A 41,052-nucleotide genomic window follows, 5' to 3' on the forward strand; every position below is an offset into this window, starting at 1 on the left:
ATACCAGGTGTAAAACGGCGCATTCGATTCGTCGAGCACCTTCGTGAACGGCTTGTGCCACGACAACGTCTCGCGAGCGAGCTTCGCCCAGAATCCTTCGTAGTCGTGCTCCGCGTGCTCCATCAGCGCGCGGTACGCGTCTATTCCGGGAATCGATGCATTGGCAACTGTTTGAGCGCTGGGCTCGTAGATGCGGCCCTCGCGCAGGACCGATTCGATGACACTCACTGTCTCCTCCATAGGGTTGAGCACGCGAGCATCGGAACGACGCGCCGAGTTGCTGTCGGGTGTGCAAGCATCCGCTCGAGCCCGGCTTTCGCGTGCGGCCTCGATTCCCTACGCTACCGCTCTTCTCTTACCCAAAACTTACTCGGCCCCGTTTATGCGGGCATACCCGAACCCGCGACCCGCAAGGATCAGGGCTGACACTGCGGCCGGCCGCCGCCGAACGGCAGTCGCGGGCGAGCCGGCGCGCCATGCAGCCTGCCCTCGCCCTGCAGGGGCATGGCCACGCGGCCCCTCCGCGGCTGCGCTGCTAAGATGGCGATCTCGCGACCGAGGTCCTTTCACGGGAGAATCGCCATGCACTACCTGTTGTTTTACGAACTTGCGCCCGACTATCTCGAACGGCGCCCGCTTTTTCGAAACGAGCACCTGAAACATGCATGGCAGGCCGTCGAACGCGGCGAGCTCCTGCTGGGCGGGGCGCTCGCCGATCCGGTGGATCAATCGATCTTGCTGTTTCAATGCAAGGATGCCGAGACTGTCGATGCCTTTGCGCGCAACGACCCCTATGTACGGGAGCACATCGTCACCGGCTGGAAAATCAGGCCGTGGACGACCGTCGTCGGCGAAGGTGCCGACAACCCCATCCGCTGAGGCTGCCTATCCGGCTTTAGCCGCGCCGCGCGCTTGCGCCCGGGCCGAGTCGGCGCAACAGCGCGGCGTGTTGGGGATAGCGCGCGAGAAGCGCTAGCGTGTCGGCGAGTTCGAACGCGGAAAACTCGAAGCCTGGTGCCACAGTACATCCCACCAGTGCGAAGCTGGCATCGTTGTCCGTCGGCACGCACTCAGCCGCGAACCAGCAGCCTGCGGGCACCACCACCTGATAGGCGGCGCCTTCGTGGCTGAGGGCGTCAGCAAGCCGTCGCGTCGTCAAAACACCTGCCTCGTCGATCATGTGGATATCGAGCGGATCGCCTGCGTAAAAATGCCACACCTCGTCGGCATCGATGCGATGCCACGCGGAATAGGCGCCATCGCAAAGCAGGTAATAGATGGCAGTCGATGCGGCGCGTACGGGCCCCTGCGGCGCGTTTGCGCTGTCCGCCGAAGCCAACCGCACGACGCGGGCGCCGTCGCGGTGGGTTTCCCGGTAATAGCCTCCCTCCGGGTGCGGCGCAAGCCCGAGCCGATCGATCAATGCGCGCGCGGCGGCGTTCGATACGCTCATCGGTAGCCTCTCCTGTCGGAAATGGTGGGAACAGCGACGCAGTTTAGCCGCGAATGCGCCGTTGCTACAGCCAGCCGAACCGCTACACTTGAGCGCGTCGACTTTGAAGGACATCGATCCGTGACGCACCTCGTTTTCTTCTGCGGTCATTCGGGCACCGGCAAAACCACGATTGCCAAACGCCTGATCGGCCCCCTCATGCGCGAGACGGGCGAAGCGTTTTGCCTGCTCGACAAAGACACGCTCTACGGCGGCTACAGCGCGGCGGCCATGCGGGCACTGACCGGCGATCCGAACGATCGTGACAGCCCGCTCTATCTTCAGCATCTGCGAGACCCGGAGTATCGCGGACTGCTCGATACCGCGCGCGAAAACCTCGAACTGGGCATCAGCACGGTGGTGATCGGCCCGCTTTCCCGCGAAGTCCGCGATCGGCGCCTGTTCGATCGCAGCTGGCTCGGCATCGGCGATGACGTCGTCATTCGCATCGTCTGGGTATCGACGTCGGAGGACACGGCGCACGCCCGCATCGTGGGACGGCGCAATCCCAACGATGCTTATAAGCTCACGCATTGGGACGAGTATCGGCAGCGCCGCTTCGTACCCGATGGCGGCGCGCGCGAGGGGCTGATCATGTTCGACAATACGTCGCCCCGGCAGACCGATTTCGACGCCCTGCTCCGGGCTATCGTTGCCGCCCCGGGTCCCGTGGCTTGAACATGCCTCCCCCTCGCCCCGAGTGTTCGCCGCGCGTTCAGACGGACACGGCCGCCTCCGCTTCCAACGTCGCGCCATCGTAGAGACGCCCGAAGCGGTTCGCGAGAAATTCTCGCATCGATACCTGCTCCTGCCGAATGAACCCGCTGCGCGGCAGCCTGTTCTCGCGGAATAGATCGAGGACCGCGCACATAGCGCCCGCAGTGGTGATTTCGATCGCGCTCATCGCCACGCCGCAGACATGCTTTGCGAAAACCTTGCGCGTGAACACCTCCTGCACGAGTTGCCCGTCGCGCATACCGGTGACGGTGACGAAAATGAGCACGACGTCTTGCGCAGTGGACGGTACCGCGCGCCGCATCATCGATTTGAGCGTATCGCGGTCGCTGGCAAGCCGCATGTCCTCGAGCAGAAACTGCATGAGGTCTCGATGCCCGGGATAGCGCACGGACTTGTAATCGAGCGTCTCGACACGGCCCGAGAGCGTCTCGCACAGCGTACCCAGGCCGCCCGAGGTATTGAATGCCTCGTACTCGGTGCCGTCGAGCGAGAAGTGCTCGAGCCCTTCGAGCGGCTGCACCCATTGCTTACGCGAGTCGCGGATCGCTTCGCAAGGTTGACAGTATTCGTTGATGAGCCCGTCGACACTCCAGGTCAGATTGTATTTGAGCGCGTTGGTAGGAAACTGCGGCAGCGCGCCGACACGCATCTTCACGTCGCGAACCTGCGAAAAGCGGTTCGCCAGTTCGTGAGCGGCAATGCCGATGAACCCCGGCGCGAGACCGCATTGCGGCATGAACGCGTGCGCGGCACCATCGGCCAGGCTGCGGATCGCATGGGTCGCCCGCACGTCCTCGGTCAAATCGAAGTAATGAACGCCGGCCGCCTTGGCCGCCGCAGCCACGTTGACGGCTAGGTAATACGGCAATGCGTTGACGAGCGCGTCGAATCCGTTCAAAGCCGCCTTCAGCGCATTCGCATCGGCAGAGTCGACGCGGTACGTGGAGATGCCTTGCGCCGCGAGCTTCTCGAGTACGACTGGATCGCGATCGAACGCGGCCACTTCGTAATCGCCGGTTCCCCCCAGCATGCGGGCGATGGTGTGGCCGATGAGACCTGCTCCGACGATGGCTACTTTCATGCGCTTCTCCTTGGCGTTCTGTTTGGTGGGTGCGCCCCTCCCGCCGCGCGGGACAAGGCGAGCGCAGTCAGCGCTTCAAAACAGTTTAAGGATGCGCAAAACCGGAAAACAGGCGCAAAGTGCCGTGGGCTGCGGCCAGTTTCGTCGAAAAGACGACTCCAACCGACACTTCGACGAAACGCGCCTACGTGAGCGTGCCGCGATCGATTTTTCGAGCGAGGATGATCGAGGTCGTCGTGCGTTCGACGCCTTCCAGCGCGCCGATCTGGTCGAGCAACTCATTGAGCCGCTCGGGGGAATCGGCTCGCAGCCATGCGACGTAGTCGTATTCGCCGCTGACGGCGCAGAGCAATTGCACTTCCGGCATCTTCGCGAGCCGCTTTTGAACGTCCGGACCGTACTTCGGCGCGAGAATGATGCCGACATAGGCATTGATACTGGCGTCCAGAACGTCCTGTCCGAGCCGTACGCCATAGCCGGCGATGACCTGCGTGCGCTCGAGCCGTTCGATGCGGGCCAGGACCGTGGTACGGGCCACGCCGAGACGGCGGGCCAGATTGGCGACGCTCTCGCGCGCGTTGGCCTGTAGCAATGCCACCAGGTTGCGGTCGAGTTCGTCGAGTTGATCGAGGCGTGGCGGTCTCATCGGTGAAAGGCGGGGCGCCCGGCTGAATGACAAGCGCCGCATTATCGCTCATCGCGCTTGCTCACAGGTGAGCTTACCGGGCGGTTTCATTTGTAAGCGCATGTCTCAAGGCGGACGAACGCCGCAGCGCAGTGGTACAAATCGACTTTGCTTGGCGCACCTCACTGCGCGCCGGCTGTTTGTTCGAACGAACGAAGGAGTTCCAATGAAAAAAACGTTTGTCATCCTCGCGTGCGCGCTCGCGGTCAACGGGGCGTTCGCGCAAACCGCCTCACAGGCGCCTGCGTCGGCGGCCTCCTCGCCCGCTACGCCCGCCGAGAAGCACGAAGCTCGTATCGAGCAGCGTATCGCCTATTTGCACAATCAGCTGAAGATCACGTCCGCGCAGGAGACGCAGTGGAAGGCATTCGCCGATGCCATGCGCGAGGACGGCGAGACGATGGGTAAGCTGTACGAGCAGCGCATGAAGGGCATCGAATCCGAGACGGCGCTCGACAACATGCACGAATACGCACAGCTCACGCAAGCGCATGCCGATGGCGCGAAGAAGCTCGCGACGGCATTCGAGCCGCTTTACTCGAGCCTCTCGGCAGAACAGAAGAAGCTGGCCGATACCACCTTCCGGGAGAACATGGGCCGGCACAAGCACCGCGGCGCGCCCATCCCGAAAATGCCGAAGCCTTCGCAGCAATAACGCTTGCGCTGAAAAGGCGTGCGCGATGGCCGGCTTCGGGCTACGCTCACGCCTTTGTCTTGACGCCGCTTCGATGAACGAACTGAAAGATGTCGATTTGAGCCGTGATCCCGCCGCGGATCGATACGTGAAGGACGAGACCGTCAGTGTTGCCTTCGCGCAGAGCCCCGGCACGTTGATGAGCCTGGAAGGCCCCAATCGTTACGAGCCCGGCGACGCGCTCGTCACCGGAACGGGCGGCGCCAGATGGGTCGTCGAGCGCGCGCGCTTCGATGCCAAATATCTTCCCGCCGCCGCGGGCGTCGCCCACGGTGAAGCAGGTGCCTACCGCAATCGGCCGGTCGTCGTGCTCGCGAAGCGAATGACGCAACCGTTTTCGATCGCGCGCACGGCCAATGGCGACACGCTCACCGGTGCCGCTGGAGATTGGCTCATGCAGTACGCGCCCGGTGACTACGGCGTCGTGAAGGCTCAACGTTTCGCGGCCGTCTACCGTCGAGCCGATTGACGAGCCGTTCCGACGGCGTGTCCGTCATGGCCGCGGCTCATGCGAATTCGTCTCCCAATTCGATATCGACCTCGCGTGGCACGGCCTCACCGTTGGCATACTGCTCCTCCAGCGAGCCCAGCGCCGCTTCGACATACGCGCGCAGGACCGCAAAGCTGCGCGAGCGCATCCGCGCCGGCAGCGCTACGTAGCGCGCATAGGCGGGCGCGGAGAGATGGACGGTCAACGTCATGCGCCGCGCGGTCGCCCCGAAGCGCATCGCGACCCATTGAACGGCGAGTCCGGGCGTGCCGTTCTCCGCCGGCCGATCCGAAAACACTGTCTGCTCGGGAAAGAGGTCGCTGATGACGCGCGCGAGCGCTTCCAAGTGCGCGTTCGCACATTCGTAGCGATAAGCTTCCATCGTTGGGCACTCTCTCTTTTATGTCGACGACGCGTATGCGCCTGCGGATGCCCTGAAGCTCGCCGCGCGCGGCGAACCTGTCATACCGGTCACACTGGCCCGGTGGACGACCGCGCGATCAGTTCGCCCGGCAGCATCGCTTCGCGTACCGGATCGGTCGCACCTTCTATGCGCTCGTGTAAAAACTCGACGGCCCGGTAGCCGATCGCATAAGTCGGCTGACGGATCGTCGTGACGCCGACGAGCTCGGCCCACTCCGAATCATCGATCGCAATCAGCGCCGCGTGCTCTTGCCAGTGTACGCCGTAGCGCGCATGCAGATGCAGCGCCAAGGAAAGCGCAACCGGGCCATTGGCCGCGAACAAGGCCACTCGCTTGCGCCCTTCGGCCGAAGCGTTGGCCAGATGCGCATCGATCTCGGCATAGGCTCGATTCACCGCGTGCGTATCGCCGAGGTCGGCCACGATCGTACGTCCCATGACGGCGTGCTTCGCTTGCGCGAATGCGGCCCTGAACGCTGCTTCGCGCAGGCGGCGCGAGCTGATGCGCTCATAGGGCTGGACGACAAAGCAGATATCGTCGAAACCCTGCTCGAACAGATGCTGCATGCCCAAGCGCACCGCGGCATCGTTGTCGAGGCCGACCATATCGGCCGCGACCCCTTCGACGGTACGATCGACGAGCACTGCCGGCGTACCTTCGGCGTGAATCGGCTGCAGCGTCTCTTCGCTGACACCGAGCGCGTTGACGATCACGCCTTCGACGCGGTATGTCGTCATCAGCTGTACGTAGCGCCGCTCCATCTCGAGTTCGTTTGCCGCGTTACATACGAGCGGCATCAGCCCGAGTGCGTGACACGCGGCCTCGACGCCGCGCAACACCTCGACGGTGTAAGGATTCGTGATATCGGCGACGAGCATGCCGATCAGCCGATTGCGCCCGCGTTTCAGCCCGCGCGCCATCTGGTTGGGCCGATAGTCGAGGCGCTTGATCGCGGTTTCGATACGTGAGCGCAACTCGGCGGAGAGGACATTCGTCTCGCCGTTCAGGAATCGCGAGACGCTGGTCTTGCCCGTGCCGGCTTCGCGCGCGACATCGCTGATCGTCGCGCGACGCGGTACCCCAGAAGGCCGAACGTTCATCGCGCGCCCTCTCCTCCGCGAAATGCGTGCTCGAATGCAAGTGCCAACGAAAATCTCCTCGTGGGAAACAGTGGCGATCGCCAACGGGACGAGTCGGTGCTCTGCGTAGGACTGGCGCGGGTGCCGCTGCGGCGCGGCATCCGACGCGCTGCCTCGCGTCGCAAAAAAAGCGCGCCGTGGCGCGCTTCCCGACTCGTACGGTGGCCGCATCATAGCGCAGCAAGGCACGCCGCACCACCCGTCACGCCGCCAATTCACCTACGCAATCTAGGAGGTGCGTTCGCATCTCATCGCACTTGCCGCCCAAGAACCTCGCGGTTGGCAACGTTACCGACGAGTTTGCCGTCGAGCGCATCGAGAAGATTTTGTACCGCGCAGGAAGCCATCGCGTGGCGCGTCTCGTGTGTAGCCGAGCCGATGTGCGGCAGCGCGACGACCTGCGGCATGCGCAACAGCGGCGAGTCGGCGGCGAGCGGTTCGTGCTCGAAGACGTCTAGCCCGGCACCGGCGATCGTGCCGTTCCGTAGTGCCTCGATCAACGCGCGTTCGTCGACGATGGGCCCGCGCGATGCGTTGATCAGGATTGCACCGCGCTTCATGACGGCGAGCTCTCGCGCACCGATGAGCCCCTCCGTTTCAGGTGTGAGCGGTGTTTGCAGACAAACGAAATCGGCCTCGCCCAGCAGCGTATCGAGTTCTGCGCGGCGCGCACCGAAAGCCTGCTCGGCCGCCGGGTTGGGATGCCGATTGGCATAAAGCACGCGCATATTGAAACCGAGCGCGGCGCGGCGTGCGACAGCCGAACCGATGCGCCCGAGCCCGACGATGCCGATCGTCTTGCCCTGAACCTCGACGCCGTATTGCTGCGGCCCGATGCTGCCGCGCCAGTGTCCGGCCTTGACCCACTCCGCGAGTTCGACGACGCGTCGTGCCGTCGCAAGAATCAGCGCGAATACGGTATCGGCCGTCGACTCGGTCAGCACGTCCGGCGTATGCGCAAGGACGATGCCGCGCCGGTTCAGATCGGGCACATCGAAGTGATCGATGCCGACTGAAATCGTGGACAACACGCGCAGCCGCTGCGCGCCCTCGAGCATTGCGGGCGTGATCGGCACGCTTGCACCCACGGCGCCGTCGACGGCAGCCAGCGCGTCCGCGAGCGCAGAGGCGCGCGCCTCGGCGCTCGCAAACGCGGCTGGATCGAAGAGTTCGACCTCGGCGCGCTCGCGCAAACTGGCGAGCACATCCGCGGGCAATGGCTTATAAACGACGACACGGGGTTTCATCGGTTCACTTTCCCGACGCATGGGCATGTGCGCCAAGCGCTGCGCTGGCTTCAGGCTGAGCCTTGACCGCAAGTGTCAGCAGCACCGACGCGACGAGCGCCGCGCTCATGAAGGCATACGACGCAGCCGGCGAGCCCGTCGCGCCATTCAGATAGCCGACGAAATACGAGCCGACGAACGAGCCGAGCGCGCCCATGCTGTTGATGAGGGCCATCGCGCCACCCGCCACGTTCTTCGGCAGCAGCTCGGGAACGATGGCGAAAAACGGCCCATAGGGCGCATACATCGCCGCGCCCGCGATGACGAGCATCGCATACGAGAGCCAGAAATGCGTGCTGCCGAGCGCATAGGATGCCGCGAACGCCGCTGCGCCGATGAGCAGGCTCGGCCACACGAACGCCTTGCGCACGCGCAGCTTGTCCGAGGCCCACGAAACGACGAGCATCGCGATGGTCGCCATCAGATACGGCAGCGCCGACAGCCAGCCCGTTGCCACCATGCCGAGCGCCGAGCCGTTTTTCAGGATCGACGGCAGCCAAAGGACGAATCCGTAGACGCCGATGCTCCAGCAGAAATACTGCGCGCAGAGCTTGACGACGGCGGGCGAGCGAAACGCTTCGGCGTAATTGCGCACGGGTTTGATCGTCGCTTGCTCGGCCGCGAGCGCCGCGTCGATGCCGCGCTTGTCTTCGGCGCTCAGCCACTTCACCTCGCGCGGGGTGTCGCGCGCAAGCGCCCACCAGCAAAACGCCCAGATAACGGCGGGAAAGCCCTCCGCGATGAACATTTCGCGCCACCCGAACGCATGCACGAGGTAGCCCGATACGACCGACATCCAGAGCACCGTGACGGGATTGCCGAGGATGAGGAACGTGTTGGCGCGCGATCGCTCGGCCCGCGTGAACCAGTTGCTGATGAAGATCAGCATGGCCGGCATGACCGCGGCTTCGACGACACCGAGCAGGAAGCGAATGGCGATGAGCGAAGGAACGTTGGCGACGACACCGGTCAGCGCCGCGCACGCGCCCCACAGAATCAGGCTGACGAAAACGAGCTTGCGCACGCTACGCCGCTCGGCATAGATGGCGCCCGGAATCTGGAAGAAAAAATAGCCGAGAAAAAAGAGCGCGCCGATCAGCGAAGACAATCCCGCGCTGACGCCGAGATCCTTGTTGATGCCGGCGGCCGACGCGAAGCCGTAGTTCGCGCGATCGAGATAAGCGAGGCTGTAGGTGATGAAGACGATCGGCATGATCGCCCACCAGCGGCGGGGGGCCAGGTTTGCGGGCATAGGTGTCTCCTCCATGTGAACAGGCTTGGCGCGGGGCGCGCCGAGCCTTCGTTACGTCATGCCGGGGCAGCGATCCGTTCGATCCGGTCGAGCTCGCCGCGCGTCGGAAATCCTTCCGAATCGCCGATCACCTGGACCGCCAGCGCACCGATGCGATTGCCGCGCGCCACCGCTTCGGGCAACGCCCGGCCTTCGAGCAACGCACTGATGACGCCCACGGCGAACCCGTCGCCCGCGCCGACGGTATCGACGACTTGCGCCACCGGTGCGGCCGCGGCGTACCCCGAATATTCGGCAGTGCGGTAATAGGCGCCGCGCGCGCCCAGCTTGACGACGACGCCGCGCGCGCCCGCATCGAGGTAGCAGGCCGCAATGTCTTCGGGTTTCGTGAAGCCCGTCAGAACCGTGCCCTCCTCGAGGCCCGGCAGCACCCAGTCGGCAAGCGTGGCGAGCCGGTTCAGCGATGTCACCATGGCTTCGCGGGAGGGCCACAACGTCGGCCGCAGATTCGGATCGAACGAGATCGACTTGCCCGCCTCCCGCATCTCGCGTGCGAGGTGAAACGCAAGTTCGTGCGACGAGGCGGAAATGGCGGGCGCGACGCCCGTCAAGTGCAAGTGCCGTGCCGCCAACGCGTACTCGGGCGAATAGTCGTCGATCGACAAGTGGCTCGCAGCCGATCCCCTGCGGAAATATTCGACAGCCGGATCGCGGCCGTCATCCTGCTTCGATTTCAATTGGAATCCGGTCGGGTACCGTCCGTCCACGCTCACGCGGCCCGCGTCGATGCCCTCCTTGGCGAGGGTATCGAGCACATAGCGGCCGAAAGAATCGTCGCCGACGCGGCTCATCCAGCCTACCTTGAAGCCGAGCCGGGCCAGGCCGATGGCCACGTTCAGATCCGCCCCGGCGATTCGCTTCGTGAACCGGTTCACCTGCGCGAGCGGCCCCGGCTCATCCGCGACGAAAAGCGCCATCGCTTCGCCGTAGGTGAGGACATCGAGAGAAAAGGACATCGAAGACTCCCAGGTCATGACTGTGTTCAGGTAGCGGCCAACCATGCAACGCGTCGGCGCGCGTCGTCGGCCACGCCTTGCTCGGCGAGCGGAAATTCGATCGCTCGCGGCACGCGCCGCGGCAGGATCGCGAAAATCGAGGGGAAAAACGGATCGTCGGCCGCGGGCGCGCACGCAAAACGGCGCGCTCCACTTCCCGTGACCCCTTTGCAATGGATGTACTCGACATGTTCGGCGAGGGCCTGGGCCGCCGCGAGCGGTGCTTCGCCAGCCCACTGCCAGTTGCCGATGTCGAAGGTCATGCCGAGTACATCGGGTGCCCCCTCTTCAGCGAGCGCATCGAACAATGCCACGAAGCGCGCGAGTGTGTCGTCGATTGCGCGTTGACCGTTCTCGACGAGAAGGCGCGCGCGCCCCTGATCGCAGATGCGCGCAATGGCGGCGGCATTCGCCCGCCCGGTGAATGTGCCCAGCTGCAGTTTGAAGTATCGGGCCCCCAGCGCGTCCGCCTCGGCCTGCGCTGTCGCCAACGCGTGGTGATCGAGCCGCCCTTCGATATACAGGCACGCCGGCGTCGAGTAGACACACCACAGGCCACGTTTGCGCGCCTCGGCGCCCAGCCTGGCGAGCGCTTCGTGGCTGGCATCGGCGTCGCTCGCAAAAAGCTCCCGCCGCACTTCGAAGCCGTGAGCGCCTGCGTCCGCCGCGACGCCCAGCCAGGGGGAATGTCCGCTGCGCCAGACCGGATCCGCACCGAACGCATTCGCAACGATCACGATCTCGGTCATCGGACACCCATTTTGATGCGTTGCGCGATCGTTTGGAACCGGTTCCATCAGCAATCCAAAAAAACGGGCACCGACGGCCCGACTTCGGAATGATGCCCGCACACCCGGGTTTCTCGCCATTATGGAAAGCCCTTAGCTCCAGGTGTCGCCTCGGACAGGCACATATCGATGAACGCCGTGGCGACGCGGGATTGGGCGCCTTCATGTGGCACGAGAATCGAAAACCGACGTGTCAGCGGCCGCGGTGCCAGCGAAAGCGCTCGTAGCGCCCCATCCTCGTGGCGCATCGCCAGCGCCGATACGAAACCGACGCCCATGCCGGCCCGCACCGCTTCTTTCACACCTTCGACGCCCGCTACCCTGAGCGCCACGTGCATCGGCACGCCGGCCGCTGCGAATGCCTGCTCGACGATCTGCCGCACGCCGGAGCCCTCTTCACGCAACACGATGGGAAAAGCGCTCAACGCACCGAAACTGACCGTGCCAACCGCCCCGTCGGACGACCCGGCAAGCGGGTGATCCGCCGGCACGATGGCCACGATCTCGTCCTCGCCCCAGCCGCGAAGCCCGGTTCCCGGCGGCAGGCCCGCCCCCGGCGGGCCCTCGACCATTGCGACGTCGAGCGTCTGCAGCGCGGCGACGATGTCCGCGGTGTTGCCCCCCGACGTCATCACGGTCACATCGGGAAAACGTCGCTGAAACGCGGCGATCAGGTACGGCAACAAATAGCTTGCAAGGGTGGTGCTCGCGCCCACGCGCAGGCTCCCACGCGCGAGACCTCGCAATGCGTCGCGATAGGCGTGGGCCTGCCGGTATGCGTCGCTCACGTGCTGCGCGTACTCGGCAAGCTGCTGACCGGCAGGTGTCAGCTGTATGCCCCTGCCGTGCCGCCGGTAAAGCGGTTCGCCGAACTCGTCCTGCAATTGCCTCAGTTGGCCCGAGACGGCGGGCTGCGACAAATGAAGTGCGCCCGCGGCATGGCTGATATTCAGATGCTCGGCGACGGCGGCGAAGGTTATCAGTTGGTCAGGGGTCATTGGCGACATGTATCGGTACAGCCGATATATTAAGTTGCAAATGACAATTTTTCATATCGATATGGTGGAAATACCATAAACCCTGTTCCTCTTCCCGCCGAAGGCACCTCGATGTCTCACTCCTCCCAATTTTCTTTTCCTGCCGCAACGCCTGGGGGGTCCGACAAACAGGGCCATCTGAATGGTCTCCTTTTCGTTGCACTGTTCGCCGCCGCCGTAACACGGCTTGCCGCTTTGCCGTCGCTCGCCGCGTTGGGCGTGAGTCCGTTGATCGTAGGCATCGTGGCCGGCGCAATCTACGGCAACACACTGCGGGCCGGGATGCCTGCCCCGTGGGCCAGTGGAGTCAACTTCGCTGCGCGCCGCCTGCTGAGAATCGCGGTTGCGTTCTTCGGGCTACGGGTGAGCCTGCAAGAAATTGCTCAGGTGGGCCTGCCTGGCCTCGCCGTGTCTGTCCTGGTGGTGCTCAGCACACTGGCTGTGGGAACCTGGATCGGTATGCGGCTATTCAAGCTCGACCGCGACACCGCGATGCTGACCGCCGCCGGTAGTGCGATTTGCGGGGCGGCCGCGGTGCTCGCGTTCGAATCGACACTGCAGTCGAAGCCCGAGAAAAGCGCCGTCGCCGTGGGGAGCGTGGTGCTGTTCGGCACGCTTTCCATGCTCCTTTATCCGTTGGCGTACCGCGCGGGCTGGCTGCATCTCGATACGACCGGGGTGGGACTGTATTTCGGCGGTACGATCCATGAAGTCGCGCAAGTAGTCGGCGCAGCGAGCAATGTCAGCCCGGCGGCGACGCATGTGGCGACGATCGTCAAGATGACGCGCGTGATGCTGCTCGTACCCGTTCTCCTCATGGTCAGTGCCTGGCTCATGCGCTCGGACGCGCGCACCCATGCCGATCGACCGCGCGCGGCCAGGCTGGCGATCCCCTGGTTCGCGTTGGGCTTTCTGGCCTGCGTGCTCGCCAATTCCCTGCATGCGTTGCCGCATGGCGTCGTTCAGGCAGCCAACGCGCTCGATACCTTCGCACTGACGATGGCCATGACCGCGCTCGGAATCGAAACGCGACTCGTGCACGTCCGCCGTGCCGGCCCGCGTGCGCTGGCAACGGGTCTCGTCCTCTATCTGTGGCTGAGCGTCGCGGGACTGGCCATCACCTGGGGTGTCCAACGGTACCTGGGCTGAACGAACCGCCTCGCGGAGCGATCAAAGCGACGGCGCCCTGGCGCCACACCGCTCGTTTCCAAGGAGAAATCGATGGCTTATGAGCTGCATTACTGGAACGGCTTGCAAGGCCGCGGCGAGTTCGTCCGCCTGGCGCTCGAGGAGTCGCGCGCGCCCTATATCGATGTCGCCCGCGGCCGTGCCGAGGATGGGTATGGCGAGAGCGCCATGCTGGAGGTCATGTCGAGCAAAACCGAGCCGCACGTTCCGTTCGCCCCGCCTTTTCTCAAAGACGGCGATCTGATCGTGCCGCACACCGCCAACATCCTGCTCTATCTCGGACCGAAGCTTCATCTCGCGCCGAAGGACGAACTTCGCTATGTCGTGCACGGCCTGCAACTGACGATCGCCGATATGGTCACCGAGGTCCACGATACTCATCATCCGATTGCCACCGGGCGCTATTACGAGGAGCAAAAGGATGCCGCCCGTGCCCGCGCGGCCGATTTCATCGAGCACCGCCTGCCGAAGTTCATGGGGTACTTCCAGCGCGTTCTGGCACAAAACCCCAACGGCGGCCGATATATGGTGGGCGACAGCCTGACCTACGTCGATTTGTCGATGTTCCAGCTGATCGAGGGGCTGCGCTACGCGTTTCCACGTGCGATGAAGCGGTTCTCGGCCCGCTATCCCGGCCTCGCCGCGTTGCATGACGCCGTCGCCGAGCGCCCGAACATCGCCGCTTATCTCGCCTCCGAACGACGCCTGCCGTTCAACGAGACCGGCATCTTCAGGCATTACCCCGAACTCGACAAGGACGTGCGCTGACGATGTCGCCTCCCGACAAGGCTGCGGTGCGAAATGGCGACGCGCGCGCCGAAAAGGCGATGCTATCCTTGCGCTCGACGCAATCCGCCACCGCCGCCGTGCTTTCATTCCTGCTCCGCCTGCGTACCCGCGCTCAAGCCGTGTTTCGCCTGTCCGAGGCCCATACGATGTTGTTGTGGGCCGTCGCCACGGGTTTGCTCGGCGCCTTCGCCACGATCGCCTTTCGGCGCTGCATCGATCTGCTCCAATGGGCGATCTCCGGGCGGGCCAGCGGCTTAGTCGAAATGGCGCGCGCGCTGCCGTGGACCGTTCGGCTCTGGCTGCCCGCGGCCGGCGGTCTGATCGCGGGCGGCATCCTGATGCTCTCGCAGCGTCGGGCCAGCGGGCCGGCGAATTCGGACTATATGGAAGCGATCGCGATCGGCGATGGTGTCGTGCCGGTCTGGCAGAGCGCGTGGCGCAGCGTTTCGGCGCTTTTCACCATCGGCTTCGGCGGCTCGATCGGCCGGGAAGGCCCGATGGTTCAGTTGGCCGCCCTCGCCGGCTCGATCATCGGCCGCCTCGTCCATTTCGATTCGCAGCGCTTGCGTCTGCTCGTCGCCTGCGGCGCGGCGGCCGGCATCACTTCAGCGTATAACGCACCGATCGCGGGCGCGTTCTTCGTCACCGAAATCGTACTCGGGTCGATCGCGATGGAGAACTTCGGCCCCGTGGTGGTGGCCTCCGTCGTCGCGAACATTACGATGCGCGAGTTCGCGGGCTATCGGCCGCCTTATGAAATGCCGGAATTCCCGCCCATCGCCGGTCTCGAGGTGCTGCTTTTCGTTGCGCTGGGCTTTCTGTGCGGTGCGGCGGCGCCGCAGTTCCTGCGGCTCATCGATCTCGCACGCACACAGTTTCGCAGGCTGCCCGTATCCCTGCCGTTGCGGCTCGCCCTCGGCGGACTCGTCGTCGGACTCATCTCCGTCTGGGTCCCCGAGGTCTGGGGCAATGGGTACAGCGTCGTCAATTCGATTCTGCACTCGCCCTGGACCTGGACGGCGCTCGTCGTCGTCCTCGCCTGCAAGCTCGTAGCCACGGCCGCGACGGTGGGCTCCGGCGCGATCGGCGGCGTGTTCACGCCGACGCTGTTCGTCGGCGCGACACTGGGCTCGCTGTTCGGACTTGGCGTACATGCGCTTTGGCCGCACGGCACCTCGGGCGCGTTCGCCTACGCGATGGTCGGCATGGGCGCGTTTCTGGCCGGTGCGACGCAGGCTCCGCTGATGGCGATCCTCATGATCTTCGAGATGACGCTCAGCTATCAGGTCGTATTGCCGCTGATGCTGTCTTGCGTCGTGGCGTATTTCGTCGCCCGTGCCATCGGCAACGCATCGATGTACGACATCACGCTGCGCCGCCACGCGGACGAACAAGAACGGATGCGCCTGCGGGCAACGCAGATGCGCGAGCTCATCCAGCCCGCGGATACCGTCGTGCCGCTTACCGCCAGCGTGCGCGAGATGACGCGAATCTTCCTCGAATATCCCGTCAAGTATCTCTACGTCGTCGATGCGGAGGGCCGTTTCCTTGGCGTGGTCGCGCTGAAGCACATCACCTCCGATCTACTCGAGAAGCGCGACACCGCGTCGCGCACCGCGGCCGATTATTTGCAGCCCGAATTTGCAACGCTGACGCCCGATATGCCGATCAGCGTTGCATTGCAGCGTTTTCTGGCCTTTCAGGGCGAACGGCTGCCCGTCGTCGCGAGCGCGGAGGAGCCGACCTTGATGGGGGCGGTCTACAAAACCGCCTTGCTCGACGCGTACCGTCGGATGAATCCGGCAATCTGATGGAGCATGGGCCGCGCGTGATGGCCCGGATGGCAAAGCTCGGCAATTTCTCTACAATGAAACGGAAGCTGGGCAACGACGCGGTACCGTGCGCAACGCACCGGGTGAGCGTTCTCCCGGCCGATTCGTCGATCCGGAGCGAAGATGAGCGAGCCGTTCCTCGATGCCGTGCGCCGCGACCACGCGGGATGGATTTTCGTCCATATTGAAGGCGAGCCGTACGACCGTGGCGAGCAGCACGGCAAAGTGTTGGCCGCGGAAATCCACAACGCGATCCGCACCGCCAAATATCTCGCCCGCTGGGATACCGGGGAAGAGTTCGAAACGTTCACGCGTGCTGCCGTCGAGCAGTTTTCGCGCAAGCTCGATACCGAATACCTGGACGAAATTCAGGGCATCGCCGACGGTGCAAAGTTGCCGTTCGCCGACGTGCTCGCATGGAACGGCTATATGGACCTGCTGCAAAGCTGGTGGCCGACCCAGGCGGCGGCGCGGGATCCTTCGGCCGGCATCAAGCCCTGGCGCGGCCGGCGGGGGCATCACTGCAGCGCATTCATTGCGACCGGCAGCGCAACGCGCGATGGCCGCATCGTCATGGCCCACAACTCGTGGGACCGCTACGCGGCGGGCGACGCATTCAACGTGGTATTCGATATCGTCCCCGACGCGGGACACCGCATTCTGATGCAGGGCCTGCCCGGCTGCATTTCGAGTCTGACGGACTTCTGGCTGACGTCGGCCGGTCTCATGGTGACTGAAACGACGATCTCGAACTTCGCCGGGTACAACCCATCGGGCGCGCCGGAGTTCTACCGTTCGCGGCGTGCGACGCAATACGCCAACTCGATCGGCGAGTGGTGCGACATGTTCGCGCTGTCGAACAACGGCGGCTATGCGAACAGCTGGTTGTTGGGCGATTTGAAAACAGGCGAAATCGCTCGCTTCGAACTCGGGCTGCACGCCCGCGGGTTCGAAAGCACCAAGGACGGCTTCTATAGTGGTTGCAATACCGCCACGAATTTGAAAATTCGCAATCAGGAGTGCATTGGCGAGGGCGAAGACTATACCGACGTTCGTAAAAACGGAGCGCGCCGCCTGCGTTTCATGCAGTTGGCCGACATCCATCACGGCAAGATCGACGCCGAGCTCGCAAAGGAAATGATCGCCGATCATCACGATGTCTATCTCGACCGCGACGACAATCCTTGCTCGCGCACCATCTGCGGGCATCTCGAACTCGACGACGCGCGCTTCGCCGGTCACGACCACGGGCCGTTCAATCCTTGGGGGGCGAACGATGGCAAAGTCGTCGACAGCGAAATGGCGCGCGATCTCGCGTTCTGGGCGCGCTGGGGGCATCCCTGCGGCCGCCCGTTCGATGCACAGGCGTTCATGAAACGCCACCCGCAGTGGAATTGGCTCAACGGTTACATGCGCGACAGGCCCTCGTGGCCCTGGACGCGCTTCGAAGTGCTGCGCTAGGGCACGCCCTGCCCCGGGCACGCGGCATGCTGCATTTGCCGGTCGGAAGACGACTCAAAGGCTGCATGTCGCATCGAGAAGGAGGTCGAGTCATGAAAGTCTCGACACTGACGACCATGGCATTGCTTTCGGCATCGTGCTTCGCCGCACCCAACCATACGGCGGCGCTCGACAGCCTGACGGCACGCGCCGCGCTCGCCGCGGCGCGGATCAACGCGCCGCCCGTGGCACCGCCCGCGCCGCATGTGCTGGCCGGCACCGGGCCGGGACCCCAGCATTGGAGCCGCATCGAATTGCCGAAACCGCACGGCCTCGCGGCCCGCTTCGGTCCGCACGAGCGACAGGCGCAAACCTGAAGACGGCCCCCGAAGCCCGGAGGACCGCAATCGAGCCGCAACAGAGCCGCCGCCGCATGTCGGCGGGCGGCGCCCCATACTGCCAAAGGAGCATGCTCATCATGTCGACACCCGCGGTCCCGGACGAACCCATCGATCTTCAGATCGCGGATGTACTGCATGCGGTGTCCTTTCCCGCGAACAAGGACGAGATCGTCGACATTGCTCGCGATGCCGGCGCGAGCAATGAACTGCTGGCGATTCTCGACGGGCTGCCTGAGCAGGACTACGCCGACGTCGATGCGGTCACGCGGCTGATCGGCAGCAACTACGGGCCCGGCGTCAGCGTTTGACGGCGAGCCGCCCCGGCCGGCGATGTCCGGTGCCGTCTAGCCTATCAGGCCTTTGATCTTCTCGACTGCGCTCGCCCGGTTCGAGACGATCGCGGCAACCGCCTTCGCCGCACCTTCCTGAAGGTTTCCTCGTCCGAACAAGGTCGCGAGAATGAGCATGGCAATCGGGCAGCGGCCATCCTGGCCCAGGACATGGGGGAAGCGGTATTTGAACACCTCGTGCTCCGTCGGGTTCGACTGCGCGGCGCCCCAGAGCGCGCAAGCACTGTAGTACCCGTCCCGGTGGCGTTCCTTGCCTTTCCTCGCAGCGAGCTTTTTTGCAACATAATGGCCGCCTTTGTCGAGCGCACCGTAAGTCGCCAGCGGGAGCCCCACGAGCGGATGCAGGCCGGCGGCCGACGACGACGCCCCCTTCATCCATTCCTGCGCAATATTTGCCGCCTCGCCGCAGCAACTGCACGTACCGCGGTAGCGGTCCTGGAGTGCCAGCAGGGGATCGAGCTTGCTGCCCGTCACGAGCACCGAGATGACGGTCGTGATATGGCTGAGAACGCTGAGATAACCGTTTGCGAGCGTTGTCGCATTCGCAGCGGCGTTGGCGCTCATCCACCACGTCATGCACTGTTGCACAAGCGAGCTGTTGGTCGTGCTCATTACGGTGCTGACCATCGGCTGAACCGCGACAAACGTTCCTACCGCGCTGATGGTGGCGTCGGTCACATCGTGGACTTGTTTGACCCCTTCGAAGACCTTGCCGACCGTCTCGCTGCCGGTGGCTCTCGCGACGAGCTGTCCCGCTGCATTGATCGCCGTCGGCACGGCCGAGGTCACGAGCTGCCCAACGGTATCGGCGAGCGCGCCCGCTTTGGCTCGCGTGAACTTCGGTTTCGTCTCGATCAGGGTATAGACGAGCTGCTTGGATTCTTCGTAGCTGGTGCCCAACCCGGACTGCATCGCGCGAATGTCTTGCGCGCCTTTGAGCAGTAGCAACATCGCCTGCAGAATCTCGAGATCCCGATGCAGATTCCCGGTGTGTGGCGAGGGCGTCCGGGCTTCCATCATCAGCCGCAGTCGTCGCCTGGCGTCCTCATACCTGTCTTCTTGTCCCATCGTCGACTCCTTTAACGTTGGCGAAGCGAGCGCATTCGCTCGTTTTCACTCGCCTAGTTTTAGTCATCGCCGACGCGCAAATCTCTGAGAAATATCTCGATATTGCAGACTCGAGGCTCTTTCAGCCAACCAGGACCCTTTGGAAGAAGCCCGCGAGGACCGATTCGGTTACCTCATCGGTGAACTGCTGGGGATCGCACATGCGAAAGAACTGCAAGCCGTCGCAAAGGCTCACGAGCCCGAGCGCCAGCGTTTCGGCCGGCAACGGCAGCTCGCTGCCCACCTGCTCCGAAAAAGCGCGGATGTACGCTGCGATCTGCTCGAGCTTCTCGTTTCTGAACGCGTTGAAGCGGGTGCGGAATTTGGCGTCGCGGCCCGCCAGCAATTTCGCCTCGACCCAGAGCGGGAAGCAACGGTCGTCCCGAATCATCTGGCTGTAGTAGGTCGTGACGCGCGTTTCGATCTCCGCTTTCGTGCCGCCGTCTTGCATGATCGCTTGGAAATCGGCATCCATCCGGTCGTGGTCGCGGCGCAGCAGTTCGATCAGCAACTCGGCCTTGCCGTCGAAGTTCGAATAGAAGGCGCCGCGCGTATAGCCGGCCGCTGACGCGATGTCCTCGACGCTCGTTGCGACATACCCCTTTTTGATAAACATCGTGCGCGCCGAGTCGATCAAGCGCTCGCGCGTCTGGTCCTTGCTCTGCTCGCGGGTCAGGCGTTTTCGTTTCATGTCCCACAGTGTAGCACTGCCACACCGGAAAATCCGCCTTTGCATTCCAATACACACCTGTATTAGAATGCACTCGCAAATTCGAGATGACCTCCCCGGTGCGGCTGACCGGCCGCGCTTGCGCGGTCCACGCTGCGGCGCTTTTTCTTCACCTTTCATCTGCTTTCGAGGGCTTCGTGGATCGTTCCGATCATGGCGCACCGAATGGCGTGCGCGCGTCGTTGCGTCGCGCCGCTTCGTCCCCGCGCCGATATAGCGTTCTGGCATCGGTATGCTGCGCCTTGGCGCTCGCCGGCTGCCATCCGCGGGAAGCCGCCGTGCCCCCGATCAAGCCCGTCGTGGCGATTGCGGTGCATCCGGACGGTCGCGCACCGGTCGCCTCGCTGCCCGGCCAGGTGCAGGCACGCTACAGCACGCCGCTTTCATTCCGCGTCGCGGGCAAGATCGTCGAGCGACGCGTGCGTCTCGGCGATACGGTCAAGCCCGGGCAAGTATTGGCGAGCCTGGATCCGGCGGACGTGCAAAAGAACGTCGCGAACGCGCAAGCGCAGCTCGACGCGGCGCAGCACCGGCTCGTCTATGCGAAACAGCAGCTCGATCGCGATCGCGCCCAGGCGCACGAAAACCTCATCGCGCCCGCGCAGCTCGAACAAACGCAAGACGCTTATGCGGCGGCCGCGGCGCAGCGCGATGCCGCGCAAGCCCAACGTGCGCTGGCTGCCGATCAGCTCCGATATGCCACGCTCACGGCCGATCATGCCGGCGTCATCACGGCTGAAAACGCCGATACGGGCCAAAACGTGTCGGTGGGTCAGGCTGTCTACCAACTGGCGTGGAGCGGCGAAATCGATGTCGTCTGCGATGCGCCCGAACGCTTGCTGCCCTCGCTTGCCGTCGGCCACACGGCGCGGGTGAGTCTGCCGGCTTTGCCGGGCCAGACGTTTGCGGCACGGGTGCGCGAAGTCTCGCCGGCCGCCGATCCGCAAAGCCGCACTTACCGCGTCAAGCTCACGCTGCAGGCGCCGACGCCCGCGCTCAAGCTCGGCATGACCGCGAACGTCGCGTTCGAAACGTCCGGCGATACGTCGGTCGCGCATCCGTTCACCCTGCCCGCCACCGCGCTCTTTCACATCGGCGAGCGGCCGGCCGTATGGGTCGTGCGCGCGGGCAGCGATACGCTCGAGCTTCGTCCGATACAAGTCGTGCGCTACGACGAACGCACGATCTCCGTCGCCTCGGGACTTCGCGATGGCGAGCGCGTGGTGCTGCAAGGCGTCCACGCCGTCAGCGCGGGCGAACACGTCCGCGCGGTCGCGCCGTTGCATCCCGAGGATTTTGCGTCATGAGCGTCGATCGCCCCAACGATTCCGACGGCCTGCCGCAATCGATGCCGACCCCGTCCCCGCAGGAAGACCGTTTCAACTTGTCCGCATGGGCGCTTCGCCATCAGGCGCTCGTGATCTTCCTCATCACGCTCGCGACGCTGGCAGGCATCCTCGCCTACACCCGGCTCGCACAATCCGAAGATCCGCCGTTCACGTTCCGCGTGATGGTGATTCGTACGCTCTGGCCCGGTGCGACGGCTCGGCAGGTGCAAGAGCAGATCACAGACCGCATCGGTCGCAAGCTGCAGGAAGAGCCGCACATCGACTTCCAGCGCAGTTACTCTCGCCCCGGCGAGTCGATGATTTTTTTCACGATGAAGGACTCCGCTCCGGTCAAGGACGTGCCGGAGACCTGGTATCAGATTCGCAAGAAGGTGGGCGACATTGCCGCCACGCTACCCCCGGGGACCGTCGGCCCGTTCTTCAATGACGAGTTCGGCGATGTTTACACGAACGTCTATACGCTCCAAGGCGACGGCTTCACGCCGGCCCAGTTGCATGACTATGCCGATCAATTGCGCACGGTCCTGCTGCGCGTGCCCGGCGTGGCGAAAGTCGACTATTTCGGGGACCCGGATCAGCACGTCTTCATCGAGATATCGAACGCACAGCTCACCCGTTTGAACATCTCGCCACAACAGCTGGCCGAGGCCATCAACGCCCAAAACGCCGTTTCGCCGGCCGGCACCGTCACGACGGGTGTCGACCGCGTGTTCGTCCGCCCGAGCGGACAATTCCGCGATGTCGAGGCGCTCGCCAATACGCTCATCACGATCAACCAGCGCACATTCCGCCTCGGCGATATCGCCAAGATCACGCGCGGTTACGACGACCCGCCCGTGACGCAGATGCGCGGCAACCACCAGGCGGTACTCGGCATCGGCATCACGATGCAGCCGGGCGGCGACGTGATTCGCCTCGGAAAAGCGCTCGATGCCAAGCGCGACGAGTTGCGCATGCATCTGCCGGCCGGGCTCGAGCTAACCGAGGTATCGAGCATGCCGCATGCGGTATCGCATTCGGTGAACGACTTTCTGGAAGCGGTCGGCGAAGCCGTCGCGATCGTGTTGATCGTGAGCCTGATCTCGCTGGGCCTGCGAACCGGGATGGTGGTCGCCATTTCGATTCCGATCGTGCTGGCCGTCACGGCGCTGTTCATGTCCCTCTTCGATATCGGCCTGCACAAGGTTTCGCTCGGCACGCTCGTGCTGGCACTCGGGCTGCTCGTCGACGATGCGATCATCGCCGTCGAGATGATGGCCGTGAAGCTCGAACAGGGCTGGAATCGGACGCGCTCCGCAGCGTACGCCTATACGAGCACCGCATTTCCGATGTTGACGGGTACCCTCGTCACCGTTTCGGGCTTCTTGCCGATCGCGCTCGCCAAATCGAGTACCGGCGAATATACCCGCTCGATCTTCGAAGTCTCGGCGATCGCGCTGATCGCATCGTGGTTCGCCGCCGTGGTGCTGATTCCGCTGCTCGGCTATCACCTGCTGACCGAGCGCAAGCGCAACCCGCATGGCACGGACGCGGGCGGCGACGGCGCCGCGGCGGACGACGCGCATCACGTGGATATCTACGACACGCGCTTTTATCGCCGGTTGTCCGTCTGGGTCGCGTGGTGCGTCGAGCGGCGCGCGATCGTGCTGAGCATCACCGTCTTGCTCTTCGTCATCGCGCTGGCCGGGTTCTCGCTCGTGCCGCAGCAATTCTTTCCGAGTTCGGATCGCCCCGAGCTGCTCGTCGATATGCGGCTGCCGGAAGGCGCGTCGTTCGAGGCGACGTTGCGCGAGGCCAAGCGCCTCGAGAAGACGCTCGATGGGCGCCCTGAAATCGACCACTTCGTGGACTTCGTCGGCACGGGTGCCCCGCGCTTTTATCTCCCGCTCGATCAACAACTGCAGCAGCCGAACTTCGCGCAATTCGTGGTGACTGCCAAATCCGTCGAGGACCGCGAGAAGCTTGCCCGCTGGCTCGATACGCAGCTCGAAAACCAATTCCCGGGCGTGCGCACGCGCTTGTCGCGGCTCGAGAACGGGCCGCCGGTGGGCTTTCCGATCCAGTTCCGCGTGAGCGGCGATGACATCGCGACGGTGCGCTCCATTGCCGAGAGGGTCGCCTCCATGGTCCGTGCCGACACGCGCACGCGCAATGTGCAATTCGATTGGGACGAGCCCGCGGAACGGTCTCTGTCGTTCGAGATCGACCAGATGAAAGCGCATGAACTCGGCGTGACGTCGCAAGACGTATCGAATTTTCTTGCGATGACGCTCTCGGGCTATACCGTCACGCAGTATCGCGAGCGCGACAAGCTGATCGGTGTCGAGCTGCGCGCACCCAAGAGCGAACGCGTCGACCCCGCAAGGCTGACGAGCCTCGCGATGCCGACTCCGAACGGACCGGTGCCGCTCGCGTCGCTCGGCCACATGCGCGCGACGCTCGAATACGGCGTCATCTGGGAGCGCGACCGTCAGCCGACCATCACCGTCCAGGCCGACGTGCGCGGCAACGCGCAAGGCATCGACGTCACGAACGCCATCGATCGCGCGCTGAGTGCCGAGCGCGCCCAGTTGCCGCTCGGCTACCGGATCGAGGTCGGTGGATCGGTGGAGGAAAGCGCGAAGGGCCAGTCGTCGATCAACGCGCAAATGCCGCTGATGGCGATCGCCGTATTGACGCTGCTGATGATTCAGCTGCAGAGCTTCGCGCGCGTCCTGATGGTCGTGCTGACCGCGCCGTTGGGGCTGATCGGTGTCGTCGCGACGCTGCTGCTGTTCGGCAAGCCGTTCGGTTTCGTGGCCACGCTCGGGGTTATTGCGATGTTCGGCATCATCATGCGCAACTCGGTCATCCTCGTCGACCAGATCGAGCAGGATATCGCGGCCGGGCATCGGCGCGTCGATGCCATTATCGGCGCCACCGTCCGCCGCTTCCGTCCGATCACACTGACCGCGGCGGCCGCGGTGCTCGCGCTGATTCCGTTGCTGCGCTCGAATTTTTTCGGGCCAATGGCCACCGCCTTGATGGGCGGCATCACGAGCGCGACGATCCTGACACTTTTCTATTTGCCGGCGCTTTACGCGGCGTGGTTCAGGGTGCGGCGCGACGAGCGCGATCCTCTGCCGTCCGGTACTGAGCATACGGGGAACTGACGATGAATTCCGCCTCGAGTCGCGTTGTTCTCACCGCGGCCATCGCATCCGCACTGGCCGGCTGTTCCTTCGGTCCGAACGGCGCACCGCCCGCGATGCCATCGCCTGCCCAATATGGCGCGGCACCGCAACCGCCGCGCACAGCGACGGCTGGCGGTGTTGCCCAGCAGTTCGAGATGGGCGCTGAACCGGTGCCCCAATGGTGGCGGCTTTATCGCTCGGATGCGCTCGACGCGCTCGTCGATGAGGGTCTGCGCAACAGTCAGACGCTTGCCGCAGCCGAAAAATCGCTCGCCGCCGCGCACGAGCAACTGCGCGCACAGATCGGTTCGTCATTGCTGCCGCACGTTGACGCCGGCGCACAGGCAACACGCGAACGGGCGCTCGGCATTCCCACCGCCGGACCGAATACCGTCCTCTACAACGTGTTCGTGGGGCAGGTGGAAGCGAGCTATACGTTCGATCTTTTCGGCGCCGTGCGCTACGCAAATGCGGAATTGCGTGCGCGGGTGAACCAGCAGGCGTTTCAGCTCGATGCGGCACGGCGTGCGCTTGCGGCCAATATCGTCGGCTCCGTCATCAACGTCGCCGCGCTCGACCGTCAAATCGCGGTGACGGAGCGGCTCGTGGCACTCGCCAACGACACGGCGCGCGAGGATGAACGCCGCTATGCGCTGGGCGCCGTCTCGCATGCGCAGGCGCTGACGTCGAAGCAAAGCGCCGCGTCGCTCGCGGCCAATTTGCCCGGGTTGCGTCAGCAGCGCGCCGCGGCCGCGCATGCCCTCGCCGTACTGTTGGGCCGCACGCCCGACGCCGCGCCCCCCGTGCCGGCGCTGGAAAGCTTCGCATTGCCCGAGCGCGTACCCGTGGTGCTGCCGTCCGAGCTGTTACGCTCGCGTCCGGACATCCGCGCCGCCGATGCCACACTCAAGGCGGCCGCGGCGGATGTCGGAGTGGCAACGGCGCAACTGTTCCCCAGCGTGTCGCTCTCGGCAAGCATGGGGCAAAGCGGCTTCTCGTGGGCCAAAGCGCTGTCGGGCGCCGGCGCCGTGTGGAGCATCGGCGCCGGGCTTTCTCAGCCGATTTTTCACGGCGGGGCACTGCGCGCGCAGCGCCGAGCCGCGATCGACAACTACGACGCAGCCGTGCTGCAGTACAAGGCGACCGTGCTCTCGGCTTTCCAGAACGTAGCCGACACGCTCGCGGCACTCGAGCATGATGCGGAAACGCTCGCATCGGCCGATACGGCTGCCGGGGCCTCGCGCACCGGCTTCGAGGAGACTGCCGCGCGGCACCGACTCGGGGCGTTACCGCCCTCGGCCGAACGGGCGAGCGAACAGCAATATCTGAACGCGGAGCTCGATGCGATTCGCGCGACCAGCCGGCGCCTGACCGATACCGCAAGCCTCTTTCAGGCAATGGGCGAAGTGCCGGCGGACGAGCGCTCCTGACACGCGAACCGGGCAATCCGGCGCACGCCGATCAGGCGACGCCTTCAAGGCGCCGCCTCTCGGCCCTCGACATGAAGTAGTTGATGACGATCACGCCGATCGTGACGACGGCGATGAAAAGCGTTGCGAGCGCGTTCATTTCGGGATTGAGCCCGAGCCGGACCCGCGAGAAAACGACGAGAGGCAGCGTCGTCGATCCGGGCCCCGAAAGAAACGCCGACAGCACGAGATCGTCGATCGAGAGCGTGAACGACAGCAGCCAGCCGGCCATGAGCGCCTGCGAGATGAGCGGCAGCGTGATCGTGAAAAACACCTTCAACGGCGTCGCGCCGAGGTCGAGCGCCGCCTCTTCGAGCGAGGGGTTCAGATCGCGCACGCGCGACTGCACGATGATGGCGACATAGGACATGCAGAGCATGACATGGCCGATCCAGATCGTGACGAGACCGCGCCCTTCGGGCCAACCGAGCCACTTGCCCATTTCGATGAACAGCAGCAGCAGCGAAATGCCCTGAATGACCTCGGGGATGACGAGCGGCGCATTGATCATCCCGGTAAAGAGCGTGAAGCCGCGAAAGCGGCCCATGCGCGCCAGCACGAAGCCCGCCCAGGTACCGATGAAAACCGAAGCGAATGCCGTCAGCAACGCAATGCGCAGCGAAAGCCAGAACGACGCGATCAGTTCGTCATCCTGTACGAGCGCGGCGTACCAGCGCGTCGAAAAACGCGTCCAGACGGTGACGAGCTGAGACTCGTTGAACGAATAGACGACGAGGCTCAGGATCGGAATGTAAAGAAACGCGAAGCCGATGCCGAGCGCGATCAGCTGCAACGTGCGATTCGGTTTGATCATCGGTGCGCTTCGAGTTGTTTGGCCTGATAGTGCTGGAACATCGCCATCGGAACGAGAAGCAGCAGCACCATCGCGCAGGTCACCGCCGATGCCATGGGCCAATCGGCGTTATTGAAGAATTCGTTCCACATGACGCGGCCGATCATCAACGTATTCGCGCCGCCGAGGAGCTCGGGGATCACGTACTCGCCCACCGCGGGGATGAACACGAGCAGGCATCCGGCGATGATGCCGTTCTTCGATAGCGGCAGGGTGATCTGGACGAACGCTCTCCATGGCTTCGCGCCGAGATCGTATGCCGCCTCCAGCAGCGTCAGATCCATCTTCACGAGATGCGCATAGAGCGGCATCACGAGAAACGGCAGATACGAATAGACCATGCCGATATAGACGGCGACGTTCGTCCGATAAAGCTCGATCGGCGTGTGGATGAGGCCGATCGTCATCAAAAAGTTGTTGAGCAGCCCGTTGTTCTTGAGAATGCCGACCCACGCGTAGACGCGAATCAGGAACGACGTCCAGAACGGCAGCATGACCGCCATCATCAGCAGATTGCGCGCCGCAGGGGCGGAGCGGGCGATGTAATACGCCATCGGGTAGCCGAGCAGCAGGCACAACAGCGTTGTGACCGCGGCTACGACCACCGAGTTGACGTAGGTCGCGAAATAAAGGCTGTCGCTGAACAGAAACGCGTAATGCGCGATGTTCAACGATATCTGGATGACACCTTCCTTGAACGCCACGAGTTCGGAGTAAGGCGGAATACCGAGCTGCAGCTCCGCGAAGCTGATCTTGACGACGAGCAGAAACGGCACGAAGAAAAAAAGCAGCAGCCAGATGAACGGCCCGGCGACGACCGCCGTACTGCCTGTGAGCCGCAAGCGCCGCGCCGGCCATGTGGCCAACGAAGTCAGAGCGTTTTTCATGCTGTCAGCACCACCCCGGCCGAAGCGCTCCAGCGCACATAGATCTCGTCGCCCCAGGTGGGCGTATCGATCTCCGAAAGCGCAAGGCTCGTGACGTTCGCGATGACCGTCTTGCCCGAATCGAGCTTCACGTGATAGAGCGAGTAGCCGCCGAGATAAGCGATGTTCGACACCACGCCGCGCCCCCAGTTGTAGGCACCCTCGGGCGGTTTGCGCGTGAGCGCGACACGTTCGGGACGCACCGAAATGGTGACCGGCATGCCGAGCGGGCCTGTAATGCCGTGGTTGACGTACATCCGGCACGGCAGTTCGGAGGTCTCGACGAATATGTGATCGGGCTCGTCCTCGACGACGTGCCCGTCGAAAAGATTCGTCGACCCGATGAATTCCGCGGAAAAGCGCGTATTGGGATACTCGTAGACCTCGTTGGGCGTACCCAGTTGCACGATCCTACCTTCGCTCATGACGGCGAGCCGGCCCGCCATCGTCATCGCTTCCTCCTGATCGTGCGTGACCATGATGCAGGTCACCCCAACGCGCTCGAGGATATTGACGAGCTCGATTTGCGTGCGCTGGCGAATCTGCTTGTCGAGCGCCGACATCGGCTCATCGAGCAACAGCAGCTTCGGCCGTTTCACGAGCGAGCGCGCGAGCGCCACGCGCTGTTGCTGGCCGCCCGACAGCTGATGCGGCTTGCGCTTGGCGAAACGGCCCATTTGAACGAGATCGAGCGCCGCTTGCACCCGCTCCTTCAATTCGGCCTTCGGCACGCCCTCCTGCTTGAGACCGAATGCGACGTTCGATTCGACCGTCATATGCGGAAAAAGCGCATACGACTGGAACATCATGTTGACTGGGCGCCGGTACGGCGGCATCAGCGCCAGATCTTCGCCGTCGATCAAAATCTTTCCCGACGTGACGGTCTCGAGCCCCGCCAGCATTCTCAGCAGCGTCGACTTGCCACACCCCGAACTGCCGAGTAGCGCAAAGAGTTCGCCCTTCGCGACCGACAAGCTGACGTTGCGCACCGCAACGGTCTCGCCGAAGTTCTTGACGACATCCACGATCTGGACGAAGTCCTCGGCCGAGGCCGTTACTGACGATGGGGCCCGCGCGCCGCTTGGGGCCTGCGAGCTCGGCTGATCGCTCATGGTCTTCCGCTTGATTCGAATCGTTTGACGTACAAAGCCCCCGGCTCCGGTCCGGGGGCTTTCGAGATTACATGCCGGCTAAATATTCTCTTACCGGCCCGACTTGAACTCCGTCCAGAGCCGCGTTTGCAGACGCTGGATATCGGCGGGCAACGGTTTCAAGAGGAACAGTGTCTTGACCACATCGGCGGGCGGATAAACCGCCGGATCGTCGGCGATGCTCTTGTCCACGTACTTGCGCGCTTCGGCATTGGCGCTCGGGTAATACACCGCGTTCGTAATCGCCGCATGCACCTTCGGATCTTCGATGTAATTGATCCACTCGAGCGCCGCTTCCTTGTGTTTCGCGTCTTTCGGAATCGCCATCACGTCGAACCAGATCGGTGCCCCGCCCTTCGGAATGTAGTACTCGATCTTGTAAGGCTTCTTCGCCTCCTGCGTGCGATGCTTGGCGATCACGACGTCACCGGACCAGCCGTAGGCGAAGCAGATATCGCCGCCGACCATATCGTTGATATAGCCCGACGAGTTGAACTGCGTGATGTACGGGCGGATCTTCTTGAGCATGGTCATCGCCGCCTGGTAGTCAGCCGGGTTCGTGCTCATCGGATCCTTGCCGATATAGTGGAGCGCAGCCGCGAAGACCTGATCCGGCGCATCGAGCACCGACACGCCGCACGCCTTGAGTTTGGAAATGTTCTCGGGCTTGAAGAGGACGTCCCAGTTATCGAGCGGTACCTTGCCGAGAATCTTGGTTGCCTTGTCGACGTTGTAGCCAAGGCCCGTCGTGCCATAGGCCCAGGGCACCACATACTTGTTGCCCGGATCGGCACCGGCCACGAGGGCCATCAGTTGCGGGTCGAGATACTTGAGGTTCGGCAGTTTCGATTTGTCGAGCGGGGCGAAGATGCCGGCCGCGATCTGTTTGCCGGCGTAGTTGCTCGTCGGCACGACGATGTCGTAGCCCGAGTTGCCCGTGAGCAGCTTGGCTTGCAGCGTGTCGTCGCTGTCGTAGTTGTCGTATTTGACCTTGATGCCGGTTTGTTTCTCGAAGTTCGGGATCGTGTCCTTGGCGATGTAGTCGGACCAGTTATAGACATTCAGTTGCGTGTCTTTTGCGATCGACGCAGTCCACGGTGCCGCGCACAACGCAAGCACGGCCAGTCCACCCAGAACCCGTTTTTTCATTCCACTCTCCGGTCCATCCGGCCAGCGCCGGTGCCAACCCGTTCCGATATCGCGGCGCGATACGCGCCGCGCGCTGAAAAACCCGAAACCTATCATCAATCGCCAGGCAAGACCAAAAAAAAACCGCGGCATTCGGCCCGGCTGTCGCGCAAAGGGTACAGCGGCTGGACGCGCCGCTGCGCATGAATGGACGGGCGTCGGCGACTGATGAAAACGGGCGCAATTTTATCCCGTTGCACGGCGGTGTCCAGCGGAAAAAATACCGGATCGGCCATTCGGCCGGTCTTGTCCGCGACCTCCGATACCCATTCGGGAGACAGCGCGAACGGAAAAGCGTGCCGCGCGTATGGGCTACCATAGCGCCTGATCTGTCTATTACCAAGGTTTCAAATGGCCTCCAATCTCCATGATGTCCCGGACAGCCCGTGCATCGGCGTGTGTTCGACGCTTTTCGACGACATCTGCAAGGGCTGCGGACGCACGGCAACCGAGGTCTCGAACTGGGTTTTCATGAGCAACGAGGAAAAGCGTGCCGTCTGGGTGCGCATCGAGAAGGAAGGCACCGCCATGCGCTTTCAGTACGACAAGCTATAGGTACGCTTGGCTCGGCCCGAGCGCGCCGTGCACGAACTGCGCGCCGAACCGATGCCGAATCGGTCAGCCTGATTGGCCAGCCTAGTCAGCCGGCCGGCTTCGGCTGCTTGAATTGCAGCGACTTGTACTCGAGGTACTCTTCGAGGCCGAACGTACCGTTTTCCCGACCGTAGCCCGACTGTTTGAAGCCACCGAAAGGCGCTTGCATGTTCCAGTCGCCGCCATTGATGTCGATCTGCCCCGTCCGAATGCGCCGCGCGACACGATGCGCCCGCTCGTCGTCGCCCCCCCAGACCGCACCGGCAAGGCCGTAGGGCGAATCGTTGGCGATCCGAACGGCCTCTTCCTCGTCCTTGTAAGTCAGGATCGAGAGTACGGGGCCGAAGATTTCCTCCTGCGCGATGGTCGCCTTCGGATGGACGCGGCCGAAGACGGTCGGCTTGACGAAAAAGCCTTTCGACAACCCTTCGGGCATGCCGGGACCGCCCGTCACCAGTTCCGCGCCCTCTTCCATGCCACGCTCGATATAGGCGCGCACGCGGGCCTGCTGCGCAGCCGAAGCCAGCGCGCCCAGGCGCGTCGTTTCGCTGCGCGGGTCGCCCGGCACATAGGCTTCGGCCGCCCGCTTCGCGAGTTCACGTACCTCCTCGTAGCGCGACTCGGGCACGAGCATGCGCGTATGCGCGGAGCAGGTCTGGCCGGCATTCAGGAAGCTGTCTGAAACGGTAGCCTTGACGGCTGTGGGAAAGTCCGCGTCATCGAGAATCAGCGAAGCCGATTTCCCGCCGAGTTCGAGCGCGACGCGTTTCACGGTTGCCGCGGCGAGTTCGGCAACGCGCTTACCCGCGCGCGTGGACCCGGTGAACGAGACCATGTCCACGAAGGGATGGCTCGCGATGATCTCTCCGACGACCGCCCCGTAGCCGCTCACCAGATTGAATACGCCCGCCGGCAATCCTGCATCGTGAATGACTTCGGCCAGCACGAATGCGTTGAGGGGCGCGATTTCGGAGGGTTTCAGGACAACGGTGCAGCCTGCGGCAAGCGCCGCGGCCACTTTGAGCGTGATCTGGTTGAGCGGATAGTTCCAGGGCGTGATGGCAGCGACCACGCCGACCGGCTCGCGCACCACGAGCGAGTTGCCCACGCGTTCTTCGAATGCGAATTCTCGAGCCAGTTTCGCGTACGCGTTCCAGTGATAGACGGGCGAGCCAACCTGGATCGCGCGTACGAGCTTGATGGGCATACCGACCTCGCCGCAGATCAGCTGCGTGAGTTCTTCGGTGCGGGCTTTCAGCCCATCGGCAATCTTTTGCAGATATTCGGCCCGCGTAGCGGCGGGCGTGGCGGCCCATGAATCGAACGCGAGCTTCGCAGCCTCGACGGCCGCCTCGGCATCGGCCGCCGCGCCCTCGGGAATGCGGCCCATGACCGCTTCGGTGCCTGAATCGATTACGTCGATCGTGCCGCTTGACGACGGCTTCAGCCACTTGCCGCCGATATATAGGTGCTCGTACGTTTTCATGTCGAATCCCGTCTCGCGAGGCGATCAGAGCATTCTACGCGCGGCGGCGGCGCGACGACGTCAGTACGCCATCCGAGCGCGAGGCACTCACGAAAGGCATACGCGAACGGTTACTCGACACCCTGACTGGCCAGGAAGTCCTCGTAATTGCCGCCGAAGTCATACAGCGTGCCATCGGTTCGCACCTCGATGATGCGGTTCGCAAGGCCGCTCACGAACTCCCGATCGTGTGAAACGAAGATCAGCGTGCCGTCGAATTTATCGAGTGCGACCTGCAACGATTCGATCGATTCCATATCCATATGGTTCGTCGGCTCGTCCATCAGCAGGACGTTGTGCCGGCCCAGCATCAGCTTGCCCCAGATCATGCGCCCCTTTTCACCGCCCGACAGCACCTTCACCGACTTCCTGATGTCATCCGCATTGAAAAGCAACCGCCCGAGCGTGCCGCGCACCATTTGATCGTCGTCGCCCTCCTTGCGGTAGGCATCGATCCACTCGGTCAGCGTCACGTCGTCCGGAAATTCCTCGTACGTATCCTGAGGCATATAGCCGATATTGGCGTTTTCGGCCCATTTGACGCGACCGCCGTCGAGCGCCAGGTTGCCATGTAGGGCGCGCAGCAACGTCGTTTTGCCGGCACCGTTCTCGCCGATGATCGCGATACGTTCAGCAGGCTGCACGCTGATGCTGAAGTTCTCGAAAATCGTCCGGTCGTAGCGCTTGGTGATGCCTTCGGCCACCACCGCGATGTTGTGCAGCTTCTTTTCGTACTCGAAGCGGATGAACGGGTTCTGCCGTGACGACGGTTTGAATTCCTCGATCTTGATCTTGTCGATCTGCTTGAGGCGGCTCGTGGCTTGTCTCGCTTTCGACTTGTTGGCCGAAAAGCGCCGCACGAAGTCCTGCAGATCGGCAATGCGCTCCTTCGCCTTGGCATTCGCGGCCGCCTGCCGCTCGCGGGCTTGCGCCGACGCCAGCATGTAGTCGTCGTAATTGCCGGGATAAACCTTCAGCGTGCCGTAATCCATGTCCGCCATATGGGTGCAGACCTGGTTCAGGAAGTGGCGATCGTGCGAGATGATGATCATCGTCGAGTTGTACTCGTTGAGCACATTCTCGAGCCAGCGGATCGAATTGATGTCGAGGTTGTTGGTCGGCTCGTCGAGCAGCAGTACGTCCGGATTCGAAAACAACGCCTGCGCCAACAGCACGCGCAGTTTCCAGCCCGGCGCGATGTTGCTCATCGGTCCGTTGTGATCGTCGATATGAATGCCGATGCCGAGCAGCAGCTCGCCGGCCCGCGCTTCGGCGGTGTAGCCGCCATATTCGGCGAACTTCGCCTCGAGCTCCGCCGCGTGCATGTAGTCGTCGTCCGTCGCCTCCGGGTTGGCGTAGATCGCATCGCGTTCGGTCATCGCGGCCCACATTTCGGTATGGCCCATCATGACGACATCGAGAACGCGCATTTCCTCATACGCGAACTGATCCTGGCGCAGCTTGCCCAGCCGCACGTTCGGCTCGAGCATGACGGTGCCCGAGCTCGGCTCGAGATCGCTGCCCAATATCTTCATGAACGTCGATTTCCCGCAGCCGTTCGCGCCAATGAGGCCATACCGGTTGCCTTCGCCGAACTTGACGGAGATGTTCTCGAAGAGCGGCTTCGGCCCGAATTGCATGGTGATATTGGCGGTAGACAGCACGGCGAGGCCCTCAGAGTGGTGTTCGACGAAAAACTCGTAATTTTAACAAGTTTCGGCGACATCACCCACCGTGCTGCGCTTGCGCTTCCGGTTGAACCGCCGCGCCGCCGGGTGCGCTGGCCGCACGCGGCGCCGGGCTGGCCGTTTTCGCGCCGGGCGGCGGCGCGCTCGGGGCCTCCCGCATGTTCGCCATCAGCGCGGCACACGGCACGTCCTTGTTGTGGCTCGGCGCGATGAGCGGGATCAGCGCGGCGAACGGATTGATGAGCCCCAGCCCCACTGCGGCGCCTGCGCGCAAGATCAGCGCCCCCTTGCTCACGCCGACGTCGGGATGTTTGAACGTACCCTTCACGTAGAGCGGCGAACGCAGCGAAACCACCCGCAACCCCTTCGTATGCGGATGAATCGTGAGATCCATCGTTTCGTTGCGCAAATCGATGTGACCGTTCATGGAGATCAACGCGTCGTCCGTGTCGATGGCGAAAGTCTTCGATTCGAGCACGCCGTTGGTTGCCGTGAAATCCGCCGCGCCGCAGCGGATATTGACGTTACGGTGTCCGAAAAGCTTTTCATAGACGATATTGGCGACATTGAGTCCCGCCTCTTCCATCAGCAACTGGCTCACGGTCCCATCCGTGACGAGCACTTTCGTTTCCCCGTCGATCGTCGCAGCCAGCGCCGCCGGGGAATTGCCGGTGGCCGACAGCGCCGCATCGCCATTCACCTCGCCCAAGGCCGACTCCATGCTCTTTTGCTTCGGGAACAACTGCTTGAGCTTCAAATGGCGCGCCGACAGCGACATGCGGGCCTTCAGCGGGACCGCACTGCCATCCAGATGCAGCTCCGACGCCAGCGTGCCGCCGGCCACGCCGAAACGCAGCGGAGCGAATGTCAGCGCGCCGCCTTTCAGCAGCACGTGCGTATAGAGATCGGTCACGGGAAGATCGGGATTCCTGATGATGCGTTTGCCCGTGAACGTCACGTTGGCATCGATCGCATGCCACCGGTCGGTCTTGAACGACTCGACCGGCAAAGCCCGATCGGCCGGCTGTTTCACGGCCGCCCCGCGGCGCGCCTTGCTGGCGTTCGTATCGGCGCCCACGACGGGCGCGAGGTCTGCAAAACGCAGCAGACGCGACTCCACGTTGCCGGTCAACAGCGGCCGTGAGTCGCGCCCGCTATAGCTCAGCGTTCCCTCCAGATCGCTCTCGCCGACGCGTCCGGTGAAGCCGCTATAGGTCAGCACCGTGTCGCCGGTCCTGATGTGCCCCGCGAGCCGCCCATCCGTCGCGTAAGGCGGCGTGTCCGGTAGCGTCACGCCGAGGATCGGGTAAAGGTGCGACAAACTCGCACCTTGCAACCACAGCCGCACATCGAGCGCGGCCAGATGCAGCGGATCGGTCAGCGTTCCGACGAGCGCGAGCCGCGTGTCGCCCACCTTGACATCGACTTGCAAGGGGAAAGGTCGATGCGCGTCGCGCAGCGACAGCACGCTGCCCAGCTTGCCGCTGCCCTCGACCGCGGTCGTCCGATAGTGCCCCTTTGCCGTAAATCCCAGCGCGTAAAGATCGCGCGGATTGGGAGCGGGCTTCGACACTTCCTGCGCCTCGCTCGTCGGCACCGCAGAGGCTGCCGACGCCGCCGCGGCCGACGCTTCGGACGCAACCGCGGGGCCCTTCTTTTGCGCCGCCAGCTTGCGAGCGCCTCCCTGCCCAACGGTGTGCGCTGCGCTTTCGCGCGAGGCCGCCTCTTGCTGCTTGAGCACATCGCCTATCGCGAGCGGTTTGCCGAGCGTATCCACACCGATCGCGAGATCGATTTTCTTGAGCGCGTCATTCAGCGCGATCTCGCCCTTCGAGAAGCCGAGATTGGCAAGGCGTACCGTCCAGCGCGTCGGATTCTTCGATTTGGGCAGCGTGAAGGTCCAGTTCTCGCGCCCGTCGGCCAGGCGCTCGAGGTCGATCGACGGGCTCACGAGATCGATCGTCGGCACCGAGATCGTATGAGCGAGAAGCGGCAGCATCTCGACCGTGAATGAAATCTCGTCGGCCGTCGCGAACTGCGGCGCGTGTGTCCAGTCGGGATTGCCGATGCTCACGCGATGGGCCGAAAATCGCGGCCACGGCACCCACGCCCGCCATCCGTGCTCGCCGGCAGGCCGCTGCCAGGAGACGCGCAGATCGCCGTTGATCGCGAACGGGCGGCCGATGGCTTGCGAAACCTTATCGTCCACCCACGGCCGCGCGCGGTTCCAGTCGAATGTGACGAGCGCCACCGCAAGCACGGCGATCAGCACGACGATAACGGCAAGTGTCCAGGCAAGCACTTTGCCGGCAGTACGCGGAACGGATCGAATCGGCATAAGGACTCCGGCGTACGCGAACGGCGACGAACTCGGCAGCCGCCCGATGCGCGACCATCATGACCCGAAATTCAGCAAGGAGTGTGCCGCGCGAAAACGGCGGCCGCGCAGGCCGATCCGATCGTCTATCATGTCGCAGCAGCATGGCGGTCAGGCGGCACCGGCGCCGGTCCGCATCGCATTTCATCCCCACTTGACGAATTTTCTCCGATGTCCGCCCTTCCCCTCGTGCAGGCGTTCGGCATCGTTCGCCGCGATGCGCGCACCGCGGAGACATTGCTCTTTTCGACCGACTTCGCATTGGCGGCCGGCGAGCGCATCGCCGTAAGCGGCCCATCTGGAGCCGGAAAAAGCGTCTTGCTGCGCGCACTGGCGCTGCTCGATCCGCTCGAGGCCGGGCGCATCTGCTGGCATGGCCGCGATGTCGACCGAAAAGCCATCCCGCGCTATCGCTCGAGCATCGCCTATGTGAAGCAACGGCCCGCCCTTGTCGACGGCACCGTCGAAGACAACCTGCGCTACCCGTATCTGCTCGGCGTGTACCGCGATCGGCGATTCGATCGCGCGCGAGCCGCATACCTCGCCAAGCGCGCGGGTCGCACGGTCGGTTTTCTCGATAAACGCGCGAGCGAACTCTCCGGCGGCGAAGCCCAGCTCACGGCATTGATCCGTGTCCTGCAGCTCGATCCCGAGGTCCTGCTCCTCGACGAACCGACCGCCTCGCTCGATCCCCAAACGACACAGGCCGTCGAGGCGCTCGTCGACGACTGGTTTTGGGCCGGCGAACACGCGCGTGCGTCGATGTGGGTCTCGCACGACCCGGCGCAGGCAGGCCGCGTCGGCACGCGCCGGCTCACGATGCAGGTCGGGCGCTTGAACGCCTGTGAGGAGATCCATCGATGAACGCCCCGCTTCAAGCGCTGAGCCTCGCCGATGTGGCCATCGCCACGTTGCTCATCGTCGTCAACGGCGCGGTGTCCGCCGCGCTCTCGCTCGGCTTGGGTCGCAAGCTCGCGCTCGCGGCCATACGGACCGTCGTGCAGTTGCTCGCGATCGGTTACGTGCTCGGCTGGGTCTTCCGATTCGACCGCTGGTACGTGGTCTTGCCGCTCATGGCATTGATGACGCTCGTCGCCGGGTTCGCGGGGGCATCCCGCGGCACGCACAGCTATCGCGGCCAGCGCGTGGACAGCGTGGTATCGATCTGGCTCAGCGCCTGGCTCGTCGCGGCAATCGGTCTTTTCGCCGTGATCCGCGTTCATCCCTGGTATGCACCGCAGTATGCGATTCCGATCCTCGGCATGATTCTCGGCAATACGCTGACCGGTGTATCGCTCGCGATCGAGCGCATGACGGAGGCATTGACCGCGCGGCGCGATCGCGTGGAAATGGCGCTGGCGCTCGGCGCGACGCGCTGGGAGGCTGCGCGGGCGCCGGCCCGCGAGGCCGTGCGCGCAGGCATGATCCCAACGCTGAACCAGATGAGCGTGGTCGGCGTCGTGAGCCTGCCCGGCATGATGACCGGACAAGTGCTCGCGGGGCAACCTCCGCTGCAGGCAGTCCGGTATCAGATCGTCATCATGTTTCTGATTGCGGCCTCATCCGCGCTCGGCACCCTGGGCGCGGTCCTGCTGACGTACAGGCGTCTTTTCTCCCCCGAGCACCGCTTTCTTGCCGCACATCTGAGCGAGCGTGAGGCGGCCTGATGCGGCCTATGCGGGCCTATGCGGGCCGGTCAGCGTTGCGCCGAGACGGTCACCTTCGAGCCGTCGCTCAGAGCAACCATCTTCGCGCTGCCGTTGGTCGGCATCGTGAAGCGCACGATCTGACTGAGGGTCGCGAGTTGCGGACACTGCAACGTCTTACCGCCCGCCTTCATCGCCGCCTTGCCTTTGGGTGCCGTGCCCTGCACGCTCATCTGCACGGTGGCTGTACCGTCAGGCGCCACGACTGGCGCGAGCCGGATGCTGAGCGAGCGCATCGCCGCGCCGTTGGGATCGAGCGTCATCTCGGAGCGATTCGGACAATTCTCCGGGACTGCAACGGCGCCGCCGGGCGGTGCCGTCTTCCAGTTGTAGTCGTCGGTCTGCCCCGAGCTGATCGTGCGCGTTTCCTGAACGTTGCCGAAGACCTTCGACGCAACCTTGACCGTGTATTTAGTCGGCCCGTCGGCGGGTGCCTTCGACGTCACCGTGATGGGCGGCGCGGCGTATGCGGCGACACTCGAGAGAGCCGCGGCGCATACGGCGACGCGAGCCCAAGCGGCAGACGATTCAATAAACGATCTGCGGTGAACACTCATGCTGGCACCTCCTTTTCGAGCTGCGCACGACGGCGTGTCATGCAACGATGCGATTTCAGTGACCGCTGGACGATGCGATGCCAGTCTAACGCCAACTGCGGCACATCGTTGGACGAAAGCGATCGGGGCTTGTCCCGCTTGTATTCCTCGCCCAGCTAAGCTTGGACGGCAATGTGATGCTCGGCCGCGCGGCTACCGCTACAATAGGCGGATTTTCGAAAGGCTCGCATCGCGCGGCCCGGCAACTCCCCTTTTTGCATCGCCATGAACCTCGTCATCCAGAGCACCGAGCCGCTCCCGGCCGCCCATCTCAAACCGCTCGTTGCTCTCGCCCACGGCAAGCACGCCGAGCCGATCGATGCCCGCGCCGTGCGCATCGTCGAGGCCGATGAAGCTCAACGCGGCGATATCGAGGCTTACTGCGAAACGCACGCTCTCGATTATGCGTTCGTTCGGCCGGGCCTGGGCTGGCGCGATTTCGGGCTCGTCGCCATGGATATGGATTCGACGCTGATCACGATCGAATGCATCGACGAAATCGCCGATTTCTGCGGCCTGAAGGCCGAGGTGTCCGCCATCACGGAGGCAGCGATGCGCGGCGAGATCAAGAACTTCAACGAAAGCCTGATCGCCCGCGTAGCGCTGCTCGAGGGGCTCGATGCCAGCGCGCTCGATCAGGTCTATGCGCAACGGCTACAGCTTTCTCCTGGCGCGCAAACGATGCTTGCAGCGGCGCAGGCCGCGGGCATGCGTACGTTGCTGGTCTCGGGCGGGTTCACCTTTTTTACCGATCGATTGAAATCACGCCTGAGCCTCGATTTCACACGAGCCAATTCGCTCGAAATCGTGGACGGCAAGCTGACGGGCAAGGTGATCGGGGAAATCGTGAACGCGAGCGTCAAGGCACGGACCGTTCGGGAAACCTGCGACAAACTCGGCATTCCCACCTCGCGGGCGATCGTCCTCGGCGACGGCTCGAACGACCTGGAGATGATGGCGGAGGCGGGGTTGTCCGTCGCGTTTCGCGCCAAGCCTGTCGTGCGTGCCGCTGCGGACGTGGCGTTCAATCACGTGGGACTCGATGGGCTCTTGCGCCTGCTCGAACCCACGGCCTGATGCGACGATGACGGCGCACGCCCGTCATCGATACCACTGTCAGCCGAGGGCCGACGCCATCGCCCGCTCGATGTCGGCTCGAAGGTCCGACTCGTCTTCTAGACCTGCATAAAAGCGTACCAGCGTGCCGCGATGCGGCCATTGCGAGGCAGTCCGCATCTTCGCCACGTCGTACGGCATGGCGAGGCTGTGCGCCCCGCCCCAACTCCAGCCGATTGCAAAGAGTTCGAGTGCCTCGACGAACGCGTCGATTTGCGCCGGGCTGTAGCGCGCATCGAAGACGACCGAGAAGAGTCCGCCCGCGCCCGTGAACTCGCGCATGAACACGTCGTGCCCCGGGCAATCCTCGAAGGCCGGGTGCAGCACTGCCGCAATCTCGCCTCGCGTCTCGAGCCAGCGCGCTAGCGCAAGCGCCGTGCGGTCATGCGTTTCGAAGCGCGCCTTCATGCTCGGCAGACTGCGCAAAACGAGCGAACAGTCGTCGGCCGAGACACCGACGCCGAGACGCATGCGCGCTTGCTTGAGCTTCAAATGCAAGTCGCGATCGATCGTGATCGTCGCCCCCATGAGCACATCGCTGCCGCCCGACTGATACTTGGTCAATGCCTGAACCGAGATGTCGACGCCCAGTTCCAACGGACGGAAGGCGAGGCCCGCCGAGTAGGTGTTGTCGATGGCGGTCACGACGTTACGCGCGCGCGCGGCCGACACGATCGCGCGCACGTCCGGTACTTCCATCGTCACCGAACCCGGCGCCTCGATCCAGATGAGCCGTGTATTGGGCTGAATCAGATCGGCAATCCCTGCGCCCACGAGCGGATCGTAGTAGCGGACCGTCACACCGAAATCGCGCGCGAGCCATTCTCCATGGTCGCGATTGGGCGAATAGACGTTATCGGGAATGAGCACGTCGTCTCCAGCCTTCACGATCCCGAAGTAGACGTTCGAAATGGCGGCCAGACCTGACGGTTGCAGCAGTGCGTACTGCCCGCCCTCGATCGCAGCAATGCGCTGGGCGAGCGCCGCCGAGGTCGGCGTGGCATGCAGCCCGTAACGCCATTGCGATTCGTCGCGCCAATCGGCCGCGCGAACGGCCGCCAGATCGGGAAAAACGACGGTCGACGCCCGCATGACCGGCGCGGCGAACGACGCAAAGCCGGGTGCGAGCTCGATGTCGGGATGGACGACGCGCGTTTGCGGCGCGCGCTTAGATTTCGAATCGGTCATGTTCGGTTGATGTTGGAAGAGTAAAGAAGCGGCCCCTCGCCCTTCAAATCCGCTCGAAGATCGCGGCGATACCCTGGCCGCCGCCGATGCACATCGTCGCGAGGCCGTAGCGCCCGCCGCTGCGAGCCAGTTCGTAGATCGTCTTGACCGCGATG

At 63.8% G+C, this 41,052-nt stretch carries 41 protein-coding genes; 17 read left to right on the forward strand and 24 right to left on the reverse strand.

Annotated elements, in window-relative coordinates; translation table 11 throughout:
• On the reverse strand, positions 1 to 228 hold a 228-nt coding region (locus ACO1XS_RS18050), incomplete at its 3' end, for an acetyl-coenzyme A synthetase N-terminal domain-containing protein (RefSeq protein WP_486391324.1).
• A gap of 354 nt (positions 229 to 582) precedes the next feature.
• Here ACO1XS_RS18050 and ACO1XS_RS18055 point away from each other — a divergent pair.
• Complete coding sequence (locus tag ACO1XS_RS18055) at positions 583 to 879, forward strand: YciI-like protein (RefSeq protein ID WP_331569679.1); 297 nt, start codon at positions 583 to 585, stop codon at positions 877 to 879.
• Between the two features lie 16 nt (positions 880 to 895).
• On the opposite strand, the gene ACO1XS_RS18060 is transcribed toward ACO1XS_RS18055, so the two are convergent.
• The gene (locus ACO1XS_RS18060) at positions 896 to 1,453 is read right to left on the reverse strand and encodes a cupin domain-containing protein (protein WP_486391325.1); all 558 of its coding nucleotides are present in this window, start codon (positions 1,451 to 1,453) and stop codon (positions 896 to 898) included.
• A gap of 120 nt (positions 1,454 to 1,573) precedes the next feature.
• Here ACO1XS_RS18060 and ACO1XS_RS18065 point away from each other — a divergent pair, with 120 nt between their 5' ends.
• Positions 1,574 to 2,170 (forward strand): P-loop nucleotide/nucleoside kinase family protein, encoded by a 597-nt coding sequence (locus ACO1XS_RS18065; protein ID WP_486391326.1) that lies wholly within the window; start codon positions 1,574 to 1,576, stop codon positions 2,168 to 2,170.
• A 37-nt stretch (positions 2,171 to 2,207) separates the two neighbouring features.
• Here the strand turns inward: ACO1XS_RS18065 and ACO1XS_RS18070 are convergent, their stop codons facing one another.
• Positions 2,208 to 3,311 (reverse strand): saccharopine dehydrogenase family protein, encoded by a 1,104-nt coding sequence (locus tag ACO1XS_RS18070; protein ID WP_331569685.1) that lies wholly within the window; start codon positions 3,309 to 3,311, stop codon positions 2,208 to 2,210.
• 184 nt (positions 3,312 to 3,495) lie between these two features.
• Positions 3,496 to 3,957: an Lrp/AsnC family transcriptional regulator gene (locus ACO1XS_RS18075; protein ID WP_331569687.1), complete on the reverse strand. Its 462-nt coding sequence runs from the start codon at positions 3,955 to 3,957 to the stop codon at positions 3,496 to 3,498.
• Positions 3,958 to 4,162: 205 nt separating this feature from the next.
• Between ACO1XS_RS18075 and ACO1XS_RS18080 the strand changes: the two genes are divergently transcribed.
• Both ACO1XS_RS18080 and ACO1XS_RS18085 read left to right on the forward strand, forming a co-directional pair.
• Positions 4,163 to 4,651 carry a Spy/CpxP family protein refolding chaperone gene (locus ACO1XS_RS18080; RefSeq protein WP_440560471.1) on the forward strand — a complete coding sequence of 163 codons (489 nt, stop codon included), beginning with the start codon at positions 4,163 to 4,165 and terminating at the stop codon, positions 4,649 to 4,651.
• Between the two features lie 73 nt (positions 4,652 to 4,724).
• On the forward strand, positions 4,725 to 5,159 hold the full coding sequence (locus tag ACO1XS_RS18085) for a PGDYG domain-containing protein (RefSeq protein ID WP_331569691.1): 435 nt from the start codon (positions 4,725 to 4,727) through the stop codon (positions 5,157 to 5,159).
• Between the two features lie 37 nt (positions 5,160 to 5,196).
• Here ACO1XS_RS18085 and ACO1XS_RS18090 read toward each other — a convergent pair whose 3' ends face one another.
• The 7 genes from ACO1XS_RS18090 to ACO1XS_RS18120 form a co-directional block, all read right to left on the reverse strand.
• On the reverse strand, positions 5,197 to 5,562 hold the full coding sequence (locus ACO1XS_RS18090; protein WP_486391327.1) for a DUF3022 domain-containing protein: 366 nt from the start codon (positions 5,560 to 5,562) through the stop codon (positions 5,197 to 5,199).
• Positions 5,563 to 5,651: 89 nt separating this feature from the next.
• Positions 5,652 to 6,704 (reverse strand): LacI family DNA-binding transcriptional regulator, encoded by a 1,053-nt coding sequence (locus ACO1XS_RS18095; protein ID WP_331569695.1) that lies wholly within the window; start codon positions 6,702 to 6,704, stop codon positions 5,652 to 5,654.
• 287 nt (positions 6,705 to 6,991) lie between these two features.
• Positions 6,992 to 7,990: a 2-hydroxyacid dehydrogenase gene (locus ACO1XS_RS18100; RefSeq protein WP_486391328.1), complete on the reverse strand. Its 999-nt coding sequence runs from the start codon at positions 7,988 to 7,990 to the stop codon at positions 6,992 to 6,994.
• A 4-nt stretch (positions 7,991 to 7,994) separates the two neighbouring features.
• Positions 7,995 to 9,281 (reverse strand): MFS transporter, encoded by a 1,287-nt coding sequence (locus ACO1XS_RS18105; RefSeq protein ID WP_440560467.1) that lies wholly within the window; start codon positions 9,279 to 9,281, stop codon positions 7,995 to 7,997.
• A 56-nt stretch (positions 9,282 to 9,337) separates the two neighbouring features.
• Positions 9,338 to 10,297: a sugar kinase gene (locus ACO1XS_RS18110; RefSeq protein ID WP_331569701.1), complete on the reverse strand. Its 960-nt coding sequence runs from the start codon at positions 10,295 to 10,297 to the stop codon at positions 9,338 to 9,340.
• 26 nt (positions 10,298 to 10,323) lie between these two features.
• Positions 10,324 to 11,085, reverse strand: a complete 762-nt coding sequence (locus tag ACO1XS_RS18115; RefSeq protein WP_331569912.1) for a TIM barrel protein — start codon at positions 11,083 to 11,085, stop codon at positions 10,324 to 10,326.
• Between the two features lie 119 nt (positions 11,086 to 11,204).
• Positions 11,205 to 12,122: a LysR substrate-binding domain-containing protein gene (locus tag ACO1XS_RS18120; RefSeq protein ID WP_331569703.1), complete on the reverse strand. Its 918-nt coding sequence runs from the start codon at positions 12,120 to 12,122 to the stop codon at positions 11,205 to 11,207.
• Between the two features lie 111 nt (positions 12,123 to 12,233).
• Between ACO1XS_RS18120 and ACO1XS_RS18125 the strand changes: the two genes are divergently transcribed.
• From ACO1XS_RS18125 to ACO1XS_RS18150, 6 genes are all read left to right on the forward strand, one after another.
• A complete protein-coding gene (locus tag ACO1XS_RS18125; protein ID WP_486391329.1) occupies positions 12,234 to 13,310 on the forward strand; it encodes a YeiH family protein in 1,077 nt (358 codons plus the stop codon).
• Between the two features lie 72 nt (positions 13,311 to 13,382).
• Entirely contained in the window at positions 13,383 to 14,117 is a 735-nt protein-coding gene (locus ACO1XS_RS18130) for a glutathione S-transferase (RefSeq protein WP_486391330.1), read from the forward strand.
• 98 nt (positions 14,118 to 14,215) lie between these two features.
• Positions 14,216 to 15,949 (forward strand): ClcB-like voltage-gated chloride channel protein, encoded by a 1,734-nt coding sequence (locus tag ACO1XS_RS18135; RefSeq protein WP_440560477.1) that lies wholly within the window; start codon positions 14,216 to 14,218, stop codon positions 15,947 to 15,949.
• 144 nt (positions 15,950 to 16,093) lie between these two features.
• On the forward strand, positions 16,094 to 17,431 hold the full coding sequence (locus ACO1XS_RS18140; RefSeq protein ID WP_331569709.1) for a C45 family peptidase: 1,338 nt from the start codon (positions 16,094 to 16,096) through the stop codon (positions 17,429 to 17,431).
• 92 nt (positions 17,432 to 17,523) lie between these two features.
• The gene (locus ACO1XS_RS18145) at positions 17,524 to 17,787 is read left to right on the forward strand and encodes a hypothetical protein (protein ID WP_331569711.1); all 264 of its coding nucleotides are present in this window, start codon (positions 17,524 to 17,526) and stop codon (positions 17,785 to 17,787) included.
• 101 nt (positions 17,788 to 17,888) lie between these two features.
• Complete coding sequence (locus ACO1XS_RS18150) at positions 17,889 to 18,119, forward strand: DUF2795 domain-containing protein (protein ID WP_331569712.1); 231 nt, start codon at positions 17,889 to 17,891, stop codon at positions 18,117 to 18,119.
• A 36-nt stretch (positions 18,120 to 18,155) separates the two neighbouring features.
• On the opposite strand, the gene ACO1XS_RS18155 is transcribed toward ACO1XS_RS18150, so the two are convergent.
• Together ACO1XS_RS18155 and ACO1XS_RS18160 are read right to left on the reverse strand one after the other, a co-directional pair.
• A complete protein-coding gene (locus tag ACO1XS_RS18155) occupies positions 18,156 to 19,229 on the reverse strand; it encodes a hypothetical protein (RefSeq protein WP_486391331.1) in 1,074 nt (357 codons plus the stop codon).
• Between the two features lie 121 nt (positions 19,230 to 19,350).
• Positions 19,351 to 19,959, reverse strand: a complete 609-nt coding sequence (locus tag ACO1XS_RS18160; RefSeq protein ID WP_331569716.1) for a TetR/AcrR family transcriptional regulator — start codon at positions 19,957 to 19,959, stop codon at positions 19,351 to 19,353.
• A 209-nt stretch (positions 19,960 to 20,168) separates the two neighbouring features.
• On the opposite strand from ACO1XS_RS18160, the gene ACO1XS_RS18165 reads away from it, so the two are divergent.
• The 3 genes from ACO1XS_RS18165 to ACO1XS_RS18175 are packed head-to-tail and all read left to right on the forward strand — an operon-like array spanning position 20,169 to position 25,950.
• On the forward strand, positions 20,169 to 21,305 hold the full coding sequence (locus tag ACO1XS_RS18165) for an efflux RND transporter periplasmic adaptor subunit (protein ID WP_486391338.1): 1,137 nt from the start codon (positions 20,169 to 20,171) through the stop codon (positions 21,303 to 21,305).
• Positions 21,306 to 21,346: 41 nt separating this feature from the next.
• Entirely contained in the window at positions 21,347 to 24,499 is a 3,153-nt protein-coding gene (locus ACO1XS_RS18170) for an efflux RND transporter permease subunit (protein WP_486391339.1), read from the forward strand.
• A gap of 2 nt (positions 24,500 to 24,501) precedes the next feature.
• A complete protein-coding gene (locus tag ACO1XS_RS18175) occupies positions 24,502 to 25,950 on the forward strand; it encodes an efflux transporter outer membrane subunit (RefSeq protein WP_331569718.1) in 1,449 nt (482 codons plus the stop codon).
• Positions 25,951 to 25,981: 31 nt separating this feature from the next.
• Here ACO1XS_RS18175 and ACO1XS_RS18180 read toward each other — a convergent pair whose 3' ends face one another.
• From ACO1XS_RS18180 to ACO1XS_RS18200, 5 genes are all read right to left on the reverse strand, one after another.
• Positions 25,982 to 26,800: an ABC transporter permease subunit gene (locus ACO1XS_RS18180; RefSeq protein ID WP_331569920.1), complete on the reverse strand. Its 819-nt coding sequence runs from the start codon at positions 26,798 to 26,800 to the stop codon at positions 25,982 to 25,984.
• Positions 26,800 to 27,729: an ABC transporter permease subunit gene (locus ACO1XS_RS18185; RefSeq protein ID WP_486391332.1), complete on the reverse strand. Its 930-nt coding sequence runs from the start codon at positions 27,727 to 27,729 to the stop codon at positions 26,800 to 26,802. Before ACO1XS_RS18185 ends, ACO1XS_RS18180 begins: the two co-directional genes overlap by 1 nt.
• Positions 27,726 to 28,880, reverse strand: coding sequence for an ABC transporter ATP-binding protein (locus ACO1XS_RS18190; protein WP_331569722.1), 1,155 nt, complete (start codon positions 28,878 to 28,880; stop codon positions 27,726 to 27,728). Before ACO1XS_RS18190 ends, ACO1XS_RS18185 begins: the two co-directional genes overlap by 4 nt.
• A gap of 90 nt (positions 28,881 to 28,970) precedes the next feature.
• Positions 28,971 to 30,068: a polyamine ABC transporter substrate-binding protein gene (locus ACO1XS_RS18195; RefSeq protein WP_331569724.1), complete on the reverse strand. Its 1,098-nt coding sequence runs from the start codon at positions 30,066 to 30,068 to the stop codon at positions 28,971 to 28,973.
• 95 nt (positions 30,069 to 30,163) lie between these two features.
• On the reverse strand, positions 30,164 to 30,343 hold the full coding sequence (locus ACO1XS_RS18200) for a hypothetical protein (protein ID WP_331569726.1): 180 nt from the start codon (positions 30,341 to 30,343) through the stop codon (positions 30,164 to 30,166).
• 115 nt (positions 30,344 to 30,458) lie between these two features.
• Between ACO1XS_RS18200 and ACO1XS_RS18205 the strand changes: the two genes are divergently transcribed.
• Positions 30,459 to 30,662 carry a DUF1289 domain-containing protein gene (locus ACO1XS_RS18205; RefSeq protein WP_331569728.1) on the forward strand — a complete coding sequence of 68 codons (204 nt, stop codon included), beginning with the start codon at positions 30,459 to 30,461 and terminating at the stop codon, positions 30,660 to 30,662.
• 85 nt (positions 30,663 to 30,747) lie between these two features.
• Here ACO1XS_RS18205 and ACO1XS_RS18210 read toward each other — a convergent pair whose 3' ends face one another.
• The 3 genes from ACO1XS_RS18210 to ACO1XS_RS18220 form a co-directional block, all read right to left on the reverse strand.
• A complete protein-coding gene (locus ACO1XS_RS18210) occupies positions 30,748 to 32,187 on the reverse strand; it encodes an aldehyde dehydrogenase family protein (protein ID WP_486391333.1) in 1,440 nt (479 codons plus the stop codon).
• Positions 32,188 to 32,297: 110 nt separating this feature from the next.
• The gene (locus ACO1XS_RS18215; RefSeq protein WP_331569732.1) at positions 32,298 to 33,890 is read right to left on the reverse strand and encodes an ABC-F family ATPase; all 1,593 of its coding nucleotides are present in this window, start codon (positions 33,888 to 33,890) and stop codon (positions 32,298 to 32,300) included.
• A 61-nt stretch (positions 33,891 to 33,951) separates the two neighbouring features.
• A complete protein-coding gene (locus ACO1XS_RS18220) occupies positions 33,952 to 36,252 on the reverse strand; it encodes an AsmA family protein (RefSeq protein ID WP_331569734.1) in 2,301 nt (766 codons plus the stop codon).
• A gap of 210 nt (positions 36,253 to 36,462) precedes the next feature.
• Here ACO1XS_RS18220 and ACO1XS_RS18225 point away from each other — a divergent pair, with 210 nt between their 5' ends.
• Together ACO1XS_RS18225 and ACO1XS_RS18230 are read left to right on the forward strand one after the other, a co-directional pair.
• Positions 36,463 to 37,155 carry an ABC transporter ATP-binding protein gene (locus tag ACO1XS_RS18225; protein WP_486391334.1) on the forward strand — a complete coding sequence of 231 codons (693 nt, stop codon included), beginning with the start codon at positions 36,463 to 36,465 and terminating at the stop codon, positions 37,153 to 37,155.
• Positions 37,152 to 37,958, forward strand: coding sequence for an ABC transporter permease (locus ACO1XS_RS18230; RefSeq protein WP_486391335.1), 807 nt, complete (start codon positions 37,152 to 37,154; stop codon positions 37,956 to 37,958). Before ACO1XS_RS18225 ends, ACO1XS_RS18230 begins: the two co-directional genes overlap by 4 nt.
• Before the next feature lie 29 nt (positions 37,959 to 37,987).
• On the opposite strand, the gene ACO1XS_RS18235 is transcribed toward ACO1XS_RS18230, so the two are convergent.
• Entirely contained in the window at positions 37,988 to 38,554 is a 567-nt protein-coding gene (locus tag ACO1XS_RS18235; protein ID WP_486391336.1) for a DUF6013 family protein, read from the reverse strand.
• A gap of 264 nt (positions 38,555 to 38,818) precedes the next feature.
• Between ACO1XS_RS18235 and serB the strand changes: the two genes are divergently transcribed.
• Positions 38,819 to 39,670 carry a phosphoserine phosphatase SerB gene (gene serB / locus ACO1XS_RS18240; protein WP_331569742.1) on the forward strand — a complete coding sequence of 284 codons (852 nt, stop codon included), beginning with the start codon at positions 38,819 to 38,821 and terminating at the stop codon, positions 39,668 to 39,670.
• A 39-nt stretch (positions 39,671 to 39,709) separates the two neighbouring features.
• Here serB and ACO1XS_RS18245 read toward each other — a convergent pair whose 3' ends face one another.
• On the reverse strand, positions 39,710 to 40,897 hold the full coding sequence (locus ACO1XS_RS18245) for a cystathionine beta-lyase (RefSeq protein WP_486391337.1): 1,188 nt from the start codon (positions 40,895 to 40,897) through the stop codon (positions 39,710 to 39,712).
• A 43-nt stretch (positions 40,898 to 40,940) separates the two neighbouring features.
• A partial coding sequence (locus ACO1XS_RS18250; RefSeq protein WP_486391340.1) for a hypothetical protein occupies positions 40,941 to 41,052 on the reverse strand: 112 nt, incomplete at its 5' end.

This window comes from Trinickia sp. (genome assembly GCF_057351765.1).

Bases quoted from the DNA above. Each gene is read 5' to 3' on its own strand.
- ACO1XS_RS18080 (WP_440560471.1), top strand. From the start codon at position 4,163: ATGAAAAAAACGTTTGTCATCCTCGCGTGCGCGCTCGCGGTCAACGGG.
- ACO1XS_RS18195 (WP_331569724.1), bottom strand. From the start codon at position 30,068: ATGAAAAAACGGGTTCTGGGTGGACTGGCCGTGCTTGCGTTGTGCGCG.
- ACO1XS_RS18190 (WP_331569722.1), bottom strand. From the start codon at position 28,880: ATGAGCGATCAGCCGAGCTCGCAGGCCCCAAGCGGCGCGCGGGCCCCA.
- ACO1XS_RS18160 (WP_331569716.1), bottom strand. From the start codon at position 19,959: ATGAAACGAAAACGCCTGACCCGCGAGCAGAGCAAGGACCAGACGCGC.
- ACO1XS_RS18075 (WP_331569687.1), bottom strand. From the start codon at position 3,957: ATGAGACCGCCACGCCTCGATCAACTCGACGAACTCGACCGCAACCTG.
- ACO1XS_RS18175 (WP_331569718.1), top strand. From the start codon at position 24,502: ATGAATTCCGCCTCGAGTCGCGTTGTTCTCACCGCGGCCATCGCATCC.
- ACO1XS_RS18115 (WP_331569912.1), bottom strand. From the start codon at position 11,085: ATGACCGAGATCGTGATCGTTGCGAATGCGTTCGGTGCGGATCCGGTC.
- ACO1XS_RS18210 (WP_486391333.1), bottom strand. From the start codon at position 32,187: ATGAAAACGTACGAGCACCTATATATCGGCGGCAAGTGGCTGAAGCCG.
- ACO1XS_RS18185 (WP_486391332.1), bottom strand. From the start codon at position 27,729: ATGAAAAACGCTCTGACTTCGTTGGCCACATGGCCGGCGCGGCGCTTG.
- serB (WP_331569742.1), top strand. From the start codon at position 38,819: ATGAACCTCGTCATCCAGAGCACCGAGCCGCTCCCGGCCGCCCATCTC.
- ACO1XS_RS18155 (WP_486391331.1), bottom strand. From the start codon at position 19,229: ATGGGACAAGAAGACAGGTATGAGGACGCCAGGCGACGACTGCGGCTG.
- ACO1XS_RS18205 (WP_331569728.1), top strand. From the start codon at position 30,459: ATGGCCTCCAATCTCCATGATGTCCCGGACAGCCCGTGCATCGGCGTG.
- ACO1XS_RS18060 (WP_486391325.1), bottom strand. From the start codon at position 1,453: ATGAGCGTATCGAACGCCGCCGCGCGCGCATTGATCGATCGGCTCGGG.
- ACO1XS_RS18140 (WP_331569709.1), top strand. From the start codon at position 16,094: ATGAGCGAGCCGTTCCTCGATGCCGTGCGCCGCGACCACGCGGGATGG.
- ACO1XS_RS18100 (WP_486391328.1), bottom strand. From the start codon at position 7,990: ATGAAACCCCGTGTCGTCGTTTATAAGCCATTGCCCGCGGATGTGCTC.
- ACO1XS_RS18200 (WP_331569726.1), bottom strand. From the start codon at position 30,343: ATGGCCGATCCGGTATTTTTTCCGCTGGACACCGCCGTGCAACGGGAT.
- ACO1XS_RS18130 (WP_486391330.1), top strand. From the start codon at position 13,383: ATGGCTTATGAGCTGCATTACTGGAACGGCTTGCAAGGCCGCGGCGAG.
- ACO1XS_RS18230 (WP_486391335.1), top strand. From the start codon at position 37,152: ATGAACGCCCCGCTTCAAGCGCTGAGCCTCGCCGATGTGGCCATCGCC.
- ACO1XS_RS18170 (WP_486391339.1), top strand. From the start codon at position 21,347: ATGCCGACCCCGTCCCCGCAGGAAGACCGTTTCAACTTGTCCGCATGG.
- ACO1XS_RS18225 (WP_486391334.1), top strand. From the start codon at position 36,463: ATGTCCGCCCTTCCCCTCGTGCAGGCGTTCGGCATCGTTCGCCGCGAT.
- ACO1XS_RS18110 (WP_331569701.1), bottom strand. From the start codon at position 10,297: ATGTCCTTTTCTCTCGATGTCCTCACCTACGGCGAAGCGATGGCGCTT.
- ACO1XS_RS18150 (WP_331569712.1), top strand. From the start codon at position 17,889: ATGTCGACACCCGCGGTCCCGGACGAACCCATCGATCTTCAGATCGCG.
- ACO1XS_RS18085 (WP_331569691.1), top strand. From the start codon at position 4,725: ATGAACGAACTGAAAGATGTCGATTTGAGCCGTGATCCCGCCGCGGAT.
- ACO1XS_RS18145 (WP_331569711.1), top strand. From the start codon at position 17,524: ATGAAAGTCTCGACACTGACGACCATGGCATTGCTTTCGGCATCGTGC.
- ACO1XS_RS18120 (WP_331569703.1), bottom strand. From the start codon at position 12,122: ATGACCCCTGACCAACTGATAACCTTCGCCGCCGTCGCCGAGCATCTG.
- ACO1XS_RS18220 (WP_331569734.1), bottom strand. From the start codon at position 36,252: ATGCCGATTCGATCCGTTCCGCGTACTGCCGGCAAAGTGCTTGCCTGG.
- ACO1XS_RS18105 (WP_440560467.1), bottom strand. From the start codon at position 9,281: ATGCCCGCAAACCTGGCCCCCCGCCGCTGGTGGGCGATCATGCCGATC.
- ACO1XS_RS18090 (WP_486391327.1), bottom strand. From the start codon at position 5,562: ATGGAAGCTTATCGCTACGAATGTGCGAACGCGCACTTGGAAGCGCTC.
- ACO1XS_RS18070 (WP_331569685.1), bottom strand. From the start codon at position 3,311: ATGAAAGTAGCCATCGTCGGAGCAGGTCTCATCGGCCACACCATCGCC.
- ACO1XS_RS18125 (WP_486391329.1), top strand. From the start codon at position 12,234: ATGTCTCACTCCTCCCAATTTTCTTTTCCTGCCGCAACGCCTGGGGGG.
- ACO1XS_RS18245 (WP_486391337.1), bottom strand. From the start codon at position 40,897: ATGACCGATTCGAAATCTAAGCGCGCGCCGCAAACGCGCGTCGTCCAT.
- ACO1XS_RS18235 (WP_486391336.1), bottom strand. From the start codon at position 38,554: ATGAGTGTTCACCGCAGATCGTTTATTGAATCGTCTGCCGCTTGGGCT.
- ACO1XS_RS18095 (WP_331569695.1), bottom strand. From the start codon at position 6,704: ATGAACGTTCGGCCTTCTGGGGTACCGCGTCGCGCGACGATCAGCGAT.
- ACO1XS_RS18055 (WP_331569679.1), top strand. From the start codon at position 583: ATGCACTACCTGTTGTTTTACGAACTTGCGCCCGACTATCTCGAACGG.